The organism is Allobosea vaviloviae (assembly GCF_001298265.1).
Lineage (GTDB): Bacteria > Pseudomonadota > Alphaproteobacteria > Rhizobiales > Beijerinckiaceae > Allobosea > Allobosea vaviloviae_B.
Genome location: NZ_LGSZ01000032.1, coordinates 1 through 54,414, shown reverse-complemented (window position 1 = coordinate 54,414; position 54,414 = coordinate 1). Strand labels below are relative to the sequence as shown.

Annotated in this window: 60 protein-coding genes (1 of these 60 only partly in view); 30 read left to right on the top strand and 30 right to left on the bottom strand. The window is 63.0% G+C overall.

Going from position 1 to position 54,414, the window contains the following annotated elements; genetic code table 11:
- The 3 genes in view from AE618_RS10150 to AE618_RS10140 are tightly spaced (at most 15 nt apart) and all read left to right on the top strand, a layout consistent with a single transcriptional unit that may run on beyond the window.
- Window positions 1-129 carry the 3' end of a TetR/AcrR family transcriptional regulator gene (locus AE618_RS10150; protein WP_210166453.1) on the top strand. The gene continues 540 nt to the left of window position 1, outside the view, so 129 of the gene's 669 nt are visible here — the last part of the coding sequence; its start codon lies beyond the left edge, outside the window; it ends in the stop codon at window positions 127-129.
- Window positions 126-1,364: an efflux RND transporter periplasmic adaptor subunit gene (locus tag AE618_RS10145; RefSeq protein WP_082365161.1), complete on the top strand. Its 1,239-nt coding sequence runs from the start codon at window positions 126-128 to the stop codon at window positions 1,362-1,364. The genes AE618_RS10150 and AE618_RS10145 overlap by 4 nt, the downstream gene beginning before the upstream one ends.
- A 15-nt stretch (window positions 1,365-1,379) precedes the next feature.
- Window positions 1,380-4,622: an efflux RND transporter permease subunit gene (locus tag AE618_RS10140; RefSeq protein ID WP_082365160.1), complete on the top strand. Its 3,243-nt coding sequence runs from the start codon at window positions 1,380-1,382 to the stop codon at window positions 4,620-4,622.
- Here AE618_RS10140 and AE618_RS27925 read toward each other — a convergent pair whose 3' ends face one another.
- The 4 genes from AE618_RS27925 to AE618_RS10120 all read right to left on the bottom strand — a co-directional run bounded on the left by AE618_RS27925 (window position 4,623) and on the right by AE618_RS10120 (window position 9,251).
- The gene (locus tag AE618_RS27925) at window positions 4,623-5,288 is read right to left on the bottom strand and encodes a hypothetical protein (RefSeq protein WP_156330203.1); all 666 of its coding nucleotides are present in this window, start codon (window positions 5,286-5,288) and stop codon (window positions 4,623-4,625) included. It abuts the gene before it with no gap.
- The gene (locus AE618_RS10130) at window positions 5,285-6,469 is read right to left on the bottom strand and encodes a hypothetical protein (RefSeq protein WP_054208947.1); all 1,185 of its coding nucleotides are present in this window, start codon (window positions 6,467-6,469) and stop codon (window positions 5,285-5,287) included. Before AE618_RS10130 ends, AE618_RS27925 begins: the two co-directional genes overlap by 4 nt.
- Window positions 6,470-6,640: 171 nt before the next feature.
- Entirely contained in the window at window positions 6,641-7,576 is a 936-nt protein-coding gene (locus tag AE618_RS10125) for a hypothetical protein (RefSeq protein WP_156330202.1), read from the bottom strand.
- 751 nt (window positions 7,577-8,327) lie between these two features.
- The gene (locus tag AE618_RS10120) at window positions 8,328-9,251 is read right to left on the bottom strand and encodes a DMT family transporter (RefSeq protein ID WP_082365159.1); all 924 of its coding nucleotides are present in this window, start codon (window positions 9,249-9,251) and stop codon (window positions 8,328-8,330) included.
- Between the two features lie 207 nt (window positions 9,252-9,458).
- On the opposite strand from AE618_RS10120, the gene AE618_RS10110 reads away from it, so the two are divergent.
- Window positions 9,459-10,325 (top strand): LysR family transcriptional regulator, encoded by an 867-nt coding sequence (locus AE618_RS10110; RefSeq protein ID WP_054208943.1) that lies wholly within the window; start codon window positions 9,459-9,461, stop codon window positions 10,323-10,325.
- Window positions 10,326-10,451: 126 nt separating this feature from the next.
- Window positions 10,452-11,495: a GTPase ObgE gene (gene obgE / locus AE618_RS10105; protein WP_054208942.1), complete on the top strand. Its 1,044-nt coding sequence runs from the start codon at window positions 10,452-10,454 to the stop codon at window positions 11,493-11,495.
- A gap of 22 nt (window positions 11,496-11,517) precedes the next feature.
- Here obgE and AE618_RS10100 read toward each other — a convergent pair whose 3' ends face one another.
- The gene (locus AE618_RS10100) at window positions 11,518-11,727 is read right to left on the bottom strand and encodes a hypothetical protein (RefSeq protein WP_054208941.1); all 210 of its coding nucleotides are present in this window, start codon (window positions 11,725-11,727) and stop codon (window positions 11,518-11,520) included.
- A 320-nt stretch (window positions 11,728-12,047) separates the two neighbouring features.
- Between AE618_RS10100 and ykgO the strand changes: the two genes are divergently transcribed.
- From ykgO to AE618_RS27920, 4 genes are all read left to right on the top strand, one after another.
- Window positions 12,048-12,173, top strand: coding sequence for a type B 50S ribosomal protein L36 (gene ykgO / locus AE618_RS10095; protein ID WP_038363015.1), 126 nt, complete (start codon window positions 12,048-12,050; stop codon window positions 12,171-12,173).
- 142 nt (window positions 12,174-12,315) lie between these two features.
- The gene (locus AE618_RS10090) at window positions 12,316-12,960 is read left to right on the top strand and encodes a tetratricopeptide repeat protein (RefSeq protein ID WP_082365177.1); all 645 of its coding nucleotides are present in this window, start codon (window positions 12,316-12,318) and stop codon (window positions 12,958-12,960) included.
- 34 nt (window positions 12,961-12,994) lie between these two features.
- Entirely contained in the window at window positions 12,995-13,969 is a 975-nt protein-coding gene (locus tag AE618_RS10085; protein WP_054208939.1) for an alpha/beta fold hydrolase, read from the top strand.
- Window positions 13,970-14,020: 51 nt separating this feature from the next.
- Window positions 14,021-14,638, top strand: a complete 618-nt coding sequence (locus AE618_RS27920) for a hypothetical protein (RefSeq protein WP_210166452.1) — start codon at window positions 14,021-14,023, stop codon at window positions 14,636-14,638.
- A gap of 7 nt (window positions 14,639-14,645) precedes the next feature.
- Here AE618_RS27920 and pyk read toward each other — a convergent pair whose 3' ends face one another.
- From pyk to AE618_RS10070, 3 genes are all read right to left on the bottom strand, one after another.
- Window positions 14,646-16,085, bottom strand: coding sequence for a pyruvate kinase (gene pyk / locus AE618_RS10080; protein WP_054208938.1), 1,440 nt, complete (start codon window positions 16,083-16,085; stop codon window positions 14,646-14,648).
- Window positions 16,086-16,211: 126 nt separating this feature from the next.
- On the bottom strand, window positions 16,212-16,667 hold the full coding sequence (locus tag AE618_RS10075; protein ID WP_054208937.1) for a DUF1036 domain-containing protein: 456 nt from the start codon (window positions 16,665-16,667) through the stop codon (window positions 16,212-16,214).
- An 8-nt stretch (window positions 16,668-16,675) separates the two neighbouring features.
- On the bottom strand, window positions 16,676-17,956 hold the full coding sequence (locus AE618_RS10070) for a glycerate kinase type-2 family protein (protein WP_054208936.1): 1,281 nt from the start codon (window positions 17,954-17,956) through the stop codon (window positions 16,676-16,678).
- A 161-nt stretch (window positions 17,957-18,117) separates the two neighbouring features.
- On the opposite strand from AE618_RS10070, the gene AE618_RS10065 reads away from it, so the two are divergent.
- Both AE618_RS10065 and AE618_RS10060 read left to right on the top strand, forming a co-directional pair.
- A complete protein-coding gene (locus AE618_RS10065; protein ID WP_082365158.1) occupies window positions 18,118-18,921 on the top strand; it encodes an N-formylglutamate amidohydrolase in 804 nt (267 codons plus the stop codon).
- 96 nt (window positions 18,922-19,017) lie between these two features.
- Window positions 19,018-19,281, top strand: a complete 264-nt coding sequence (locus AE618_RS10060; protein ID WP_054208935.1) for a DUF2312 domain-containing protein — start codon at window positions 19,018-19,020, stop codon at window positions 19,279-19,281.
- Window positions 19,282-19,552: 271 nt separating this feature from the next.
- On the opposite strand, the gene AE618_RS10055 is transcribed toward AE618_RS10060, so the two are convergent.
- The 3 genes from AE618_RS10055 to AE618_RS10045 all read right to left on the bottom strand — a co-directional run bounded on the left by AE618_RS10055 (window position 19,553) and on the right by AE618_RS10045 (window position 21,521).
- Window positions 19,553-19,969, bottom strand: a complete 417-nt coding sequence (locus AE618_RS10055; protein ID WP_054208934.1) for a DoxX family protein — start codon at window positions 19,967-19,969, stop codon at window positions 19,553-19,555.
- Between the two features lie 68 nt (window positions 19,970-20,037).
- The gene (locus tag AE618_RS10050) at window positions 20,038-20,487 is read right to left on the bottom strand and encodes a tetratricopeptide repeat protein (protein ID WP_054208933.1); all 450 of its coding nucleotides are present in this window, start codon (window positions 20,485-20,487) and stop codon (window positions 20,038-20,040) included.
- A gap of 62 nt (window positions 20,488-20,549) precedes the next feature.
- Complete coding sequence (locus AE618_RS10045; protein ID WP_054208932.1) at window positions 20,550-21,521, bottom strand: MBL fold metallo-hydrolase; 972 nt, start codon at window positions 21,519-21,521, stop codon at window positions 20,550-20,552.
- Window positions 21,522-21,699: 178 nt separating this feature from the next.
- On the opposite strand from AE618_RS10045, the gene AE618_RS10040 reads away from it, so the two are divergent.
- On the top strand, window positions 21,700-22,278 hold the full coding sequence (locus AE618_RS10040) for a sigma-70 family RNA polymerase sigma factor (RefSeq protein ID WP_156330200.1): 579 nt from the start codon (window positions 21,700-21,702) through the stop codon (window positions 22,276-22,278).
- Complete coding sequence (locus AE618_RS27280) at window positions 22,268-23,071, top strand: anti-sigma factor family protein (protein ID WP_082365154.1); 804 nt, start codon at window positions 22,268-22,270, stop codon at window positions 23,069-23,071. Before AE618_RS10040 ends, AE618_RS27280 begins: the two co-directional genes overlap by 11 nt.
- Window positions 23,072-23,114: 43 nt before the next feature.
- Here AE618_RS27280 and AE618_RS10030 read toward each other — a convergent pair whose 3' ends face one another.
- Window positions 23,115-23,801 (bottom strand): SDR family NAD(P)-dependent oxidoreductase, encoded by a 687-nt coding sequence (locus AE618_RS10030; RefSeq protein WP_054208929.1) that lies wholly within the window; start codon window positions 23,799-23,801, stop codon window positions 23,115-23,117.
- Between the two features lie 12 nt (window positions 23,802-23,813).
- Window positions 23,814-24,497, bottom strand: coding sequence for a cupin domain-containing protein (locus AE618_RS10025; protein ID WP_054208928.1), 684 nt, complete (start codon window positions 24,495-24,497; stop codon window positions 23,814-23,816).
- 191 nt (window positions 24,498-24,688) lie between these two features.
- Between AE618_RS10025 and AE618_RS10020 the strand changes: the two genes are divergently transcribed.
- Window positions 24,689-25,900 (top strand): MFS transporter, encoded by a 1,212-nt coding sequence (locus tag AE618_RS10020; protein ID WP_054208927.1) that lies wholly within the window; start codon window positions 24,689-24,691, stop codon window positions 25,898-25,900.
- On the opposite strand, the gene AE618_RS29235 is transcribed toward AE618_RS10020, so the two are convergent.
- Both AE618_RS29235 and AE618_RS10010 read right to left on the bottom strand, forming a co-directional pair.
- Window positions 25,861-26,223, bottom strand: coding sequence for a DUF6314 family protein (locus AE618_RS29235; RefSeq protein WP_432704498.1), 363 nt, complete (start codon window positions 26,221-26,223; stop codon window positions 25,861-25,863). The genes AE618_RS10020 and AE618_RS29235 overlap by 40 nt on opposite strands.
- Window positions 26,224-26,334: 111 nt before the next feature.
- Complete coding sequence (locus AE618_RS10010; RefSeq protein WP_054208925.1) at window positions 26,335-27,237, bottom strand: LysR family transcriptional regulator; 903 nt, start codon at window positions 27,235-27,237, stop codon at window positions 26,335-26,337.
- A gap of 119 nt (window positions 27,238-27,356) precedes the next feature.
- Here AE618_RS10010 and AE618_RS10005 point away from each other — a divergent pair, with 119 nt between their 5' ends.
- From AE618_RS10005 to AE618_RS09980, 6 genes are all read left to right on the top strand, one after another.
- Entirely contained in the window at window positions 27,357-27,908 is a 552-nt protein-coding gene (locus AE618_RS10005; RefSeq protein ID WP_054208924.1) for a carboxymuconolactone decarboxylase family protein, read from the top strand.
- A gap of 63 nt (window positions 27,909-27,971) precedes the next feature.
- Window positions 27,972-28,436, top strand: coding sequence for a DUF1348 family protein (locus AE618_RS10000; RefSeq protein ID WP_054208923.1), 465 nt, complete (start codon window positions 27,972-27,974; stop codon window positions 28,434-28,436).
- Window positions 28,437-28,446: 10 nt separating this feature from the next.
- Window positions 28,447-29,094: a pyridoxamine 5'-phosphate oxidase family protein gene (locus AE618_RS09995; RefSeq protein WP_054209060.1), complete on the top strand. Its 648-nt coding sequence runs from the start codon at window positions 28,447-28,449 to the stop codon at window positions 29,092-29,094.
- 109 nt (window positions 29,095-29,203) lie between these two features.
- Window positions 29,204-29,767 carry a GlcG/HbpS family heme-binding protein gene (locus AE618_RS09990; protein ID WP_082365153.1) on the top strand — a complete coding sequence of 188 codons (564 nt, stop codon included), beginning with the start codon at window positions 29,204-29,206 and terminating at the stop codon, window positions 29,765-29,767.
- 50 nt (window positions 29,768-29,817) lie between these two features.
- Complete coding sequence (locus tag AE618_RS09985; RefSeq protein WP_054208922.1) at window positions 29,818-30,480, top strand: FMN-dependent NADH-azoreductase; 663 nt, start codon at window positions 29,818-29,820, stop codon at window positions 30,478-30,480.
- Between the two features lie 72 nt (window positions 30,481-30,552).
- Window positions 30,553-31,497, top strand: coding sequence for an alpha/beta hydrolase (locus tag AE618_RS09980; RefSeq protein WP_156330212.1), 945 nt, complete (start codon window positions 30,553-30,555; stop codon window positions 31,495-31,497).
- 221 nt (window positions 31,498-31,718) lie between these two features.
- On the opposite strand, the gene AE618_RS09975 is transcribed toward AE618_RS09980, so the two are convergent.
- The 4 genes from AE618_RS09975 to AE618_RS09960 form a co-directional block, all read right to left on the bottom strand.
- Complete coding sequence (locus AE618_RS09975) at window positions 31,719-32,507, bottom strand: ABC transporter ATP-binding protein (RefSeq protein WP_054208920.1); 789 nt, start codon at window positions 32,505-32,507, stop codon at window positions 31,719-31,721.
- 5 nt (window positions 32,508-32,512) lie between these two features.
- On the bottom strand, window positions 32,513-33,430 hold the full coding sequence (gene ntrB, locus AE618_RS09970) for a nitrate ABC transporter permease (RefSeq protein ID WP_082365152.1): 918 nt from the start codon (window positions 33,428-33,430) through the stop codon (window positions 32,513-32,515).
- Complete coding sequence (locus AE618_RS09965; protein ID WP_054208919.1) at window positions 33,387-34,730, bottom strand: CmpA/NrtA family ABC transporter substrate-binding protein; 1,344 nt, start codon at window positions 34,728-34,730, stop codon at window positions 33,387-33,389. The genes ntrB and AE618_RS09965 overlap by 44 nt, the downstream gene beginning before the upstream one ends.
- 119 nt (window positions 34,731-34,849) lie before the next feature.
- Complete coding sequence (locus tag AE618_RS09960) at window positions 34,850-35,920, bottom strand: carbon-nitrogen hydrolase family protein (protein ID WP_054208918.1); 1,071 nt, start codon at window positions 35,918-35,920, stop codon at window positions 34,850-34,852.
- Between the two features lie 201 nt (window positions 35,921-36,121).
- Here AE618_RS09960 and AE618_RS09955 point away from each other — a divergent pair, with 201 nt between their 5' ends.
- Entirely contained in the window at window positions 36,122-37,027 is a 906-nt protein-coding gene (locus tag AE618_RS09955) for a LysR family transcriptional regulator (RefSeq protein WP_054208917.1), read from the top strand.
- Here AE618_RS09955 and AE618_RS09950 read toward each other — a convergent pair.
- The 4 genes from AE618_RS09950 to AE618_RS09935 form a co-directional block, all read right to left on the bottom strand.
- The gene (locus AE618_RS09950; RefSeq protein ID WP_248310818.1) at window positions 37,022-37,594 is read right to left on the bottom strand and encodes a peroxiredoxin-like family protein; all 573 of its coding nucleotides are present in this window, start codon (window positions 37,592-37,594) and stop codon (window positions 37,022-37,024) included. The two genes, AE618_RS09955 and AE618_RS09950, sit on opposite strands and share 6 nt — an antisense overlap.
- Window positions 37,591-38,661 carry a molybdopterin-dependent oxidoreductase gene (locus tag AE618_RS09945; protein ID WP_054208916.1) on the bottom strand — a complete coding sequence of 357 codons (1,071 nt, stop codon included), beginning with the start codon at window positions 38,659-38,661 and terminating at the stop codon, window positions 37,591-37,593. Before AE618_RS09945 ends, AE618_RS09950 begins: the two co-directional genes overlap by 4 nt.
- 257 nt (window positions 38,662-38,918) lie before the next feature.
- Entirely contained in the window at window positions 38,919-40,025 is a 1,107-nt protein-coding gene (locus AE618_RS09940) for an enolase C-terminal domain-like protein (protein WP_248310817.1), read from the bottom strand.
- Window positions 40,012-40,938, bottom strand: a complete 927-nt coding sequence (locus tag AE618_RS09935) for a ketopantoate reductase family protein (protein WP_054208915.1) — start codon at window positions 40,936-40,938, stop codon at window positions 40,012-40,014. Before AE618_RS09935 ends, AE618_RS09940 begins: the two co-directional genes overlap by 14 nt.
- 126 nt (window positions 40,939-41,064) lie before the next feature.
- Between AE618_RS09935 and AE618_RS09930 the strand changes: the two genes are divergently transcribed.
- Together AE618_RS09930 and AE618_RS09925 are read left to right on the top strand one after the other, a co-directional pair.
- On the top strand, window positions 41,065-41,649 hold the full coding sequence (locus tag AE618_RS09930; RefSeq protein ID WP_054208914.1) for a TetR/AcrR family transcriptional regulator: 585 nt from the start codon (window positions 41,065-41,067) through the stop codon (window positions 41,647-41,649).
- A gap of 150 nt (window positions 41,650-41,799) precedes the next feature.
- A complete protein-coding gene (locus tag AE618_RS09925; protein WP_197280742.1) occupies window positions 41,800-42,534 on the top strand; it encodes an alpha/beta hydrolase in 735 nt (244 codons plus the stop codon).
- Between the two features lie 56 nt (window positions 42,535-42,590).
- On the opposite strand, the gene AE618_RS09920 is transcribed toward AE618_RS09925, so the two are convergent.
- The 3 genes from AE618_RS09920 to AE618_RS09910 all read right to left on the bottom strand — a co-directional run bounded on the left by AE618_RS09920 (window position 42,591) and on the right by AE618_RS09910 (window position 45,988).
- Window positions 42,591-44,231 (bottom strand): methyl-accepting chemotaxis protein, encoded by a 1,641-nt coding sequence (locus AE618_RS09920; protein ID WP_197280741.1) that lies wholly within the window; start codon window positions 44,229-44,231, stop codon window positions 42,591-42,593.
- Window positions 44,232-44,600: 369 nt separating this feature from the next.
- Window positions 44,601-45,329: a peroxiredoxin-like family protein gene (locus AE618_RS09915; protein WP_054208912.1), complete on the bottom strand. Its 729-nt coding sequence runs from the start codon at window positions 45,327-45,329 to the stop codon at window positions 44,601-44,603.
- A complete protein-coding gene (locus AE618_RS09910; RefSeq protein WP_054209054.1) occupies window positions 45,329-45,988 on the bottom strand; it encodes a peroxiredoxin-like family protein in 660 nt (219 codons plus the stop codon). The genes AE618_RS09915 and AE618_RS09910 overlap by 1 nt, the downstream gene beginning before the upstream one ends.
- Window positions 45,989-46,093: 105 nt before the next feature.
- Here AE618_RS09910 and AE618_RS09905 point away from each other — a divergent pair, with 105 nt between their 5' ends.
- Window positions 46,094-47,002 (top strand): LysR family transcriptional regulator, encoded by a 909-nt coding sequence (locus AE618_RS09905; RefSeq protein WP_054208911.1) that lies wholly within the window; start codon window positions 46,094-46,096, stop codon window positions 47,000-47,002.
- A gap of 49 nt (window positions 47,003-47,051) precedes the next feature.
- On the opposite strand, the gene AE618_RS09900 is transcribed toward AE618_RS09905, so the two are convergent.
- Together AE618_RS09900 and AE618_RS09895 are read right to left on the bottom strand one after the other, a co-directional pair.
- Window positions 47,052-47,612 (bottom strand): peroxiredoxin, encoded by a 561-nt coding sequence (locus AE618_RS09900; protein ID WP_054208910.1) that lies wholly within the window; start codon window positions 47,610-47,612, stop codon window positions 47,052-47,054.
- 150 nt (window positions 47,613-47,762) lie between these two features.
- Complete coding sequence (locus AE618_RS09895; protein WP_054208909.1) at window positions 47,763-48,182, bottom strand: winged helix-turn-helix transcriptional regulator; 420 nt, start codon at window positions 48,180-48,182, stop codon at window positions 47,763-47,765.
- Window positions 48,183-48,283: 101 nt separating this feature from the next.
- Between AE618_RS09895 and AE618_RS09890 the strand changes: the two genes are divergently transcribed.
- The 3 genes from AE618_RS09890 to AE618_RS27275 all read left to right on the top strand — a co-directional run bounded on the left by AE618_RS09890 (window position 48,284) and on the right by AE618_RS27275 (window position 50,694).
- The gene (locus tag AE618_RS09890; RefSeq protein ID WP_054208908.1) at window positions 48,284-49,270 is read left to right on the top strand and encodes a quinone oxidoreductase family protein; all 987 of its coding nucleotides are present in this window, start codon (window positions 48,284-48,286) and stop codon (window positions 49,268-49,270) included.
- Between the two features lie 156 nt (window positions 49,271-49,426).
- Entirely contained in the window at window positions 49,427-49,897 is a 471-nt protein-coding gene (locus AE618_RS09885) for a YHS domain-containing (seleno)protein (RefSeq protein ID WP_054208907.1), read from the top strand.
- A 263-nt stretch (window positions 49,898-50,160) separates the two neighbouring features.
- Window positions 50,161-50,694, top strand: coding sequence for a MarR family winged helix-turn-helix transcriptional regulator (locus AE618_RS27275; RefSeq protein ID WP_197280740.1), 534 nt, complete (start codon window positions 50,161-50,163; stop codon window positions 50,692-50,694).
- A 28-nt stretch (window positions 50,695-50,722) separates the two neighbouring features.
- Here the strand turns inward: AE618_RS27275 and AE618_RS09875 are convergent, their stop codons facing one another.
- Window positions 50,723-51,262, bottom strand: coding sequence for a CGNR zinc finger domain-containing protein (locus AE618_RS09875; protein ID WP_054208905.1), 540 nt, complete (start codon window positions 51,260-51,262; stop codon window positions 50,723-50,725).
- Window positions 51,263-51,511: 249 nt separating this feature from the next.
- Between AE618_RS09875 and AE618_RS09870 the strand changes: the two genes are divergently transcribed.
- Window positions 51,512-52,426, top strand: a complete 915-nt coding sequence (locus AE618_RS09870; protein ID WP_248310816.1) for an alpha/beta fold hydrolase — start codon at window positions 51,512-51,514, stop codon at window positions 52,424-52,426.
- 198 nt (window positions 52,427-52,624) lie between these two features.
- Window positions 52,625-53,134 carry a hypothetical protein gene (locus AE618_RS09865; RefSeq protein WP_054208903.1) on the top strand — a complete coding sequence of 170 codons (510 nt, stop codon included), beginning with the start codon at window positions 52,625-52,627 and terminating at the stop codon, window positions 53,132-53,134.
- 326 nt (window positions 53,135-53,460) lie between these two features.
- On the opposite strand, the gene AE618_RS09860 is transcribed toward AE618_RS09865, so the two are convergent.
- Window positions 53,461-53,841, bottom strand: a complete 381-nt coding sequence (locus AE618_RS09860) for a tautomerase family protein (protein WP_054208902.1) — start codon at window positions 53,839-53,841, stop codon at window positions 53,461-53,463.
- 114 nt (window positions 53,842-53,955) lie between these two features.
- Here AE618_RS09860 and AE618_RS09855 point away from each other — a divergent pair, with 114 nt between their 5' ends.
- Complete coding sequence (locus AE618_RS09855; protein ID WP_432704497.1) at window positions 53,956-54,318, top strand: LysR family transcriptional regulator; 363 nt, start codon at window positions 53,956-53,958, stop codon at window positions 54,316-54,318.
- Window positions 54,319-54,414 lie beyond the last annotated feature (96 nt).

Below are 54,414 nucleotides of genomic sequence, written 5' to 3'. Positions count from 1 at the left end.
GGCTTTCTGTGCCGCCGCGCCACCGATCCCCAGTTCGATCCCGCCATGGCGGCGGAGACCCTGTTCAAGGCGATGCGCGGACTCGCCCATGTGCTGCTCCAACCCGAGCCCGGGAGCGTATCAGCATGACTTGCCCGACCAACTCGCCCGCCCAGACCCCGAAGGCCAACGTCATGTCGCAGACAACTGCTGTTTCGCGCCTTGCCGCGCTGTCCCTGCTGGTGGCGGGACTGGTCGCCGTTTCTCCGCAGGCACAGGCTCAGGTGCCCGCCGCCGCCCAGACCGCGCCGGCCGCTGGCCCTTCCGTGACCGTGACCAAGGCGAAGATCTCCGAGATCGTCCAGAGCGTCCTGGTGTCCGGTTCGATGATCGCGCGCGACCAGGTCATGGTGCAGCCCGAGGTCGATGGCCTGTCCATCGTCGACATCCTGGCCGAGGAGGGCGACCGCGTCGCTGCCGGGCAGGTTCTGGCGCGGTTGTCGCGCACGACCCTCGAGGTTCAGAAGACGCAGAACGACGCGCAGATTGCGCGGGCCGACGCCGGCATCGCCCAGGCCACGGCCCAGATCGCCGAGGCGCAGGCCAATCTCGTCGCCGCCGACAACAATTTCGACCGCACCAAGGCCCTGCGCAGCAGCGGCAACGTCTCCAACGAGACCTATGACCAGCGCGATGCCATCGCCCGCGCCGCCGCGGCCAAGCTCAACTCCGCCAAGCAGGCGCTCGCCATCGCCACCGCCGATCGCGCTTTGGCGACGGCGCAAGGCCGCGACATCGAGGTGAGGCTCGCCCGCACCGAGATCAGGGCGCCGAAGGGCGGCATCGTCAGCCGTCGCAATGCCAGGCTCGGCGCCACCGCCGCCCTGGCCGCAGCCGAGCCGCTGTTCCGCATCATCGAGGACGGCGCGGTGGAACTCGAGGCCGAGGTCGCCGAGGTCGAACTCCCCGGCCTCAAGCTCGGGCAGCCGGTGGCGGTGACGCCGGCCGGCGCAACGCAGGCGCTGGCGGGCACGATCCGCCTGATCGCGCCCGAAGTCGACAAGGCCTCGCGGCTCGGCCGGGTGAGGGTGTCTCTCACCGGCAATCCGCCGGTGGCGATCGGCTCGTTTGCGCGCGGCATGATCGAGACCGGGCGCAAGACGGTCGTCACCCTGCCGCTGTCGGCGATCACCTATGGGCGCTCCGGCGCGACCGTGCAGAGCGTCAGCGAGGGCAAGGTCACGACGAAATCCGTCCAGCTCGGCCTCGCCGGCGACGGCCGCGCCGAGATCGTGTCGGGCATCAGCGAAGGCGAGACGGTGGTCGCGCGCGCCGGCACCTTCGTGCGCGACGGCGACGTCATCACGCCCGTCGCGACGAACTGACGAGAGGCGGCATCCGTGAACATCAACTTCTCCGCGTGGTCGATCCGCAAGCCGGTTCCGGCGATCCTGCTCTTCTTCGTGCTGTGCGTGCTCGGCCTTCTGTCGTTCTCGAAGCTGCCGGTGACGCGCTTCCCCAACATCGACGTGCCGCTCGTCTCGGTGACGATCACCCAGTCGGGCGCCGCGCCCTCCGAGCTCGAAAGCCAGGTCAGCAAGCGCGTCGAGGATGCGGTCGCCAACATCACCGGCGTCAAGCATGTCGTCTCGACGCTCACCGACGGGCAATCGTCCACGATCATCGAGTTCCGGCTCGAGACCAACACCGACCGCGCCGTCAACGACGTCAAGGATGCAGTCGCGAAGATTCGCGCCGATCTGCCGCGCACCATCGACGAGCCGATCATCCAGCGCATCGATGTCGAGGGCCAGTCGATCATCACCTTCGGCGCGGCCTCGACCGGGATGACGCTGGAGCAGCTCTCCTGGCATGTCGACGATGTCGTCGCGCGCGAATTGCAGGGGCTCAAGGGCGTCGGCCGCGTCGAGCGCTATGGCGGCGTCGACCGCGAGATCCGGATTTCGCTCGACCCCGACCGGCTGCTGGCGCTGGGCACCACGGCCGGCGAGGTCAACCGCCAGATTCGTGCGACCAATGTCGACCTCGCCGGCGGGCGCGGCGAGGTCGGCGGCCAGGAGCAGGCGATCCGGACGCTCGCGGGCGCCCGCACGGTGGCCGAGCTCGCCGAGACCAAGATCACCCTGACCGGCGGCCGCGAGGTCCGGCTGAAGGAGCTCGGCCGGGTCGAGGATTCCAATTCGGAGCCGCGCGCCTTCGGGCGGCTCGACAAGAGCCCGGTCGTCTCCTTTGCGGTGTTCCGCTCGAAGGGGTCGAGCGAGCTTTCGGTCAAGGAGGTCGTCGCCGCCCGCATCGCCGATCTCAACAAGCGCTTCCCCGACATCACGCTGAAGCCGATCGACGACGCGGTCGCCTATACCTATGGCAACTACAAGGCGGCGATGGGCACGCTGCTGGAGGGCGCAGGCCTGGCGGTGCTCGTCGTGTTCCTGTTCCTGAAGAACTGGCGCGCCACGCTCATCACCGCGATCGCGCTGCCGCTCTCGGCGATCCCGACCTTCTGGGCGATGGAGCTGATGGGCTTCTCGCTCAACCTCGTCAGCCTGCTCGGCATCACCCTGGTGACAGGTATCCTGGTCGATGACGCGATCGTCGAGATCGAGAACATCGTCCGCCACATGAAGATGGGCAAATCGCCCTATCGCGCCGCGATGGAGGCCGCCGACGAGATCGGGCTTGCGGTCATCGCGATCACGCTGACGATCGTCGCGATCTTCGCGCCGGTGTCCTTCATGGGCGGCGTCGCCGGCCAGTATTTCCGCCAGTTCGGATTGACGGTCGCGGTCGCGGTGCTGTTCTCGCTGCTGGTCGCCCGGCTGATCACGCCGATGATGGCGGCCTATCTGATGAAGCCGGTCAAGCATGAGGACGCCAAGGACGGCATCGTCATGGGGAGCTATGTCGGCCTGCTCAAGGCGACGACCGCCTCGCGCCGGCTGCCGGTTCTGCCGCGCTTTGACGGCAGCGGGCGCTGGCGCACGATCCCCTTCAACATGTCCTATCTGACGCTGGTGCTGGGCTTTGCCTTCCTCTGGGGCTCCATCCACGCCACCTCCCTGCTGCCGACCGGCTTCATCCCCGACGAGGACACCTCGCGCGTCGTCGCCTCCGTCGAGCTGCCGCCCGGCTCCACGCTGGAGGATACCCGCGTCACCACCGACAGGATCGTCGACCGGTTGCGCGAAATCCCCGAGGTGACGCAGGTCTTCGTGCTCGGCGGCGCCTCGCCGACGGGCCAGCGCGAGGTCCGGCGCGCCGCCGTCATCATCAAGCTCAAGCCCAAGGCCGAGCGGACCGCGCGCCAGAAGGACCTCAAGGTCGTCATCGCCCAGAAGCTCGCCAGCGTGCCCGATGTGCGCGCCTGGTATGTCAACGAGCGCGGCGAGCGCGAAATGGCCTTCTCGATCCTGTCCAAGGACGGGGCGGCGCTCGGCGAAGCCGTGGCGCGGATCGAGAGCCGGATGCGCAAGATCGACGGCTATCTCAATGTCGCGACCTCGGGCTCGCTGTCGCGGCCGGAGCTGACGGTGCGGCCGAAGCTCGAGGCGGCGGCCAGCCTCGGCGTCACGCCGGAAGCGATCTCGGAAGCCGTCCGCGTCGCCACGATCGGCGATGTCGGCGCCAATCTCGCCAAGTTCAATGCCGGCGACCGGCTGGTGCCGATCCGCGTGCAGCTCGACGAGGCGGCCCGCGCCGACATCCGCAACATCGCGGCGCTGCGCGTCACCAATACGAGCGGCGTCTCGATCCCGCTGACGGCGGTGGCCGATATCGGCTTCGGCGAGGGGCCGAGCTCGATCGACCGCTATGACCGCGTCCGCCGCGCCGCGATCGGCGCCGATCTCAAGCGCGGCTTCGAGCTCGGCACCGCGCAGGAGACCTTCACCGGAATCGTCAAGGAGGTCGGGCTGCCGCCGGGCGTCTGGATCGCGGCGACCGGCGACGCGGAGATTCAAGGAGAGGTCGTGCAGGGCTTCATCACGGCGATGACGACCGGGCTGATGCTGGTCTTCGTCGTGCTGATCCTGCTGTTCGGCTCGGTGTTCCAGCCGATCACGATCCTGCTCTCGCTGCCGCTCTCCTTCGGCGGCGTGGTCATCGCCCTGCTCGCGACCGGCAAGCCGGTGTCGATGCCGGTCTATATCGGCCTTTTGATGCTGATGGGCATCGTCACCAAGAACGCGATCATGCTGGTCGATTTCGCGGTCGAGGAGGAGGGGCGTGGCAAGGACCGGCGCACCGCCCTGCTGGAAGCCGGCCGCAAGCGGGCGCGGCCGATCGTGATGACGACGATCGCGATGGCGGCGGGCATGGCTCCCTCCGCCTACGGGCTGGGCGACGGCGGCGAGTTCCGCGCGCCGATGGCGATCGCGGTGATCGGCGGGTTGCTCGTCTCGACCGTGCTCAGCCTCGTCTTCGTGCCGTCCTTCTACGCGGTGATGGACGATCTCTCGAAGGCCACGGGATGGCTGTTCGGGCGCTTCTTCAGCAAGCCGGAGGATGAGAGCCTGTGGCAGGCGATGCCCGAGGACGGGCATGGGGCGCCGGGGCACGGGGCGCCCGGGGATGGCGAGGCGCAGATGAAGCTGCCGCTGCCGCCACCGAGGCTGGCGGCGGAGTGATCAGGCGAGTTCGAAGGGAAACGGCGTCGGCTCGTATATGTTGGCAACGCCGGCCCGTCTGACCACCATGACCTCCCATTGCCGTAGCAACTCGGCGACGCCGATCTTGTCCTCCCGCTTCAGGAGGGGCCCCAACTCGTCGACGAGATACTGAAACTCATGGAGCCGCCACCCCAGTTTGCTGCGCTCCCACGTCTCCATTTTTTCAAGGATTCTGATTGCTTCGCCGAAGCGGCCGCAGGCTGCATGGAAATGCAACTGGTAGGGCTCGTACCGGAGCTGGCTTTCATATCCGTAAGAGTATGGATACTTCAGCATCGTCATTGCCTCGATTGTCGAGGCAGGACGCAATCTTGGCAGAATGGTTCCTTCGACGGCATCGATGAATGCTTCCGCCAAGCCCGGTTCGGACCATTTCGCCGGTGCTCCACGTTCGGTGTAAAACTGATCAAGCCAGATGCCCTGGAGAGACGAACGAGGATTGAAAGTATGTCCGATCGACCACAGGAAATGCGGGCGGTCAGCAGAGCTCGTCCGGTCTATCGAGATCGCGCGAATGACGTGGCGTATTGGTTTCAGGACCGCGAATGGACCATGAACGACAAGGTCTGCATTTCGCGATTGGATGAGATCCAGCAAGAATTTGATCTGTTTTTTCGTCGTCACGAACTCGGCCTTACCTCTATGACGACGACGCGGGAGATGTTCCTGATTGCCCGGAAGGGTGCAACAGCGAGCTCCTTCCACCGCCGCTCATCGATGCCGCGCCGGCCCGTCTTGAAATCATAGATGCACAGCGTTCCATCCTCCCGCAATTCATACGCATCGATACGGACCGATCGGGGGTAGCCGTAGCGGACGAATTCATCTGGAGTCGATTCGAGCATTTGCTTCGCGAATGATTGCTCCGCCTTCAGATCTGGATACCGTGCGTCCTCGATCTGATCTTTCAGATATTGGTGAATGAACGTGCCATAGATCGCTGCATGGGGGTAGTTGTTCGCCGGCCCTGCCGCCGAGACTGCGCGGTCGAGCCGCGATTGCAGTTCCGGAAGATATTTGCATGCAGTCTCGGCTTCGGCCTGTTCGACCTTTCCGACATAAGTCAGATCTAGGGCGCCGCCGGCATTTTCGCTCGGCCGAAAGTCGCGAGCGTTGAAGCCCATGACGGCTTGCGGGCCATCGGCTCTGTTTTCTCCAGAAAGCCAGCCGAATAGCACGGCTCCGGCCGCGCCGACTCCTTGCCGGAGGCCCGAGTACGCGGGTTGCACCGTCGCGACCGGCTCCGGCCCGGACGGCGTCCAGACCGACCGGCTGATCGCCTCGCCATCGGGCCCGCCTTCTCGGATCGTCTGGCTCTTGTCCGTGATCTCGAAGGTGACCTTGTCGCCGTCGGGCGTCGTGACGGTGTGGCGCTCGTCGAAGCCGGCTTCTCGGGAGGCGGCGTATTCGGAATGGATCGTGCTGCCGTCGCGGTTGACGATGGCGCGTTCGGAGACCGCGCCATCCTCTTCGCGGCTTTCCTCGTAGAAGGCCCACGCTTCGTTGCCGGTCTCGTCGATGACGAAGCCGGCTTCAGGTGCGAATTCCGCCAGGTCGCCGCCATCCCCGAAGCCGGGCATGGTGCTGCCGCCGCTCCCGCCGCCGCCGCCCGCACCGCTGGTCCATTGTCCGCCACCGGTGCCGCCTGCCGGAACGCGGGGCTGCGAGGGGTTGTACTTGCGCCTCACAATATCGCGGCGCAGCAGCCGCGTTTCGTCCTGAAGACGGATCAGGCTGCGGCGCAGGCGGATGATCTCGCCCTCGCCGGCGGTTTCGGGGCGATGGCGATCGGATCTGGCGGACATGGAGCACTCCCGGTTTGGAGCGCCTATTCTCCGGCCGGTTCAGGCGCAGGGGATAAGTCGACCGGGTTCAGTCCGGAGCGTTTTCGATCAGCGCTCAAGCATGGATCCCGGATCGGCGCCGCCATCGCGGCTTGTCCGGGTTGACCGCGCGTTGTCTGGAGAGATCCACCGTCAGATCGACGGCGACATCGCCGGGCGCCCTCCGCCCGTCGGCGCCGGGGGCTGCTGGTTCCTGCGGCTCAGCATTTCGCCGCGCGATTTGACGATCTGGGCGACGACGACGTCCTGGATGCTCTGGGCGGCGGCGCGGCGCACCGCCTCGCGGTCGACGGGGCGGCTGGCGTCGTGCTCCTGGATCTCGATGATCGCCTGGGCGAGCGCATCGACATCGGCCTTGCAGAAGATCATCGCGGCCTTGGCGACGACCTCGGCCTTCTCGTCGGTCGCCAGCATCGGCGTGCCCTCCCGGCCGATGCAGGTCATCATCTTCACGCGGATCAGGTCGCGCGTCTTCTCCAGCACCGCCTTCTTCTCGGCCCTGGCCTGGCTGCTGGCCTGCGTCTCCGCCTCGGGCGGGCGAGCGGCATTCTGCCCGGCTGACGGGTTGACCGGGCCGCGAATGCTGGCGCTCTGCCTGGCGCAGGCGGCCAGGGCGGGCAGCATCTCGCCGGTCGAGGTCAGGGCGAAGGTCAGGCGCTGGTCGTTGGCGACGAGTTCCAGATAGCTGCCGCGGCGGAAGGCGTTGATGAGCTGCGAATCATCGGGCATCGCTATGGTCAAAAGGCTCGCCGTCTTCACATCCGCGGTGACGTCGACGCGCGAGCTGCGGTCGAAGACCAGCTGGAGATTCAGCCGGGCGCCGGGCTTGAGGCGCCAGTTGGGATGCGCGAAGCCGATCAGCCATTTGAAGTCGGCGGTGATCGAGGTCAACATCCGGGTGCCGTTGCGATAGCCGGCATTCACGGCGCAGTGCGAGAAGGCGCCGGTGGCGTCGTTGGTGAAGGCCCCGCCGGACCAGTTGCCGACGACGATCTTGCCATAGGGGCCAGCGGCGTGCGCCGGAAGCGCCAGCAGCAGGCTCGAAGCCAGAACAACTCCACGCAGCATGCTCACCTCGGCAGGTTGAGGCGCAAGGATGCCGTCGCGCGCCCGATATCGCAATCCCAGGAGATGCCAGGCGGTTCCATCCGCCTGGCTGGCGCCGCCGCGCTGGCATGGCGGCACGATCCCGGCCGGCATGCGCCGCGGGTTTCGTGTCGTTGGCAGCCCGAACGGGGTGCGCGGAGCCGGATGGCGGCGCGGATGCGACCGCGTGCCGATGTCGAGTGTCGATGTCGAGGTGTCGATGCGGCGGATCTTGCCGCGTCCGGCTCCACGCGCGGTTCTCTTCTGGTGCCCCTCGCCGCCGATTAAGGTCGGTCAGGACCGGGATTGCTGATGTCCCCGGCGACGAGAGCCCCTCCGGGCAGCCGGCCTGCAAGGGCCGCCCATCCCGGACACCGCATTCCGCCCGGCCGCACGATGCCTCGCGACAGCCCCCTTGGTCGGGTGGAACGCGGTGAGGATAGGCATGGATTGGCAGGCCGGGGATAAGTCGCGGCTGCCCGGAGAGGCCGATCGCTTGAAGGCGGGGCTCGTTCCCTTCCCCCTGCTTGCGGTGGGGAAGGGTTAGGGATGGGGACGGAAAAGCAGGGCTCGCCCCTTTCGCCGACGAAGCGCCGAGCGGCACTGCCCCCCACCCCGGCCCTCCCCACCCAACATCGGATGTTTCCGATGTTGGTCAACACCTGCCTATGTCGGCTACAGCCGACATGGGTAAGCGGGGGGAGGGAGAAGACGGCGGCGCGCCTGAGACGCTTCAGCCCTTCCGCACCATCAGCACGGCTGCCAGGATCGCGATGCCACCGAAGGCCTGCACCGGCGAGGGCTGTTCACCGAAGAGCGCCCAGGCGGCGAGCACCGCGACCATTGCCGGCCAGACCATGACGAGCGAGGCAGCGCTGGCGCCGTAATGGCCGAGCGCCAGCGTGATCAGGCCCTGGCCCATCGCATGCGAGACGAGGCCGAGCGCGATCACCGCGAGCCAGCCCTGCAGGCTGGCCGGCATGATCGTCTCACCCAGCGCAAAGGCCGTGACGAGGCAGAAGACGGCGCAGATCGCGCTCGCAATCAGGCTGATGCGGCCGGGCTCGGCGCGGTCTCGGGCGCGGCTGATCGCCATGATGTAGGCGGCATAGGAGATGGCGGCGGCGATGGCGAGGCTGTCGCCGAACAGGCCGCCGGGCGCGGGCGCGGTCGTGGCGGTGAATTTCGGCAGGACCAGCATCATCGCGCCGGCGACCGCCAGGGCCAGCGCGCCGAGAATGCGCCGGCTCGGGCGCTGCGAAAAGAGCAGCCAGCCGCCGAGAACGACCGCGACCGGCGAGAGATTGCCGAGCAGCGAGGCGTTGGCGATGGTCGTGAAGCCGAGCGAGGCATTGTAGAGCACGACGTCGATTCCGAAGAAGAGGCCGGCCAGCGCGATCGGGAGCAAGGCGCCGGTCGTGGCGACGGTGCGTCCCGGACGACGCTGCTCCAGCCCCATCCACAGGCCGAGCACCGGCAGCGCGAAGGCCATGCGCCAGAAGCCTGCGGCGGCCGGGCCGACATCGGCGAAGCGCACGAACACGCCGGAAAAGCCGATGCAGGTCGCGCCGGCCAGCAGCGCGAGGAACATGGCGAGCGCAGGCGCGGTCGGGGCAGGCATGACGGCGGCGGGGGCGGACATGGTGGAGTCGCTCATGGCTTATGTTCTTGGAATTCGTGTCTGCAGAGCAGTCCGTCATTGCGAGCGCAGCGAAGCAATCCAGGGGGACGTCGAGCGAGCCGATCTGGATTGCTTCGCTGCGCTCGCAATGACGATGAGCCTGCTCTACGCCCCTTTCTTCCATCGGAAAAACGGATTATTCTGATTTAACCATTCTTAAAAACGATCGATGGAGACTGTGCCATGTCCGGGCATTTCGATCTGGCGGCGCTCGACATGCTGGTGGCGGTGGTCGAGAGCGGCGGCTTCACGGCGGCCGGCGCGCGGCTCGGGCGGACGCAATCGGCGATTTCGGTACGGATCCAGGATCTCGAGCACCAGCTCGGCCACAAACTGCTGGAGCGCTCGCGGCGCGGCGTGGTGCCGACCCATGCCGGCGAAAGGCTGATCGCCCATGCCAGGCGGTTGCTCGCGATCCAGCGCGAGGCGCTCGACGATCTCGGCGGCAGCAGCGCCTCGGGGCGGCTGCGCATCGGCATTCCCGACGATTACGTCGACGCCTTCCTGCGGCCGCTGATCGCGCGCTTCGCCGCCGAGCATCCCAAGGTCGAGCTCGAACTGCATTGCGACCTGTCGAAGCGGATCGAGCCGGCGGTCGCGGCCGGCGAATTCGATCTCGCGGTGGTGACGCAGGATCCCAGGCGGCCGGTCGGCGAGGTGATCCGGCGCGAGCCGGTGGTCTGGATCGCGGCGCGCGGCCACCGGCCGGAACTGCAGGAGACGCTGCCGCTGGCGCTGTTCTCGGAGGGCTGCCGGGTGCGGCCGCGCCTGCTCGCCTGCCTGGCGGAGGCGGAGAAGGACTATCGCCTCGTCTTCTCGTGCTCGCACACCTCGGGCATGCTGTCGGCGGTCGAGGCGGGGTTCTGCGTCACGGCGGTGACCGAGAGCGCGGTGCCGGCGACGGCGCGGCGGCTAGGCCCGGCGGATGGCCTGCCGGCGCTGTTTGACCTGTCTGTCGGGCTGATCATGGGGCCGCAGCCGGGGCTGGCGGCGCGCCGCTTCGCAGACGCGCTGCGCGAGGAGATGGCGGCGCCGAGGCTGGCTGCGTGATGCGAGCCGTCATTCTCGGGCGAAGCGCAGCGCAGACCCGAGAATCTCCGGCCCGAGATGCTCGGGTCTGCGCCCGAGCATGACGCAATCATTGCCCTTTGCCCCCGCGATCACTACTGAGAAGCCATGAAATTCCTCGACCAGGCCAAGATCTATGTGAAGGCGGGAGACGGCGGCGCCGGCTGCGTCTCCTTTCGCCGTGAAAAGTTCATCGAGTTCGGCGGGCCCAATGGCGGCGACGGCGGACGCGGCGGCGATGTCATCATCGAATGCGTGCAGGGCCTCAACACCCTGATCGATTTCCGCTTCCAGCAGCATTTCAAGGCCAAGATCGGCGGGCACGGCATGGGTGCCGACCGCCACGGCGCCAATGGCGAGACCAAGGTGCTGAAGGTGCCGCCGGGCACGCAGATCTTCGACGAGGACGGCGAGACGCTGGTCGCGGACCTGACGCAGGCCGGCCAGCGCTTCGTGTTGTGCAAGGGCGGCAATGGCGGCTTCGGCAACGCCTATTTCAAGACGGCGACCAACCAGGCGCCGCGCCACGCCAATCCGGGCCTGATCGGCGAGGAGCGCTGGGTCTGGCTGCGGCTGAAACTGATCGCCGATGCCGGGTTGATCGGTTTGCCCAATGCCGGCAAGTCGACCTTCCTGGCGACGGTGACGGCGGCCAAGCCGAAGATCGCCGACTACCCCTTCACCACGCTGCATCCGGGGCTCGGCGTCGTGCGCGTCGATGCGCGCGAGATGGTGCTGGCGGATATTCCGGGCCTGATCGAGGGCGCCCATGAGGGCCATGGCCTCGGCGATCGGTTCCTCGGGCATGTCGAGCGCTGCCGCGTGCTGCTGCACCTCGTCGAGGGCACCTGCGAACATGCTGGCAAGGCCTACAAGACCGTGCGCAAGGAACTCAGCCTGTATGGCGAGGGCCTCGACGAGAAGCCCGAGATCGTGGCGCTGTCGAAGGTCGATGCGCTCAGCCCGGAACTGCTCAAGGAGCAGGTCGCGCGGTTGAAGCGCGCCTGCAAGCGGATGCCGATCGTGCTGTCATCGGCCTCAGGCGAGGGCGTCGAGGCCGCGCTGCGGGCGCTCTTCACCTATGTCGAGGACGCCCGCAAGGACGAGGCCCGGCAGAATGCGCCCGCCGAGGAGACCGGCTGGCGGCCGTGACCGCCAACCGAGCCTTGTTGACTTAGCGCGTGGCCCGCCGGGTCTCGCGCACGACGGTCGGCGCGGAGACGGCGCCAACCGCCCCGCCGACGACGGCCCCGACAGGACCCGCCACGACAGCGCCGGTTCCGGCACCGGCGGCCGCGCCGCCGATACGCTGATCGGTGGTGTTGCCGCAGGCGCCGAGCGCGATCGTGCAGGCGGCGAGGAGGCCCAAGGTCGACATCTTCATGGTGTTGAAATCCCAGCGTTCGTGAGACGGGGGAAACGCGCTGCCGGGAGCTTAGGTTCCAGCGTCGATCGGCCGGATGATCGCGGCATCGAACGACCGTCTCCGCTTTTCCGCGATCGGGAGCGTCTTTCCTCGATCGACAGCGTCCTGCGCCCTTGCGATCTCTGGAAAAATCCGTATACAGCCGGCATCGCATCAGCCGCATCATTCGCGTGGTCGATGAGGGCTGGTTTCCGGCTCGCGTCGCTGGCTTCGTGTTTGGCAGGCTTTCGTTTTTTGACCGGTTCGCCCTCGTGGCGCGGGTCGGTGGAGTTGAGACCATGAAGATCCGCAATTCGCTGAAGTCGCTGCGCGCCCGTCACCGCGACAACCAGCTCGTGCGCCGCAAGGGCCGCGTCTACATCATCAACAAGGTCCAGAAGCGCTTCAAGGCGCGCCAGGGCTGAGGTTGCGGCGGCCTTTGTGGCTGCCTGTTGCCTTGCGTGGTGGACGATGAAGCGGGGCGCCGTCAGGCGCGCCCGCTTTTTTGCCGTGTCGGTCGCCGCTCCGTGAATTGACGCTCCAGCTGGCGCGTCTATGCTCGCGGGCATGATGATCGCACGCATTCTGTCCGCCATTGTCCTGCTGGCGCTGGCCGCCTCGGTCGCTCCCGCGCAGGCGCAAGATGCCGCTCCGCAGCGTCCTGGCGCGGTCGCGCCCGCCGACAAGGACGACACTCCCAACGCTGCGCCGGCCGCCCCCGCGCGCACCCCGGCCGCGACGCTGGACAAGCTGTTCGAGCGGCTGGCGGCCGCCAAGACGCCCGAAGAGGCGAAGGGCATCGCCAATCTGATCCAGCGCCGCTGGTCACGGTCCAATTCGCCCACTGCCGACCTGCTGATGACCCGCGCCCAGACGGCGATGAAGGCCAAGCAGCTGGATCTGGCGATCGAGTTGCTGGATCGCGTCATCAGCCTGGAGCCCGACTGGGCCGAGGGCTGGAACCAGCGCGCCAATGCTCTCTTCATCGCCGGCGACCCGATTCGCTCGATGCTCGACATCGGCGAGGCGCTGAAGCGCGAGCCCAGGCATTACGGCGCGATGCTGGGCTTAGGCACCATCCTGCGCCAGCAGGGCGACGACAAGCGCGCCATGGTGGCCTATCGCAGGGCGCTCGAGGTCTATCCGCAGCTCGAGGCGATCAAGAGTGCGGTCGAGTCGCTGAAGATCGACGTCGACGGCCGCGACGCCTGACATCGTCACAGAACCGAAAGCGCGGTCGGCGCGTATGCGCAGCATGCTGATCCGCTCGCTCGTCATCGTCTTCGTCCTGGCTGTCGCCGGGATCATGCTTTGGTCGCAATGGCTCGGCGCCCAAGCCGCGCGGCGCTATCCGCCCAAGGGCAGCTTCGTCGATGTCTCCGGAGGGCGGCTGCATTACCGCGAGAGCCGGCCGGCCGGCGAGGGTCGCGGTACCGTCGTCCTGGTCCATGGCGCCTCCTCGGACCATGCCGATCTGCTGGCGACGCTGGGGCCGGAACTGCGCCAATACCGCGTCATCGCGCTCGACCGGCCCGGCTTCGGCTGGAGCGATCGGCTCGAGGGCGATGCCATGGCCGACCCCGCGCGGCAGGCCCATGCACTGATGCAGGGGCTCGACGCGATCGCGCCGGAGCGCTTCGTCTTGGTGGCGCATTCGCTCGCAGGGGCGGCCGCGACCCGGATCGCGCTCGACAGGCCCGAGCGTTTGCGCGGGCTCGTGCTGCTCGGTGCCGTGACGCATCCATGGCCCGGCGGCATCGCTTGGTATCATCATGCGACGTCCTGGCCGGTGATCGGCCCGGTCTTCACGCGCCTCGTCGGCGTTCCCGCCGCGAGCCGGCTGCTGGAGGCTGGCGCGCAGAGCGTCTTTGCGCCGCGCTCGGTGACGCCGGGCTATCTCGATGCGGGCGAGATCGCGCTCCTGCTGCGACCGGCGACCTTCCGGGCCAATTCGCAGGACATCGCCGCGGCCTTCGACTTCGTCAGCGCGCAGGTGCCGCGCTATCGGCAATTGCAGATGCCGGTGGTCGCGATCACCGGCGACAGCGATGACATCGTCTCACCGATCATCCACTCGGCCGCGATCGCCAGGCAGGCCCCGCAAGGTCGCTTCGTGCTCCTGCCGGGAGTCGGCCACATGCCGCACCACGCCGCGCCCGAGATCGTCATCGAGGCGATCGACCAGATGGTCGGCCCGAGGTCAGGGCTGGCGCTGAACTAAGGCGAAAAGTGCCCCTGCGATCATGATATAAGCGTTCAGGGAGTCAGCTCAGTGATATCATCGAACCGATTGCGTGCCGTTTCGCTGTGCTTGGCCTTGAGCGTTGCCGTTACCTCCGCGCAGGCCGAAGGCTTTGATGCTTCGCAGATGCCAAAAGATGGATCGCTCTATATTCGCAGAATAGAGGACCTGCCCAGCGACCTGAGCAAGCTATGGATACCCTGCACAGGCGCGGCGTTGCGGGTCGATCGCCCCATCGAACTGCATAGAGTGCCCAAAGGCCCGGTCATGGCTTTGGTACCGTGCTCCACCATCGTCGGAACGACCACTGTCTGGTTGATGCGAGGATGGCCGCTTCATCCACCGACGCGCTTATCACTGCCGGCGCCAGATCACCTGCCTGCGGGCGGAATCACTATGACGGAGGATCTCGGCATCGTGAGCTGGCATCCGGCCGATGGCATTTTGTTATCCACCATGACCTCAGATATGTGTCCGGACCTGTTCTGGCGAAGCACGTATCAGATCACCTCATACGCTGGTTTCAAGTTCAGTCTGCTGAGGATCGAAAGTGGTTTGAGGGCCTGCGGCACCACGCTTGGATCGGTTCGATGGCAGACCGAATGGGCTGCGAATCCATGGCGTGTGCTCCCAAAACCGACTCCGTAGGACGCCATCACGCCTTCTCGACATGCTCTTTCGCCACGAAGGCGATGCGGACCATGTTCGTCGCGCCCGGCGTTCCGAAGGGCACACCGGCGACGACGATGATGCGGTCGCCGAGTTTGGCGAACTTCTCGCGCACGGCGAATTTGCAGGCGCGCGAGGCCATGTCGTCGATGTCGCTGGCGTCCTTGGTCACCACCGCATGCACACCCCAGACGAGGGTGAGGCGGCGCGCCGTGGCGCGGTTGGGCGTCAGCGCGATGACGGTGGAGTTGGGCCGCTCGCGGGCCAGCCGGAAGGCGGTCGAGCCCGAGGAGGTCCAGGCGGCGATGATCTTGAGGTTCAACGCGTCGGCGACCTCATGGGCGGCCTTGGCGATGGCATCGGCGCCCGTCGCCTCCGGTTCGGCGCGCTGCGCCTCCAGGATCGAGCGATAGACCGATTCGCTTTCGACCTCCTCGGCGATGCGGTTCATCATCGAAACCGCCTCGATCGGGAACTGGCCCGCCGCGCTCTCGGCCGAGAGCATCACAGCATCCGCCCCTTCGAAAACCGCGGTGGCGACGTCGGAGACCTCGGCGCGGGTCGGCACCGGGCTGGTGATCATGCTCTCCAGCATTTGGGTGGCGACGATGACCGGCTTGCCCTTGCGGCGGCACATCCGGGTGATGCGCTTCTGCGTGCCCGGCACCTTCTCCAGCGGCATCTCGACGCCGAGATCGCCGCGCGCCACCATGATCGAATCCGAGGCGTCGATGATCTCCTCCAGCCGCAGCAGTGCCTGCGGCTTCTCGATCTTGGCCATGGCCAGCGCCCGGCCCTGCACGATCTTCCGGAGATCGGCCATGTCCTCGGGCCGCTGCACGAAGGAGAGCGCGATCCAGTCGACGCCGGCTTCGGCCGCGGCCTCGGCGTCGGAACGGTCCTTGTCGGTCATGGCCGAGACGGCGATCGTGGTGTCGGGCAGGCTGACGCCCTTGCGCGAGGACAACCGGCCGCCGACGACGACGCGGGTGACGGCCTGCGTCGGGCTCGCCTTCTCGACGACGAGCCTGAGCTTGCCGTCGTCGAGGATCACGACATGGCCGGGCTCGAGCGCGGTCAGGATCTCGGGATGGGGCAGGTGGACGCGCTTCTGCGTGCCGGGCGCGGGATCGGAATCGAGGGTGAAGCGGGCGCCGTTCTCCAGCGTCACGCCGCCATCGCCGCCGAAGGCGCCGACACGCAGCTTGGGCCCCTGCAGATCGGCGAGAATGCCGACGGGCCGGCGGAACTGCGTCTCCAGCGCGCGCAGCATCGCGATGGTCGCGGGCAGCGTCTCGCGCTGGGTGTGGCTCATATTGATGCGGAAGACGTCGACGCCGGCCGCAAACAGCTTCGCGCACATCTCGGGGGTGGCGGAGGCCGGCCCCAGCGTGGCGATGATCTTGATGCGGCGCTCACGCTTCATGTTGGTGTCCCCTCAGAGCATGGTGCCGAAAAGTGGGAACCGGTTTTCGGACAACATCATGCTCTTACTCCTTGTTGTAGAGACGGATTCAGATTTTAGGTCGAATCGACCTAAAATCATCCGGCTCTATGGCCGCGCGGGGGCGCTGCCGGTGGTGTCGGTGAGCTGGATCGTCCAGCTCTTCTGTTCGCCGGTGTCGACCTCGAAGAAGCCGGCGCGGTCATAGCCGCGGGCCAGACAGTCCTCGATCCCGCGAATCGTGAATTCCTTGTTGCGGGTGCACATGACGGATTTGCCGGTCCATTCGCCGCCGCGGTCGTAATCGACGGCGTGGACATAGTAGAAGCGCGCGGCAAGCGTGCCGCGCAGCAGCGTCTCGCAGGCGCGCGGGCCGATGTTCCACCAGCCTTCGGTGGTCCAGCCCTGCGCGTCGCGATAGCCGATCGCCACGCCGACGCGGCTGCCCGAAGTGTTGCACATGCGCAGATCGGCAAAAGCCGGGCTTGCGTCGAGCAGGCTTGCGCCGAACAGGCCAGCGGCCAGCAGGGCCAGGCGAGGAAGCGGGCTTTGGTGTCGGCTCATGAAGCGATTCAGAGTTCTGGTTCGATCAGGATGACGCGGCAGTCGTTGACGTTGGTCAGGGTCGGCCCCGTCCGCAGCAGGTCCCCCAACGGCTCGAAGAAGCTGGTCGAATCGTTGTCCGCGAGCGATCGGGCAGGATCAAGGCCAAGCGCCCCGGCGCGTGCCAGCGTCGTCTCGTCGATGATCGCGCCGGCCGGGTCGGTCGCCTCGCCGCCGCCGCCATCGGTGCCGTCGGTATCGCCCGATAGCGCGACGATGCCGGGTTCGGCATCGAGCGCGATGGCGAGCGCCAGCGCATATTCCTGGTTCGGTCCGCCCCGGCCCTTGCCGCGCAAGGTCACCGTGAACTCGCCCCCCGACAGGATGGCGGCGCGCTTGCCCTGACGCTTCAGCGTGAGCGCGAGTTCGGCATGGCGCGCGGCGACGTCGCGGGCCTCGCCTTCGAGGTCGGGGCCGAGATCATGGACCTCGTAGCCGGCGGCGTCGGCTGCGGCATGGGCGGCGGCGATGGCATCGGCGGGACGGGCGATAATGCGAAATTCGGTGCGGGCGAAGGCGTCGTGACCGGGCTTCGGCGTTTCGTTGGCGTCGTCGTCGAGCAGGGTCTTGGCGGCGGCCGGCAGATCGAGCCCGTAGCGCGCGACGATGGCGCGCGCCTGCTCCATGGTCGAGGGATCGGCGACGGTGGGGCCGGACGCAATCGCGGTCGGCTCGTCACCCGGCACATCGGAGATCGCCAGCGTCACCAGCCGTGCGGGCGCGGCGGCCAGCGCCAGCCGGCCGCCCTTGATCCGCGACAGCCGCTTGCGGACGATGTTCATCTCGCCGATCGGCGCGCCCGAGCGCAGCAGCGCCTTGTTGACGGCCTGCTTCTCGGCGAGCGCGAGCGCGCCGGCCGGAGCGACCCAATTGGCCGAGCCGCCGCCCGACAACAGCACCAGCACGAAATCATCAGTGGTGGCGGAGGTTGCAAGCTCCAGCGCGCGGGTGGCGCTGTCGATGCTGCCCTGGTCGGGGACAGGATGGCCGGCCGCGACCATCGGGATATGGCGGGTCTTCGTCTCGTAGCCGTGCCGCGCGACGGCGTGGCCGATGAGCCGCTCGGGCGGGAAGCCTGAATCGAGGTAATGCGCCTCGGCCAGCGCAGTCATGCTGCCGGCGGCCTTGCCAGCGGCGAGCAGGATCAGGCGGCCGGTCTCAGGGTGCGCAGGCAGATGCGCGGGCAGGCAGCCGGCCGGATGGGCCCGGGCCACCGCCGCATCGAAGATCACGCGGGCTTGTGCGCGCATCCGCTCGATCAGATCACTGGATCGCTGCAAGGCCGCCCCGTTCCGCCAGTCTGCTGGCTTCAAGTCGATCGCATCGACTTTCGTTGCCGAGTCTTTTAAGTCGCGAGGCGGCGGACGTCATCAGGCTTCTGCCGATCAGATCCTAGTTTTCGAGGCGCTGCATGCCTTCAAGGCGCTCTCTGTCCGGCGATCCTGCGGCGCCGCGTCCCGCTGCCACGCTTGCTCCCGGCGAGGTCGAGGTGATCCAGGGTGATCCCGCGACGGGGATGCTGCTGCTCTGCGACCATGCCTCGAACGCGATCCCGCCCGAGCTCGACGCGCTGGGCCTGCCGCCGGCGCAGCTCGAACGCCATATCGCCTATGACATCGGCGCCGCCGAGATGACGCGCGCCATGGCTCGGGCGCTGGGCGCGCCCGCCGTGCTGTCGAACTTCTCGCGGCTGCTGATCGACCCCAATCGCGGGCTCGACGACCCGACCCTGGTGATGCGCCTGTCGGACGGTGCGATCGTGCCGGGCAACCGGCATATCGATGCCGACGGCATCGCCTTGCGCGTCGCGCGCTACTATGAGCCCTATGACGCCGCGATCGGTCTAGCCATCGAGGCCGCGCTGGCGGCGGGCTATCCGCCGGCGATCATCGCGCTGCATTCCTTCACGCCGTTCTGGAAGGGTGTCGCCCGGCCCTGGCATGTCGGCGTGCTCTGGGACTATGAGGGCCGGCTGGCGCGGCCGCTGATCGCTGCCCTGCAGCAGGAGGGCGATCTCGTCGTCGGCGACAACGAGCCCTATCATGGCGGCCTGCCCGGCGACACGATCGACCGGCATGTGACGCGGCGCGGCCTGGCGGATGCGCTGATCGAGGTCCGGCAGGACCTGATCGCGGGGGATGCCACGGCGCGCGACTGGGGCGTGCGGCTGGCGCGGATCGTCGCGCCTTGCGTGTCGGCGCTGGCGGCGGCGTGAGGCGACGCGGCTGTTGAGAGATCGCCGCTTGCGGCTTGACGGTGGGGGCCGTGCGGTGCGAACCCTCCCGGCCAAATCTCTCCCCCGCATTCAAGTATGCATCGAGAAGGACATCAGATGGACGAACCGGTTCAGGGCGACCAGCTCAAGAGCATCGTGGAGCGCATCGAGCGTCTCGAGGAAGAGAAGAAAACCATCTCCGACGACATCAAGGAGGTCTATGCCGAGGCCAAGGGCAACGGCTACGACGTCAAGATCATCCGCAAGGTCATCGCCATCCGCAAGCGCGACGCCAATGAGCGCGCCGAGGAGGAGGCGATCCTGGACCTCTATCTGCAGGCCGTCGGCGAGAGCGCCTGAGGCCATCCCTATGCGGCGCCCATGATTTAGACATGCGTTACCAGTGAGCGCATGAATTGGGATGGGTGCTGAGGGGGCGATCCGAAGTACGATCTGGGCTTTGAAGCTCACAACGCAAAGTGCCGCCCGTGATGGGCGGCACTTTGCGTTTTGTCGCTCAGGCTGCGACTCCTGAGGCTTTCCATATCGGAGGCCCTGAACTGCCTCCGATTTGCGTCATCGCGGCAAGACCGTCGCGTTCCGAGCACTGCTCCCCGAAATGGGCTTCCGCCTAGATCTGGGGCGAAGTCGAAAGGCGGAGAGATTCGCGCGTCCCTATGGAGAAGCGGCCTGGTCCGGCTGCGAACAAGACAAGCAGCCCTCCTGCGATAGCCAAATCCTTCTCGAAATGGAGGAGTTGGCCACCGTCAGTGAATACCGTGTGGAAAATCGCTGCGGTTGAAAGGCAGAAGATGGCCAGAGCGAGCGCAGCATAGCGGCTCCCCCAGCCTGCCACCAACAGAAGCCCCCCTCCAATTTCAACGGCCAACGCGGGCATGAAAAGCCAAGTGGGCACGCCGAAATTCTTCATATAGACCATCGATATTTCCGCATGGGTAAGCTTGATCCAGCCCTCATGCAGGAACAGCAGGGCAAGCAGCAGTCGCCCAACCAAGGCGGCAATGTCTGCGACTGTCGACGTCGTCATGGTCATTGTCCTCGACACTTTAAATAGAAGCCGGCGGATGCCGGCTCCTTTCCGGCGTGGTTGCAGGCTCAGTTTGTTTTCGCGACAGTCGCGAGAGCCTTCTCCAGGTCCTCACGCTCTTCACAACCTGTCGGGCAGAGCTTCACGAGAGAGGCGAGATTGACACGCGCCTTGGCGACTTCGCCGAGCTCGACATAAAGCTCGCCTTGATACTCAAGCGCGCCCTTGTGGTTGGCATCGAAATCGAGCGCCTTGGCGTAGTAGGTCATCGCCGCCTTCTGGTCGCCGCTCTTGCGCAAGGAGAACCCGAGCAGATTGTAGACATCGGCGTGCTGAACGCCGGCGTCGATCATACCGGTGAGCTCCTTGACCGCGGCCGGGAACTGCTTGGCCTTGATCGCAGCCCTCACGGCGGTCAAGTTTGGCGCGCCCTTGGTCGGGGTGGTGTCGACGGCGAATGCGGCGGTCGAGGCAATGAGAGCGCCCGCGAAGGCTGCGAATGCGAGTTTACGGATCATGACAGTCTCCAGGATTGGAAAAAGGGGATGAGCGGGCCGTGTTCGAACACGGCCCGCGTAGATCACGCCTTGGCGGGGGCGAAGGTGTAGCCCGCGCCGTCCTTGGCGAAGACACCCATGCCGGGGAAGGGGAAATGCGCCCCGCAAATCGCCATCTTCTCCGCGATGACACGGTCGATCAGCTTGTGGCGCGTCTCGACGGCCGTAACGCTGTCCTGGTCGTAGCTGCCCTGCCAGTCCGGATGCGGCGCTAGCAGAGCGGGGACGTAAGCGACGTCGTTGGAAATCATCAGCTGTTCGTTGCCGGAGCTGACATGGAAGGCTGCGTGCCCCGGCGTGTGGCCGGGCGCCTTGACCAGCCGGACACCGGGCGCAACCTCAGGCTCACCATCGACGAGTTTGAAGTTCTTCCAACCGGGGAATACCGCATTGATGCGCTGGCCGAGCGGCTTGCGAGCATCGGGGAGCTTCTCGACGCGGCCGGGTTCGGTCCACCACTTGTACTCGGTGGCGGTGACGACGATCTCGGCCTGCGGAAACACCGGGGCGTTGGTGCCACGATGCATCAGGCCGAAGATGTGGTCGGGATGGAAATGCGAGATCAGGATGGTGCTGATCTTGGCAGGATCGATCCCGGCGGCCGCCATGTTGCTGGCAAGCTTGGTCGCCGTCGGCTGCCACTGCCCGGCGCCGGATCCGGAATCGACCATGACGTAGCGGTCACCGATCTTGAGCACGACGACCGTCAGCGGAATCGGGACGAATGCCGTGGTCTGGCCGGACTTGGCGAGCGCCTCCTTGGTCTCGTTAACGGAGGCATTCTTGATAAATGCGGGATCGTGAGGCTTCTCCCAGATGCCATCATAAAGCGCCGTAACTTCGATCGAGCCAACCTTGTAGCGGTGGAAGCCAACTGCAGGATCGGGGATCGTCTGCGCCTGCGCGGACGTCACCAGGTGCAGCGGCTTCACCAATCCAAAGGCGGCAGCTAGCGAACCCGCGACGAGCGCATCGCGGCGTGAAACGTGGGTCATCGAGCAACTCCCGGAGTATTCATGGCGAGCGCCGCAGCGGCGTCGCATGGTCCAAGAGTCTCCTCCGGCGCAAATTATTCCCGCCTATCGTCTCAAATCGCAGAAAAAATTACGGGAATAAAACATATGTGATCAGGATCATTGGGAAGAGCGGCTACCGTCCAGGCGCCCAACAACCGTGAGCCTTCAAGGGATCATGCAACCGCCGTCACGTTTTGAGCAGTTGGCGCTGCCGCACCAGGAAGCGGCGTTCAACCTCGCTTACTGGTTGCTTCGCTCGCGGGCTGATGCCGAGGACGCGGTGCAGGAAGCATTCTTGCGCGCATTCCGCGCCTTTGACAGCTTTCGCGGCGAGGAGTTCCGACCGTGGCTTTTTGCCATTGTGCGCAATGTTTCCTACCGCATGTTGAATTCGCGGCAACGCGCCGCAAACGTGATCTCGCTCGATGCTGCTCTTCCCGGCCATGATCACGAAGGTGGGTCGTATCTCAACATCGCCGCCGATGAGCCTTCGGCGGAAGACGTCATGATGGGCGAGGTGGACCGCGATCTGGTGCGCCTTGCCCTGGCAGAGCTGCCTGCAGCCTTCCGGGAAGTCGTCGTGCTGCGCGAGATCGAAGGGCTTGGTTATCGTGAAATTGCAGAGATCACCGGGACCGTGGTGGGGACCGTGATGTCTCGCCTATCGCGCGGCCGCATGCTGCTGCGCCAGACACTCGCCCGCAAGATCGGGAAGGACCGTTCTCATGCCGTGTAATCAACACTCACATCTCCTGAGCGCTTATATCGACGGCGAACTTCCGGACTCCGAGCACGAAGCACTGACGCAGCATATCATCGGCTGCAGCGATTGTGCCGCTCTGGCAGAGGAATTGCGCGAGACGAGCAGCATGGTCTCCGGGCTTGGACGGGAACCATTGCCTGTAGGGCTCTCACACCGACTTCGGCGTACATTGGCCCAGACGCAGGATCGTTCCGGCACCATCGGCACCCAGGAGCGGGTCGCGCCCGGCAAGCTTTCTCCAAGTGCGGGCGCTTATCGGCCTTGGATCAGGGCCGGGTTGCTTAAACATGCCGCCGTTTTCTTCATCGCGTGCTTGCTGTCATCGCTAGCGACGTGGTCGGTCCTGACGGGCTCGACGAAAGACAACCTGCTGGCGCAGGACCTGTTGTCCGCACATCTGCGTTCGCTGCTACAGGATAGCCCGATCCAAGTCGCCTCTTCCGATGCCCATACGGTCAAGCCGTGGTTTGCAGGGAAGGTCGACTTCTCGCCGGAGGTGCGCGATCTCGTCGCGCAGGGCTATCCGTTGCTGGGAGGTCGACTCGATACGATCGCCGGAAGGCGCGTCGGAGCGCTGGTCTACAAGCGGCGATTGCACATCATCAATGTCTTCGCTTGGACGTCTGGAGATGGATCAGAGGTTTCTCCGGCTCTCAGCACCCGCAACGGATACAATATTCTCAAATGGACACGCGGCGGCGTCACCTACGCCGCAGTCTCCGACGTCGAATCGTCAGAGCTTCAGCGGCTGCCGGATCTGTTGTAGAATTCCCGAACGCGAGCCTATTTCGCATGAGAGTGAGGCTAAGCTAAAAGCTCTCACTCATCGGCCGCAGATCCAATTCATGAGTCCATGCCGAACTGGGCTGATGAGCCAGTTGCCAATACGCTTGTGCGATATCGGCAGGCTTCATCATCGTGTTCGGGTCGCGCCCGTGCAGCACGCGGCTCGCATCGCTGTCGATGATGCCATCCAGAATCACGTGCGAAACGTGGATCCCGGAAGACTGGAACTCCCTTGCAAGAGATTGCGTCAGGCCACGAAGTGCGAATTTTGCGGAAGCGAATGCGGAGAATTTCGCTCCTCCTCTCAGGCTCGCCGTAGCACCGGACACGATAAACGCGCCTCCACCGGCCTGAACCATGGCCGGGATGACATTGTGCGCCAATATCGCCGCTGACAGTGCCATCGAACGCCACGCCTCCTCGAATTGCGCGATCGGCGTTTCGAGGAGAGGCCCTCTGACAAGCCGGGCGGGATTGTGCACCACGATAGCGGGAGGGCCATGCCGATCCGTCAATTCTCGTGTCACCGCCCGCACTTCATCGGAGTCGGTGAGGTCGAGATTCCTGGTTTCGATTGACGGATCGCTGGTCCGTTGACGGCGGCTGTAGCCAACCGCGTGATACCCTCCTTGCGCAAACCGGGTCAGGAGAGCATCGCCCAACCCAGGACCGGCGCCAGCAACGATCGCGAGACGTTTCGAAGATGTCACGAGTTCGACTCCTTATGCCGAAGGTCCAGTAGGCGCGACGGAGAGGTGCCCCAGCTTTATCCACACACGCGTGCCCTCCAAACCAGCCATAGCCCGCAGGTCCTGCGAAGGCGGCAGCCTTAGCCACGAGTGCCGCGCAAACAGTTCGTCGCCCTCATGGAATCCACCTTCGAGAACAAGAATTTCCAGGCCTTCGTGCTTCTCGATTGACACCTGAGCGCCTGGTTTCCAGACTTCGATGCGAACTTCCTCTCGCGCGTCGCGATGGAGGGGAATCACGGAGACATCTTGCCGTCCGGCGGCATTTTCGCGTTCGCACCGGTTCGTATTGATCCGCACTGACGCCCGGTCCTCGGCATCGAATTGCCAGAGCTTCACGAACAAGGTCGCGCCCTCGGGGGCGCTTGGCGCGTGAGACGACAATGGTGGATTGCGAACATAGCTCCCTGCCGGGAAATCTCCCTGTTCGTCCTGAAACACTCCCTCAAGAACCAGGAACTCCTCACCTCCCTTATGGATGTGCGAGGGGAAAGCGCTGCCGGGCGCGAAACGCACAAGCGAGGTTGCACGTGCGACCTCACCGCCCATTCGATCGAGCATCCGGCGCTCGACGCCTGGCGCGGGCGCGGCAACCCATGGCGCCTCCCCGGCGTGCGAAACCGCACGCGCGCTGAAGTCTGCGTTGATCTGGGTCATCTTCTTCCGACTCGCTTCAGAGGCCCTGGCCATCACGGAAACGTGTGTGGCCGAGGCCCGGATCTTCTTTATGTGCGTGTGACACGCATATTTATGGACAGCAAGTGGCGCAGCAGGCTCGCGTCATCAAGGTTCTGTGAGCCGAGAGCAGGTCGCGAACGGACGCCATTCAGGCCAGGGGGCAAACAGCTATGACGGCCAAGGATCCGGTCGGCAGAATGTCACGAGCAATGACGTTCATGTTTGCGATTGCGTGCGGGGCAAGTGTCGCGAACATATATTTCGCCCACCCCCTTCTCGATGAGATCGCCAGAGATCTTTCGGTCGATCCGGCGCGTATCGGAATCGTCGTCACGATGACCCAGGTTGGTTACGGGCTGGGGCTCTTGCTCATTGTACCGCTGGGCGACCTGATCGATCGACGTCGCCTCGTCGCAGGTCAGATGGTATTGTCAGCGATCGCGCTGATGGGTGTCGGATTTGCCCCTTCGGAACCTGTTATGCTGATGGGAATGGCGGCCATTGGCATTCTCGCCGTTGTTGTCCAAGTCATTGTCGCGTTCGCAGCATCGTTGGCTGCCCCCCATGAACGAGGCCATGTCGTCGGCCTGGTTACCAGCGGAGTCGTCATCGGGATCCTGATGGCAAGGTTCATCGCCGGCCTGCTTGCCGATCTGGGCGGCTGGCGACTGGTCTACCTTGCCGCAGCGATGTCGACGCTGACGTTGGCTGGCCTCCTGTACAGTGCAATGCCGACAGGGGCACCCCAAGCCAGGTCCGGCTCATATGGGGCGTTGATGCGCTCGATGTTCGTGCTCATCCGCGACGAGCCGCTTCTGCGCGCGCGGGCCGTCCTGGCCTGTCTCATCTTCGCCGCCTTGAATGTGCTTTGGACACCGCTCGTCCTGCCACTGGCAGCGCCACCGTTTTCCTTTTCTCATACCGAAATTGGAATGTTCGGTCTCGCCGGCGTTGCCGGTGCTCTCGCGGCAGGTCGAGCCGGAGGCCTGGCCGACCGTGGGCTCGGCCAGACGACGACCGGATTGGCTCTCGCACTCCTCACCGCGTCGTGGATTCCGATCTCCCTTCTGGACCGCTCGATCTGGTTCCTGCTGGCTGGCATCGTTATGCTTGACCTCGCGATCCAGGCTGTTCACGTCACCAGCCAAAGCATGATCTTCGGCCTTCACGAGGACGCGCGCAGCCGCATCGTGGGATGCTACATGCTGTTCTACTCCATCGGCAGCGCAGCAGGATCCATCGCTGCGACGCTCGTCTACGCGTACGCCGGTTGGGGAGGCGTTTGCATGCTGGGCGCTGTCATCAGCATGAGCGCGTTTTGGTTCTGGGTCTTGACCCTGCGCTATTCTCGGGCTCGCCGGAAACTGGTTCTCGAGATGTAGTCCTTGCGGGGTCCGCGAACCGCGTGCAGGATCGAGAAGGTCCCGTCCTGGCTAAATTCATAGACGCTCGAGTACCTATCCTCGAGGCATTGATGGTCGGCTTGCCCTATCAAGAGCGTTTCGACCCGCGTCACGCAAACCTCCTGAAACAGGCTCGCCCGCTCATCGTCGAAATGTACGCTGAAGCCTTCATTCAGCGCCCGAAACAAGAAAGACCGCGTTGCGTGCAGTCGTTGGCCGCTATCAAGGACCAGTTCACCCTGTTCATGATAGCGGAGCCAGACGTCACCCTCTGCCCGAGTAAACTCTGCAAATCCTTCCATGCGTCCGCCAGGCGTGATGTGGCGGCTTAACAGCCACTTTCCCGTCAATCGCTCCAGGCATCCTCCTGGCCCGCCCCAATCCAAGTCGGATGCCCTGTTCACCGCCAGCATCTAACCCATCGCATCCAGACGGGCGCGCAGCCGTGGCGCTGCGAAGTCCATAAACGCCCGTAGTTTCTGTGGCATCAGTCCCTGACTGGCGTGAACGAGGCTCACGGGCCAAGACGCAGGTTCAAACGGTCTCAGGATGAGTTCGAGCTTTCCCGCCCGGACAGCATCCGCAACTTGATATGACAACACGCGAGTGATCCCGGCGCCCGCGATCGCGGCATCGACAGCAGCCTCGGCGGTATTGACGATCAGGCGGGGGGACAGCTTCACGACGACATGCGTGTCAGAGTTCTGGAACCCCCAGTCGCGGGCCGAGAGCGCCCCTTCGAACGCGACGATCTCGTGCTGCCTGAGCTCGTCGGGTACAGTTGGCCGGCCATGTACGTCAAGATAGTCGCGACTGGCACAGGCGATCGGTCTGATCGCGCCGATGGACCTGGCGACCAGATTGCTATCCGGCAGGGCTCCGATCCTGACAGCAACGTCGACATGGTCATCGACCAGATCGACCAAGCGATCGGCGAACATGACGCGGATATTGATATCGGGATATGCGGATAGAAACTGCGTGACGACGGGCAGAACATGCAGTCGCCCGAAAACGATCGGCGCGGTCAGTATCAACTCTCCCTTTGGCGTGGCGTACTCACCGGCGGCGGCGCGCTCGGCCTCATCAACGCTCTCCAGAATCCTTCGGCACGCAACGACATACGAGCGTCCCGCTTCAGTCAGCGCGACCTTGCGACTGGTTCTCGCCAGGAGCCGTGTCTGAAGGTGCCGCTCCAGGTCGGAAATCCGCCGGCTCACCGTCGCCAGCGGCATCCCCACGCGGCGACCGGCCGCAGAGAAGCTTCCTGAATCGATGACCTCCAGCAGCAGCGACATCGCATCGAGACGATCCATCGATCATTCCATATTTTGAGAGGCTTGTTCTCATTCGGCGTGTCTATCCCATTTTTCGAAAGAGACATAGATGTCGGACACGAGGTCAGTCAGACCTCTCCCAAAGGAAGGCATCGAACATGTCTCGCATCCAGACACCCGCGACGATCGAAGAAGCACCGGCCGCGTCGCGCCCCATGCTTGAGGCGGTCCAGAAGAAGCTCGGCGTGACGCCGAACCTTTTCCGCCTGGTTTCCAACAGCCCTGCAGCGCTCGAAGGCTATCTGAGCCTTTCGGGAGCCCTCGAAAAGGGCACCTTGCCGGCGGCCACCCGCGAGCGGATCGCGCTCGCGATCGCCGAGGTCAACGGCTGTGACTACTGCCTCTCGGCCCATACCTATCTCGGGAAGAACCTCGCGAAGCTGGACGAGGCCGAGATTGCTGCCAACCGCAGCGGAACGTCGAACGATCCGATGGCCGATGTCGCGGTGCGTTTCGCCGCCAAGGTCGCATTGTCGCGCGGTCATGTCGACGATGCCGACGTTCAGTCATTGAAGTCTGCAGGTTATGACGACGCCCAGACCGTCGAGATCGTCCTGCATGTCGCCCTCAACACCTGGACGAACTACATCAACGAGGTCGGCAAGACGGCCATCGACTTCCCGGTCGTGACATCTCGCAAGTCTGCTTGACCCTCCCGCCGCCGACGCTCTGCGTCGGCGGCTTTCTTGTCCGTGCCGCGAGGATCCTTGTCCATGAGCCGACCACCACTGCCCCCCTTCACGGCTGAATCCGCGGCGCAAAAGGTGCGTATGGCGGAAGACGGCTGGAATTCCCGGAATCCCGCGAAGGTGGCGCTCGCCTATACGCCCGACAGCGTCTGGCGCAACAGGTCCGAGTTCCTGTCGGGACGAGCCGCGATCGAGGCTTTCCTCACGCGCAAGTGGGACCGCGAACTGGAGTACCGGCTCGTCAAGGAGCTGTGGACATTCGGCGAGAACCGGATCGCCGTGCGGTTCGCATATGAGTGGTGCGACGATGCGGGGAACTGGTTCCGTAGCTACGGCAACGAGAACTGGGAATTCGACGAAGCCGGCCTGATGGCGCGCCGGCTGGCAAGCATCAATGACCTCCCGATCGAAGAGAAGGATCGGAAGCTGCTTTGGGCATCCGGCCCGCGGCCGGCGGACTATCCCAGCCTGTCCGAACTCGGTCTCTAGGGAGATGACGATGACCGGATTGAGCGGCTATCCAAGCGACCTTGCCTTCTCTCCGACCGTCAAGGCCATCCAGGAACGCAAGGGCTCGCGTCGTGCCTACGCCAAGCAAGAGGAAGGCGGTTCATGGCAAACGAAAATCACGCCTGATCTGGCAGATTTCATCGCAGATCAAACCAGCATCTTCTTCGCGACGGCCAATCTTGACGGGCAGCCCTACATCCAGCACCGCGGTGGTCCCGCGGGGTTCCTCAAGGTGCTCAACGAGACAACCATTGGTTTCGCGGACTATTCCGGAAACCGCCAGTACATCACGCTTGGCAATCTGGCTGATAACCCCAAGGCCTATCTCTTCCTGATCGACTACGCTCATCGTCGCCGGGTCAAGATCTGGGGCCGCGCGCGCGTGGTCGAGGGCGACGCTGCACTTCTCGATGCGCTCATGCCTGTCGGCTACAAGGCCCGCCCGGAGCAGGTCATTCTGTTTGACGTCGCGACTTTCGATTTCAATCGCCCGCAGCACATACCGCAGCGGTTCGAGGCCGCGGATGTCGCCCGGGCGCTGGCCGAACGCGACAATCGGATAGCCGAGCTCGAGGCGGAAGTTCGACTTCTGCGACAGCAACCTCCCGACGATTTGGGCCGATCTCCACCGCGTTAGAGCCGGCTGGCCCGCTCCACCCCGCCTTTAGACCCCAGTGCGTCCGCAAAGGGGCGATCTCGTTTGCCTAGACCACGCAACCATCAACCCAATGATTGAGAGGTTTACCATGACTTTCTTCCCAGCACATGCCCTGCCCAAGCTTCGGGCAAGCAAGTTCGTACAGGCGGTGATCGCCTCGACCTTCGTCTCCGGCCTGAGCCTGGCGCCCATCGGCGCGAGTGCCCAGGTTCAGTCGAAGGGCTACAACCTTCCGCTTTCCCTCGCGGTCGAGGCCGCGCAGGAAAGCCTCAGGGCGTGCGAGGCGAACGGATACAAAGTCTCCGTCGCCGTCGTGGACACTGCCGGCGAGATGAGAGCGTTCGTGAAGGGCGACCACAGCACGGTCCACACGAAGACCACGAGCTTCCGCAAGGCTTATACCGTCGCAACGCTCGGCCCTATCTTCGCCTTCGACGCACTCGGCGTCTTCACCGAGAAGGTCCGGACCACACCGAACGCGTCTGCTCTGGCGAGCCTCCCCGACGTCATTCTCCTGGCTGGCGGCGTCGCCATCAGGGCCCGCGGAGAGATCGTTGCCGCCATCGGCGTCGGTGGCGCTCCCGGCGGAGACAAGGATGAGGTCTGCGCGCAGGCCGGTCTCGCGAAGATCAAGGATCGCCTTCCGAACTGAGACATCGGCAGTCGGCAAAGGTGCCAACGCGCTAACCTTCCAGGTGCAAAATGACCAAGCTGCTTTTCATCAAGGCCTCTCCGCGCGGTAGTGATTCACGATCGGTTGCGGTCGCTGAAGCTTACCTTTCGGCTCTCAAGGCAAGTCGACCGGATGTCGAGATCGACGTCATCGACCTGTGGCAGGAAGACCTGCCCGAATTCGACGGCAACAGTTCCAACGCAAAATTGACGATCATCAAGGGTGGTACGCTTGATGACACGCAGCAGACGGCATGGGGCCAGATCAGTCAGATCGCCGGGCGCTTTGCGGCGGCGGACGAGTATTTGTTCGCGGTCCCGATGTGGAATGGCGGAATTCCATATCGGCTGAAGCTCTACATCGACATTATCCACCAGCCAGGAATCCTTTTTGGCTTTGATCCGGCCAGCGGGTATTTCGGGCTGCTCAAGGGCAAGACGGCAACACTCGCCTATACCAGCGGCGTGTTCGCCCCTGACGTCGATCCGCGTTTCGGCAGCGATTTTCACTCGACCTACCTCAAATGGTGGCTGGGTCAGGTCGGGATCACGGCAATCCAGGAACTCCGCTTCCAGCCGACGCTTCGCAATGCCGACGCCGAAGCGGCATTCGCGCTCGCACTGGCGAACGCTCGTCAATTGGCTGAGGACGCTGTCGTCAGCCAGGTCCCGCTCTCAACCTCGTCCCACTGAATCGAGAGAGGCAGAACAATGTTTGGTTCCCCGCTATTCCGCCGCCTTGCTCATCCCGCGGTGGCGCTTGCCATGGTTGGTGCAGCTGCCGGAGGTGGCAGTGCTCCCGCCATGAGCCAGACAGCTCACGTCAGGCCCGTGAACTCCGCGGCAGTGACCCACTATCGCACCATCAAGGTGAAAGGCACCGACATCTTCTACCGAGAGGCGGGCCCGGTCGACGCTCCCGTCGTCGTGCTTCTTCATGGGTTTCCGACGTCGTCCTTCATGTTCAGGAACCTGATCCCCGCGCTGTCTGACAAGTACCGCGTGATCGCGCCTGATTATCCCGGCTTCGGGCAGAGCGCCGTGCCCGACCGGAAGAATTTCTCCTACAGTTTCGCCAACTTTGCCGAGCTCACCGATGGGCTCCTGACTCAGCTCGGCGCCAAGCGCTATGCTCTCTATGTTCAAGACTATGGCGCTCCGGTCGGCTACCGCTTGGCTTTGCTGCATCCGGAAAAGGTGACCGCGCTCGTGGTCCAGAACGGCAATGCGTATAATGAAGGCCTCAGCCCGTTCTGGGACCCGATCAAGGCGTACTGGGCCGATGGGTCGAAGGCGAACCGAGAGGCGCTGCGCGCTGGTCTCACGCTCGAAGCAACAAAGTTCCAGTACTTGGACGGCGTTGCCGATCCGACCCGCGTTTCTCCCGACACCTGGGTCCACGACCAGGCTTTGCTCGATCAGCCTGGTAAAGATGAGATCATGCTGGATCTGTTCAAGGACTATGCAACGAACATCACTCTATACCCGCTGTTCCACAACTTCTTCCGCACCTATCAGCCGCCAACGCTGATCACCTGGGGTGCGAATGACAAGATTTTCCCGGCGGCGGGCGCGCAAGCCTATCTCAAGGACCTGCCTGGCGCGGAACTTCATCTCCTGGACGCTGGGCATTTCGCTCTCGAGGACAAGGGCGACGAAATTGCGGGCTTGATGCGCGATTTCCTCGATCGCAAAACGCCGCGTAACTAACAGCGGCTCCGCATTTCCAGCTCTGAAGGGGATCGCCTGCCCGAATTGCCCGACATGCAATTCGGGCAGGCAAATTGCGTTTTGGCGGCGGAAACGGTTCACGGCGCCTTGGCGAAGGTGATCGCGGACCGCGTTCATTGCCTATCGGGTTCTTCGGAGACTTTTCGTCGAGTCAACGGTTCAGCCGGTATCGACCACCGTCGTCCGTCGACAGCTGCGCGTCAGGCCGCCTGGCGACGCTGTTTGAGGTACAAGAACTGAAGCAATCTCGCGCGACAATCCGCATATTCGGAATCGGTCGCCAACGCCAGGCGATCACGCGGTCGTGGCAAGGCAACTGAGGCGATTTCGCCGATACGCGCGCCTGGACCATTGGTCATCATCACGATCCGGTCGCTCAACAGCAGCGCTTCGTCGACGTCGTGGGTCACCATGACCACCGTCGAGCGGGTCGCCTCCACGATTCTGGCAAGCTCATCCTGCAAGCTCGCACGGGTCAGTGCGTCGAGCGCGCCGAATGGTTCGTCCATCAATAGAATGCGCGGCTCGATCGCCAGCGCGCGAGCGATGCCTACACGTTGCTTCATGCCCCCGGAGATCTCATGCGGATACTTGGCCATCGCGTGGTCGAGATGCACAAGAGACAGTGAGGCCTCGACTTTGTCGCGGAGCTCGGCAGGCGAGAGTGTCTTTCCGAAGACTTGCCGTACCCCGAGCAGTACATTCTCGTAGCAGGTCATCCAGGGCAGCAAGGAATGGTTCTGGAAGACGACGCCGCGGTCGGGACCAGGTCTGTCGATGACCCGGCCGTCACACATGATACGGCCCGCGCTTGGAACCATCAGGCCGGCGATGAGATTCAGCAGCGTGCTCTTGCCGCAGCCGGAGTGGCCTATCAGCGTGACGAATTCGCCTTCAGCGACCGACAGGGAAACGCGGTCGAGAGCCAGAAATCCCCGCTCCCGGGAGCCGAACCGCATAGAGATGTCTTGAAGAGTCAGGAACGCCATTGCGCCTACTCCTGAAAGCTCAGGCGCTGCCCGGCCCACGCCAGCGCCTGATCGAGGCTCAGACCGACGATGCCGATCAGGGCGACGGCCACGATCATGCTGGCGATCTGCAAATTGTTCCATTCGTTCCAGATAAAGAAGCCGATGCCGTTCTGCCCGACCACCATCTCGGCTGCGACGATCACGAACCATGCCACGCCGATTGAGATGCGCATGCCCGTCATGATCATTGGAACAGCCGCCGGAAACACGATCCGCGTCAGCTTCGTGATGGGCGAGAGCCCGAGCACCTTCGCGACATTCAACCAGTCCCTGCGCACGCCGAGTGCGCCCGCCGCGGTGTTGATGAGTATCGGCCAGATCGAGGAGATGAAGATGATGAAGATTGCCGAGGCGGCGCTATCTTTCAGGGTGTAAAGCGCAAGAGGCATCCAGGCGAGAGGGGATATCGGTCGAAGAACTTGAATGAATGGATTGAGCGCCCCGTAAAGACGCGGGGAGAGGCCGATCGCGAAACCAAGTGGCACAGCCACAAGCACCGCGAGGACATAGCCAAGCAGGACCCTGCCCAGCGAATGCAGGAGGTGCCACCCGATTCCGATGCCGTTTGGGCCTTGGCTGTCGAATGCGTCTCGCACCAGCTCGACGCCTCGACCAATCACTGCTGTCGGGGAGGGAATCGCCGAGGCTGGCTGACTCCCGGCCGCCTGTCCAATGAGCTTGGCGTACTCTGAATCCACGGCCGGGCCGGTTTGGGAGCCCCCCATTGTGCCGAGATGCCAGGCAAATACCAATAAGATCAACAGAATGAACGATGCTGCCGCCGATGTGCCGAGCAGGCGGCCAGCAAGTATCCGAAGCTGGTCTCTGCTGGCCACATCAGCCACGCCGCGGCAGGGTATTGATATATTGGTCCGGCGCATCTGAATCAAACTCCTTGCCCATGATCACTTCCTTGCGAAAGCCTGGAGGAGGAACGTCGACATTCAGTTCCGCCATATATTTGCGTGCATCGGTCGCCAACATCACCTCGCGAGCCAAGGCTTTGAAATCGATGTCGTTCTTCAACATGTTCCAGCGTCGCATCTGGGTCAGGAGCCAGACCGCCATGGAGTAGTGTGGGAACGGATCGAAATTGACCCGATCGGGCACATTCCGAACGTGGCCGAGCCCGTCGGCGAAGCGGCCGCTGATGACCTGCTCGACGACGGTCTCGGGCGCGTTCAGATAGGTTGGCTGCGCCAGCACCTTGGCCATTCCGGCGCGGTTCTTTGGATCGGAAGCATACAGCCCCGCTTCGATCACTGACCTGAACACCGCCATGAAGGTGTTGGGATGCTGCTTGATCCAGGCATCTGTCGCCGTCACTGAGCAGCAGGGGTGCCCTTCCCATATGTCCTTGGAAATCAAATGGATAAAGCCCGCGCCTTCATAGACGGCGCGCTGACCGCCAGGCTCACCACCGAAAAAGCCATCAATGGAATCGACCCGCAGGTTCGAGACGTATTCGGACGGAGGCACCACGCGGTACGTCACATCTTTGTCCGGATCGAGGCCGGCTTCTGCCAAATAGTAGCGCAGCTGAAGTGTTTGGTGCGACTGCTCGAAGGGTATAGCGAAGCGAAAGCCCTTCCAATTCTTCGGATCGCGGTTGTCCTTATGCTTCATGGCCAACACAAGCGAATTGCCGTGCTGGTTGAGAATCGTCAGCACCTTCGTTGGAATCGTGCTGCCGCCGACGCCGGCACTTGTCGCCAGCGCGACAGGCATGACTTGCTGTGAAACATCGAGTTCACCGTTGATCATCTTGTCGCGAATGAGCGCGATGCCGGGAATCTTTTGCAACGAAACGTTCAGACCGTTCTTCGCGAACGTGCCGCGCTCCAGCCCGAAGATGAGAGGGGTCGCGCAGGTGATCGGCAGGAATCCGACCTTGATATCGCGCTTCTCCGGCTGCGCGCGCTCTTGCGCGATTGCTTGCAATGTACTGACCGGAAGCAAGTCCGAGAGAGCTGCGAGCAACGTTGCCGCGCCGACACCTTTCAGCAGGGTGCGTCTCTGTACCGGATCGGGGAACAATCCGGCGATGAGTGCTCGGTTCGTCGCACGCTCGACAGCATTCTCGGGACGTCCGTCGCCCTCATCGGCAAAGAAGCCGGCCTCATGATTGTCGCCGCAGCGGCAGGCCCCGATACGATGATCTCCAGTAAAGTTTGTGCGCATAGCATTCCCCTGAAGAACACGGATGGTCGCGATTGTGTTTAGAGACTAGGCCGATGATCCTGAGCTCCGACAGGCGGAAAACTGCAAGGCTCTGTGCGAAAACGGCGGCTCGACCCCGTTCAGGACAAAGTGTGCCGAACGCTGACCCGGTCGGGCGTTCCGATCGGCTCCGGGCTTTCTCCTGAAAGGGGCGGCCGGACTTCCGCCGCAACGTCATCGCGAAACGATGCCGGCTGTTGCCGCGTCCGGCGTACCGTCAGGTCGAAGATATCGTAGCGATTGTAATATCCGACGACATCATGGAACTGCTTCGGCTCGACACAGAGTTGGATGTCGATGTCCGCGTAGATGATGCCTTCCTCATCCTGCAGCGCATCGCCCATTTGCTCGCCCGTCGGGTCGACGAAGAATGAGGCTGCACGCGGTGTCAGATCGAGCACGCGCGCCGCGCCACTGTCGCGCTCGACGAGCGCATCGCGCATGGCCTTGTCCATATAACCAGCCGTGACGATCCCGAAGGCCTTGGCCTCGAAGGAATGCGCGCTCGCCCGGATGCGGTTCGCCGCGACGTTGTTGAAGTTGCCGCCGTCGCTTGGACGGCGGGTCGGCCAGATCGGTGGCCAGCTTGAAATATGAACCTGTTCTCCCTGGGCCATCAAGGCAAAACGGGCGAGGGGGTTGGTGTTCTCGCCGCAGATCAGGGCGCCCAAGCGGCCAATCCGCGTATCGGCAACCCTGAGGCCGTCACCGTCACCCGCAGCCCAGACCATTTTCTCGTAGAATGTCGGAACGAGTTTGCGATGGTGGACCAGAATGCGTCCATCATCGCCAATGAGAAGGTTGGTGTTCCATAGACCGCCCACGCTGACAGGAGAGCGCTCGCTTACGCCGATCGAAACGAAAACGCCGAGCCTTCGCGCCTCTCGGCGGAGCATCTCGACTTCAGGCCCGTCGATCAGGACCGACTCCTCGGCCATTCTGGAGAAGAGATCGTGATTTTCAATCGGGGCCCAAAGTGCCGCCCAGACTGGGAAAGCGGGAATATAGGTTTCGGGAAAAGCAACGAGATCCGCACCGGCGCGCGCCGCTTCCCGAAGAATGGAAATTGCTTTTTCCGTCGTGGCCGCCTTGTCCAGGAAGACCGGCGCGGCATGCACGGCAGCCGCTTTAAAGCGCGGAAGTCTGCTCACGGCACCAGGTCCCTCTGTTGAAGCTGTCGGAGGCGTAGCATGTGCATCGGGACCCGATCAGCGCGCATCGCTGCAAGGGCGCTTGCAAAACTCGGTCGCGAGAAGGGGCTGCGTTCGACGGCAGGATTTTTGCGTCGAGCCCGACATCGAGCGCCGCAGCTGCGGCCAACTCGGTAAATTCGCGCACCTCGAGGCCGGCATATGCGATCGTTTGATCATCTCGACTGGGACGACCTGCGCGTATTCATCGAGTTGGCTCGCTCGGGCAGCTTGTCTCAAACGGCCCGGAGGTTGCGGGTCGATCATTCCACGGTCAGTCGCAGGATCGCGCAGCTGGAGACCGTCTTGGGCGCTGGTGTCTTCGAGCGCAGTCGAATCGGGTTTCGACTCAACGATCTCGGTGGCCGACTGCTCCTTCACGCCGAGACAATGGAGAGCGCGGTCATCGCCATCCGCGGTGAGCTCGGAGGCGGGGAGGCCGCGGCCTCCGGGGTCGTCAGGCTGGCTACAATGGAAGGGATTGCGTCGCTTTATATCGCGCCACGTCTTCGTGCCCTGCGCGAAGCGGCGCCAGAATTGACCCTGGAGCTCGTGACATCCCCGCAAGTCATTCACGTCAACCGAAGGGAAGCCGACCTGTTCCTGAGCTTCTTCCGGCCCCCGGGCCAGGGGCTCGTATCCGAACAGATAGGCAGCTTCGGGCTTGGCCTTTACGCTGCGCCTGCGTATCTCGCGCGCATGGGCACGCCTGAAACCTGTCAGGATCTCGCCAGGCACGAATTCGTGACCTACATCGACGATCTCATTCAGGTCGATGCCGTGCGATGGCTGCGTGACGTGGTCGAGGAGGCGCCGGCCGTATTTCACTCAAACAGCATGATAGCCCAGCTCAACGCCGCTCTGGGAGGAATGGGCTTGGTGCTGTTGCCGCGCTTTGCGATACACGAAGGGTCGCCGCTCGTGCCCGTGCTGCCACGCGAGGCCAAGACGACCCGGGACATCTGGGTGAATGTCCATCAGGATTTGCAGTTCACCCCACGCATAAAAACGGTTGTGGCGTTCCTGAAGCGTCACATCCGCGCGGACATGGCGGCAGGCCTGCTATAGCTCTCCCCGCGCCGGGTAATCGAGCTTCTGCACGAAATCGAAGGCCTGCAGCATGTCCTTGAAGTGCGGCCGTGCGAAAGGCATCGTCGACGTGCTCGCCCAATAGAGCGTCATGTCGGGTCTGACGACGAAAATTCCTGGTTCACTGAAGATCGAGGGCTCCTCGACACCAGACGAGCTTTTCCCGCGACTGGCGGAGATATAGAGGCCCCATTCACGGGCCTTGCCGATGCCGAGATCATAGCCGATCAGGGTGTTTTCCAGTCTCCAGCGGTCACGGGCCATTTCGGCACGCTCTCGCGTATCCGAGGAGATGGCCACCACCCCGATATCGCGCTCGCCGAACTCACTTGCCAGTTGATCGAGCTCGCGAGTGTAGGTCTGGCAGACCGGGCAGTGAAATCCGCGGTAGAACACAATCATGGTGAAGCGGTTCGAGGCCTGTTCCGAGAGATCCCATTCAGCGCCAGAGAGCGTTGGGACGCGCAGGGAAGGGACCGGGCGCCGCGGCATGAGGCGACCATTCGGCTCTGACGCCGCAATCGCGAGGCTTGATGGAGGCATCATAACGCAAGCTCCTTCTGCCCATCGGCCCCAATGATGTCGATGGAGACCGAGTGAATGTGGTTTCGTGCATTCGCAAAGGGCTGAACATGGCCGTCGCGCGAGGTCGCACGGGCAGCGATCGACATGGCCCCCGGCGCGATCGGAGCCCGACATTCCCAATCAAAGCCCTGCCACCCGCGATCCGTTCGTTCCCGGATCCGCGCCGACGACCAACTCACACCGTCGTCGATGCTGACATCGACGCGATCCACGCCTGCGTCGGCCCAGCTCCACCCTCGAACCTCGATCGCGGCACCTGCTAAAGCCTCAGCCCCGGGTGCTGGCGAGACGATCACGGATTCAACTGGTACCGACCAGACCGGGGTCCCGTTCGGCTGGTCATTGTAGAAGGTCGTTGTGAATGGCCCGTCCGCTCGCCGGTCTGCCAGCTCGATGCGCGTGAGCCATTTGACACTGTTGGTGCCATAGAAGCCGGGAACGATGAGACGCAGCGGGAAACCATGCTCAGCCGATAAGGGGGCTCCGTCGAGTTCGTAGGCGAGCAGAACGTCACCGGCAGCCAACCGACCGATCGGCAGATCCTTGAGATAGCAGGCATGGTGTGTGCCTGCGAATTCCCCGTAATCTGCTCCGTACGACCAGAGAAAGGTTGCTTCCGGTCTCGGCCCGGCCTCGGCGATCAGGGTTGCAAGGTCGACGCCGCCCCAGCGCACATTCGCCACGCGTCGTGTCGCGATTGTCGGTTCCAGCGGGTTGCCAGCGCATTGGTGGAACGCCTCGACGACCCGTTTCGGTCGCCGGCGCAGCGCCGTCATATCCAACCGGAGCGGCGTCTCGACAAGGCCCCCGATCGTCAGAGACCAGGCATCGCCGTCCGTTGCACGGGGCACTCCAAGATGGGCGAGGACGAAGACGTCGCCCGCCGCTGTCACAGGATCGACAAGTTGGTGCGGGGCGAACGGGACTCGCCGGAACGTGCCTTTCGGGTCGAGCGGCAGCAGCGCGACCGACCCGGGCGCGTCTGGTTCAGTCCTCTCAGCCACGCCACTCTCACGAAGATGCTGCATGGGGTTCCTCCGCATCGCTGCGATGCCTGGCGCGGATGCTGGCCCGAAGAGTTGCACCGCCCGAACCACCGGCGAACTGGAGAAGCGCGCAACATGCGTTGCGCGATTTCTCAAGCCTGCAACACGACCGCATCCACCCGCAAATCCCGACCACCTGGCTTGGCGCCGGTTTCCGCCGCGTCGTCATTGGCCAGGTCGTGAACCCATAGGCAGCTCGCCCACCTGTCCCCCGTCTGGAGTCGGGCGGGCGACCTGGATCAGATGCGGTATCGCTCCACCGCTTGCAGATCCCATTCGAGCCCGACACCTGGCATTGCCGAGGGAGTCACGAAACCATCCTTCACCCTCACGGGCTCGCAAAGGATGGGCTCTGCCCAATCCACGTATTCGAGCCAATGCGCTGTTGCCGTCGCAGCCAGCAGATGCGCGCTGACCTCTGGAAAGAGATGAGAGGACATCGCGATGTCGTTGCCGGCTGCGAGACCAGCGGCACGGATCCATCCAGTCACACCACCTATTCGCTCAAGATCCGGCATCACGTAGTCGCTGGCCTTGCGGGACAGCGCTACCGCCATCGCGGTGACCCCGGAGAAATTCTCGCCGATCTGGACCGGCGTTGTCAGGCTTCGTGTCAGGTCGGCATATCCGTCGTAGTCGTCGTGCCGGATCGGCTCTTCGATCCAGTACACACCCTCCTGGTCCAGCGCCCGTCCCCGTTCCTTCGCCTCGCTGAGGCTCAGCGCCTGATTGAAGTCGACCATGAGAGCGACGTCGTCCGGCAGTCGCTTGCGGACAGCACGCACAGCCTCGAGGTCGCTCGACAACGTCGTCCGGCCGAGCCGGAGTTTGACTGCCGAGAAACCGCCTTCAAGCAGCTCCATCGCCTCATCGGCACAGGCCGCGGGCGTCATGAGTCCAAGACCATTGCTGTTATAGGCCCGGATGGGGCTCAACTGCGCCCCGAGCATGGCAGCAAGCGGCAGCCCTGCCGCCTTTGCGAGAATGTCCCACAAAGCGACGTCCAGACCGGCCAGTGCCATGCGCACGATGCCCTGGACGCCAATCAATCGGAAACGCTTGTGCAGCTTGGCTGCAATGTCGTGGGGCGAGACATGATCGCCCCTGACGGTCTCGAAAGCGGCTTCCAGCATGCGAGCGATAGCCGGTCCGGCCGAGGCGACGTAGCAGAACACGTAAGAGCGCCCGGTAATGCCTTCCTCCGTGACGACATCGATCAATAGGAGAGGTGCCGAGCGCACCGTATCGGCGCTGGTGCCGAGCGCGCGCCTCATCGGCACGTTCACGGTGACGGCGGAGAGGCTGCGCAGCTTCGGTGCGGTCGACGGTTTCTCAACGAGCATCATGACCGCCCTGATAGAGCGCCAGAATATCCTCGACAGCGCGATTGAGAGGGGTCGGCACCCCCAGCCTGGCGCCAAGCTCAACCACACTGCCTCCAAGGAAAGGCAATTCGAGCTTGCTGCCCCGGTCGAGGTCTCCGTGCATGGACGAGGTCATCTGCTCGGGAAGCGTGTCGCAGAATGCAAGGCGGTCCTCTGCGAAGTCCTCGGCCAATGCGACACCGCTTGCGCGACCAACCGCGACGACCTCCTGCATGAGTCCGAGCAGGAATGCGCGGGCGCGGGGGTTCTTGCGGATTGGGCCTATGCTGGAGCGCATTGCGGTCGTCGCACCGGACAGCCCTGCCAGAAAGACGAATTTCTCCCAAGTCGCCCGGCCGATGTCCGGGCTCAGTTGCGCGTCAATTCCGGCGCCCAGGCAGGCATCGAGGAAAGCCTGGGTGCGCGTCGACGCGGCGCCGTCGAACTCTCCGAAGACCAGCTTCTGCATCGTCCCGACATGGCGGATCACTCCCGGCCTGGCGATAGAAGCGGCGATATAGGTGACGCCTCCGAGGAGTGCTTTGGGGCCGACGATGTCGCGCAGGATATCGTCCTTGCGGACACCGTTTTGGAACGAGACGACAGACGCCCCATTCTGGACAAGGGGAAGGATTGCCCGGGCAGCTGCCTCGGTGTCCCAAAGCTTCACGCCAACGATGACAAGGTCGGCGGATCCAATCGCCGCAGGATCATCGGTCGCGGCGACGCTTGGCAGTGTGACGTTTCCCTGGCCACTCTCGATCACGAGCCCTTGCGTCCGCAACGCATCAAGGTGCGCGCCGCGCGCGATGAATGTGACGTCTTCTCCGTTCGCCGCGAGGCGAGCACCGAAATAGCCCCCGACGCCCCCCGACCCCATGATGGCTATGCGCATGTCCGCTCCATTCTTGAATGAGAATTCAATTATTGATTCTGGAATAGGCACTCAATAATTAGAGGTCAAGCCGTCTGCTCGTTCTCATTGACCAAGCTCCGCTGATGGCGATGAAACAGGACAAAAATGGCCCGGCCCAAGACCTTCGATCCTGACACAAAGCTCGACCTCGCGATGGATGAGTTCTGGCGGAAGGGCTATGATGGGCTACAGGTTCACGACCTGTGCCGCGCAATGGGCCTTAATCCGGGCAGTCTCTATGGTACCTTCGGCGACAAGCGGACCCTGTTCCTGGCCGCCTTCGATCGCTACGCCAGTACCGTTTCCAAAGAGGCCATCGATCGGGTCGCTGCCGCGCCGTCAGGCCTGGACGGTCTGCGCGCGTATTTCTCGCACATCGTCGAGTCGATCCTCGATGGGAGACGGAGTTGGGGCTGTCTGGTCACCAATGTCGCCGTCGAATTGACGTCCCGTGATCCGGAGATTGCCGCCAGGGTCCAGGCCCATTTCCAACGCTTGGAGGGAGCCTTTGCAGCGGCCCTGCTGCGATCCTTCAACGCAGGTCAGATCTCCCAAGCGGCTGTTGGATCGGCACCGTTCCTTCTGTGCGTCGTCCAGGGGCTCAACGTCGTTGCCAAGACGAAACCTTCGCGAGAAAGGCTCGAATCGATCGTAAGACCCGCCATCGAGGCCATCGCGAAGTCCGTTTAAAGCGAAATGATACCAGTATTCTAGAGGTCTCGCGACGGCTTCCCGCCGGCTGGATCACTAACCGAACGCGGTAACGTGAGTGAAAAGTGAAACCCGGTGCGTTGCGGATAACGTAAGACATTGGGCTGCTTCACCCTGGGGACCTGCCTGATGAACCTCGCCTTTCGCGCTTTCGTTGGTGTACTGTTTATGTTGCCCTCCGCTGGCAGCGTCTCCGCCGAAGTGCTGATGCTGACCGCCGCCGACAATGTCAAAGTCTACGCCGACTATTACGGCGATGCCGACAAGGCAAAGCCGATCGTCTTACTCTTCCATCAAGCCTCGTCGAATGCCGGTGAATACACCACGATCGCGCCGCGCTTGAACGCGCTTGGATTCGCCGCGCTTGCGCTCGACCAGCGTTCTGGCGGGTCCGGCTGGGGTCGCAGCAACCGGACGGCGAAAGCGTTTCGCGGTACGGTCGGGTTTGAGCAAGCGCTGTCCGACATGGAGGCAGCGGTCGATTGGGCCAAGGCCGATGGCCGCCGCAAAGTGATCGTCTGGGGTTCGAGCTATTCGGCCTCGCTCGTTTTCCTGCTGGCCGCGAAGCATCCCGAGATCGCTGGCGTTCTGGCGTTCTCGCCGGGCGAGTATTTCAGTACGCGCAACATCGTGCGTAAAGCGGCAGCGAAAGTCAGTGCCCCGATTTTCGTCTCCTCTGCCAGTGATGCGGGTGAAATTGCCGAGGCGAAGGAAATTATCGACGCGGCGCCTGCCAGCGTCAGGGTGCAGTATCGCCCGAAGACCGGTACGCATGGCTCGAGCAGCCTGCGTGCCGACAGCAATCCCTACGGTGCGAGCGAGAACTGGGGGGCCGTAGAGGCGTTTCTGGCAAAGCTAAAGTAGGAAGAAGCTTATCCGAATAGCGATCCTGCCAAAACGGATCGAGCGCCAACGACGACTCAAGCAGCCCGAATGATATCTGCGAACTGTTGAGTTTCCCTGGCGAGAATCTCGCCGTCTCGATTGAGGTCGCGAGCCGCATCAAGCACCTTGGCGACGAGGTTGCCAGCCGTCTGGATTGCGACGCTTGCCTCGCCAATCGTTCGCGTCACGCTGGCTGTCTTCTCCGCCGCCTCGTTGACGTTCGTCGAGATCACACAGGTTGTCTTTATCTGGTGGGCAATCGCATCGCTTGCGGAACTCGCGATACCTGCCATCTCATCGATGGAGTGGCTCATCGAGTGGATCGACGCAACCGTTGCAGTGCTCGCCGATTGGAGCGCGGCAATGCGTTCGGCGATCTGTGAGGTCGCTCCCGCGGTCTTCACCGCGAGCGATTTCACCTCCTGCGCAACCACCCCAAACCCTCGGCCAGCATCCCCTGCGCGTGCGGCCTCGATCGTTGCATTGAGGGAAAGCAGGTTCGTCTGCGCCGCAAATGCGTTGATGACTTCCGCCACGTTGCCGATCGACAATGCTGCCGTATCAAGAACCTGGATGTCCAGATTTGCCTTTGCAGCCTGCTCGACAGTGTGCCGGATACGCTCACCACTTGTCCGAATCTGGGCGCCTACGCCGCGCATCGAGTCAAACAGGGATCCGGCGGCGTCTGCTACGGTGCGTACATTGGCGTTCGCATCCTGGGCTGCTGCGGCAACTGCTTCTGCCTGTGCCGTCGCTGACGCGGTTTCCCTCGACATTCTATCGGCAGCGGAGTGCAGTCCGCGAGCGGCTTCAATGACGGACTGCACGACCACTCCGACCTTTGACTCGAAGGCCAATGCGAGGCGGTGTAGGAATTCGCGCCGTTCGGCTTCAACGTTGTTGCGTTGTTCGTCCTGCTGGCGGCGCAGCTTCTCCCTCTCGACCAAGCTGGCGCGAAAGACGCCGATCGTCGCGCCCATCTGCCCAATCTCGACCAGGCGACTGACCTTGGGAGCGTCGACGTCGTAATCGCCCGAGGCCAGTCTCTGCATCACGCGGTTCATACGTCTGATCGGGTTGATGATCCCGATCTGAAGAAGAATCGTTATCGCGCTCACCAGCACCAAAAGTGCTGTTCCGATCCGCGCCAGCCAGGCCAACGTCATTTCGGCGGTCTGCTCCATACGGCTGTTTACCTCGCCTATGCGAGCCGCCATGGTTTTCAGGAGCCTGGCCGCCTCCTCGGAGAACGCATCCAGTGTCTCGGTCTGCGGACCGTGGAAATTCTCCGAAGCCTCGCGGAATCGTTGCAGACGAACCAGCTCATCCGTGCGGTTCTTTGCTGCGTCAAACGCTCTTAGTTTATCATTCGCCCGGTCGATCGCCGCTTTGATATCGATCGGAAAATCGACCGACAGACTGAGCAATCGTTTCCAACCGTTGGACTGCTCAGCCAAGCTTCCACCCGGCGCAGCTGCAAGGTGGTTCGTATTCAGGTTTGCGATTGTCCGACGATGATCGGTCCAGCGATCACTTACCGTCATGTACACATATTCTGTCGGAACAGAGGCCTCCCACACCGCGTCGCGTGTCTCAGCGATAAGTTTCGTTGTAAGATTTTTGACGAGGTAGGCCGAAGTTCCGATCAGAGTGAGAACGATCGCGAAAGAGGCCATCATACAGAGCAATATAGAAGGTTTTCTTAGTGATATAGCCATCGCAAAATCCACTTAAAACCTTAATCCTAAGCTAAACTTAGATGCCGGAATCCTTAATTGCGAATTATGACGCGTATCACAACACCGTTACTACTTCCGTGAAACGGCGCCATTGCGGCCGCCGAATGGCTTCGATGGGCAGCTCATTGCGACCGACGCGCCTGGTGCTGCCAGCCCATCGGAGATCCGAAATCTTAGGTGCAAAAAAAACCACAATGGCCGGCCGGCAGCGAGGAGGGCGTGCTGTCATCGATGCTCACATTTTTTTCGCAGGCTGGGCGCCCTCATGTCGCGGCCTGGGGCGCACACCATTGAAGTTGCGTCGATTCATTCGAATCTGCCGTTGTCGATGCCCGCGACCTCGCGCGTTCGCGGGCTCTCGCTGGCCAGATCGCCCACTTGAATGTCATCGCGCAGGTCGCTCAAGGCTCCCAGGATTTCAGCAGGCTCAAGGCGCTTACGGTAGTCAGCATCGACGTATGAGAGCACGACGAGTCCCGACTGGGCGACGACGAACGTGCCTGGCGCGGGAAGTTGCCAGGTCCCGTCGCCATTATTCACCTGAACAGGCGTTCCCGCGTTCTCGTAAGCGGCGCGAAGCGACGGCGGAAGCTCGAAGACGAGACCATAGGTCGCCGCGACAACATTTCCGACATCACTCAGGACAGGGAAGTCGAGCCGTGCCGCTTGAGCCGTTCTTTCACCGTAATCGATCAGTTGCGGCGATATCGCGACGAGTTGAGCCCCAAGCTCCCGAATTGCGGGGAGAACCTGCTGGTATGCGAGGAGCTGGAGATTGCAGTATGGACACCACCCGCCCCTGTAGAAGGTTACAACCAACGGGCCGTGGGCCAACAACGAGGATAGCGATACGAGCTCGTTGTGCTGGTCCAAAAGTGTAAAAGACGGCGCACGCTGCCCGGCCGTCACGGCTGCATCGAAGATCCCGGAGCGTCCGAGATCCTCAAGCACCGTCCGATAGAGAGACGACTGATCTTGCGTGACGCCACGCTCAAACGCGGCCAGCCGATCGGCGAGCGCGCGCGAAAGGCTCATTATTCGGACCGGCTTGCAAGGTCGCGTAGAATTGGCAGCAAGACGGACGGGTCCGGGCGTTTCGTATAGTCACCAGACACCTCGGCATAGCGAATGACTCCGCTACGATCGACCACAAATCGTGCTGGCATCGGCAGCGTCCAGGACGATTCACCGTTGATTACCGGCAAGTTAACACCAAAGTTCGTATAGAGGCCGGCGAGTTCATCCGGAAGCCGGTGGCGAATACCAAACAGATCTGCGATCTCGTTGTTCGGATCACTCAGGACGGGAAACGAGAGCCCTAGATCCTCGACGGTCTTTCGACCGTTCGCGACACTCTGGGGAGAAATTGCAACCAGCGAAGCTCCTGTGCCAGTAATTTCCGGAAGGGTAGCCTGCAATGCCTTGAGATCGAGGTTGCAGTAGGGGCACCAGATGCCGCGATAAAAGCTGATCACGACAGGCCCTGCCGCCTGCTGCTCCGACGATTTCACCACCGCGCCAGACGATCCGCTGAGTTCGAACCGCGGCGCCTTCGATCCTACGCCCAACGCCCTTTCAGCCTGACCGGTTGCAACCAGGTCGGATGTCGCCTTGCGAACGATCGCGAGCGCCTCGGCCGGGGCCTTGGCTTCGAATTGCGTGCGATAGGCGTCAAGCTGCTCTTGTAAGGACATCGACTGCTCCAGAATGAGGGGCCGGAGATTCCTCCAATTCTCCATGTTTTGAAATGCGATGAAAAACTATATGATTTATTCGCCCGGGGAATTAGTGGACGCTGCATGGACCGCTTTGCATCTTTCAGCCTGTTCGCCCGCGTGGTGGAGACAGGCAGCTTCTCTGCCGCTGCGCGCGAAGCCGGCATCTCGCAGCCGACAGCGAGCAAGCAGATCGTCGAACTCGAGCGCCAACTGGGCGCTCGGTTGCTCCAGCGGACGACGCGCAAGCTTAATTTGACGGAGGCGGGCGCGGAATTTTACGAGCGGACAAAACGCCTGCTCGCGGACCTCGTCGAGGCAGAGGCAAGTGTCCGCCGACTTCACGGATCACCTGTTGGGACGTTGCGCATTGGTGCGCCCGCGGCGTTCGGCCGCCTCTATATCATGCCGCTGTTGCCGGAATTCCTGCAGGCCAACCCTGGGCTGTCGGTCGATCTATCGATCAACGACAGGTTCGTCGACCTCGTCGAAGAGCGGGTCGACGTCGCGATCAGAATCGGTCGCCTGTCCGATATGAATCTCATCGTGCGGCATCTCGGAGTCAGTCGGAGGGTCTTGGTGGCCACACCGGCCTATCTTGCGGATCGAGGCGAGCCCCACCTCGCTGAGGAGTTGTCCGAGCATGAATGCATTGTCTACCGGTATCTGAACTCCGCAGCCGAATGGCATTTCACGTCGCCTGGTGGCCCCAAGACTGTTCGAGTCCAAGGGCGTTTCTCGACGAATAGTTCGGAGGCCGTGCGAGCCGCCTTGCTCGAAGGGCTCGGCATAGGCCTGGTCCCCACCTGGCTCGTCGCCGATGCGATACGAGGAGGCCAGCTTCAGACGATCCTGCCCGAACTCTCGCCCATACCGCTGGATGTCAGTGCGCTATATCCACCGACCATAACGGTGTCCTCGAAAGTCAGGACATTCATCGATTTTATTCGGCGTCGCTTTCGAAGCAGTGAGCTCATTACAAGCAATGTATAATGAGCATTTGACTCTTTATAGAGGCTTGGGAAAGTCGGTTGGCCTACACTTAGCGTGATCTAAGCCAGGCGATAACGTCCGACGCATTGCGGTCTGGTGGAAAAACCGGATAAAAGACCTTGAGGATGCGGCCTTCGCGGGTCACCATCGTGAGGCGGCTCAAAAGCGTCATCCCCGACACCTCGAATGTGGGAAGGCGCAGCGCCGCGGCAAGTTGCAGGCTCTCGTCCGAAAGCAGCGCGAAAGGCAGATGGAGACGACCGACCGCCTCCTGCTGATAGGGGGTGTCCTGCGTCGACAGGCCGAAGATGTGGTCGACCCCCAACTCCTCAAGCTCGACGACATGGTCGCGGAACGAACACGACTGCGGCGTGCACCCGCGCGCGCCGGGAATTGCATCCCAGCCGTACGGTGCCGGCGTCCCGGGCTTCGTCGTCAAGGGATAAGCATAGACAATCGCCGTCCCGGCCAGCCGCGACAGATCGACAGCACGCCCATCTGTCGCATGCAAATCCATGGAGGGGAGCTCGGCACCCTCCAGATGGGAGGCGCGTCCGTCGTCGACCGGAATTGGCAGCTTGGACCAGTCGATGGGGTTTTGAATGGTCACAGCTGTATCCTCTCGCAGCAGCGCCGCGCCTGAAGGGCGGCCGCGGCACGCACCGATTTTTCCAATGCGCCCTTTGGCTCCCAGCCCTTCAAGAAGCCAAGCCCATTCGATCAGGACCTCGACACGTCACATGATCGTGGCCGGCCGGCGTTAAGCCGGGCTGAGGATTGCCTCAGCCGCCTTGGCGATCGGATTACTGGTCGTTCGTTCGAGCCGTGCGCAGTCGACAAGGCGATCCACCTCGTCGAGCTCGGCGGCATGCATCCGCCCCCAGTCGCACAGCGCCAGCAGCACCGGCTCGAGGCTTCGTCCCAGCGTTGTGGCGGAGTAGTCGACCCGCGGCGGGACCTGCCTGAAAATCTCGCGTCGGACCAACTGGTGTTCTTCCATTTCCCGGAGCTGCTGGATCAGCACTTTCTGGCTGATCTCGGGAACGAGTTTGCGTAGCTCCGACAGACGACGAGGGCGATCGTAGAGGTGATAGAGAATGATCGCTTTCCAGCGCCCGGCGATGATTTTCAGTGCCCTCTCCGCCGGGAGAATGGGCAGGCGCTTCATGGGATCGGCCATGGTTACCTTTTGGTCTGTATGACACAAATCGGTGTGTAGATTTCCATTCAACCATACAGATAGTTCGGCCCTCCGCAACCGTCCACGATAGGAGACGAGTGATGAGAGCGATCCAGTTGAGCCGCTTTGGCGGCCCCGAAGTTCTCGAAATGGTCGAAATCCAGCCTCCCACCCCCGGTGCGGGCCAAATTCTCGTGCGCATTCACGCAGCAGGCGTGAACTTCGCCGACACGCTGATGCGCCAGGACCGCTACGCGATGACACCTCCGCTGCCCTCGATCCCCGGATCGGAGTACTCAGGCACGGTCGAAGCCGTGGGTCCCGACGTTTCCGGCATCGTGGTTGGTGAACGCGTCGCGGCAGCGGCTTTTGCAGCAGGGGCCCATTTCGGGGGCTATGCCGAGTATGCGGTCATCGACGCAAACTATGCTGTTCCCATTCCCGGCGAGCTGAACTTTGAAGAGGCGACTGCTCTCATGGTGCAAGGCCTGACGGCGCTTCATCTCGTTCGCCAGGCGCCCCCTGCCGGGAAGTCGATTCTTGTCAATGCCGCGGCTGGTGGTGTTGGTTCACTGCTCGTCCAGCTAGCCAAACGCGCCGGGGCCAAGGCGATCATCGCGGCCGCCAGCACCCCTGACAAGCGCGACTTTGCCCGCTCCCTGGGCGCTGATTTCGTCGTCGACTACACGCAACCTGACTGGGCTGAAACCGTCCGCAATCACGTCCCTGGCGGACCCGACATCATCTACGAGTCGGTCGGAGGTGACGTCACCAAGGCCAGCCTCCGCGCTCTTGCTCCTCTTGGCAGGATCGTCATTTACGGCGCTCTCAACATACAAGCGTTTCAGCTTGGCGTTCCCGAACTTTTGAGCCTGATCTTCAACAACCAGTCCTTGAGCGGCATGGCGCTGGTGCCTCTGCTTACGCCCGAGAACCTGGCCGGCGACCTCCGCGAGCTCTTCGACCTGGCTGTGAAGGGTGAGTTGAAAGTCACGGTCGGCGGCTCTTTCCCGCTTGCCAATGCGGGCGATGCACATCGTGCCATCGAGACGCGCGCAACGACGGGCAAGGTCGTGCTGCTCGCATAAGACCTGGATCTTTCCTCGCGCGCTGCCGTCCGGGCGGCGCGCGAGCTCGATTTCGGCGTCCGGCGGTCGCCTCTCGCTGCCGTGAATTGACGAAGCCGGCCTGCAATCTAATGTGCGTGCGGCACGCATATATGATTGCCTGCGAGGAGAAGACGAATGAACTTCATGAAGACAATGCGGATGCTCGCTTGCGCGGCCGTGCTGACGGGCGCCTCCGCGGTCGCTGCGATCGCGGCCGATTCAGTCAACCAGGTCGATGGTGTTGCACTGCACGGTTTTGATCCCGTTGCCTATTTCGTACAGAAGAGGCCCCTGAAAGGGGATCCCGAGATCACCTACCAATACAAAGGTGTGACTTACGAATTCTATAACGCTTCAAATCTCGCATTGTTCAAGAAATCTCCCGATAAATATCTCCCGCAGTACGGTGGATTCTGCGCGTTTGCAGTCGCGGCCGGAGCAAAGGCCGACATCGATCCCTACGCTTTTGCCATCAATGACGGAAAGCTGTACGTGAACTTCAGCCTCGACAAGCGTGACCGTTTTCAGAAGAAGGCTACTGAGAACGTCGCGAAGGCCAACGGAAATTGGCCCAAGGTCGAACCGCAGGAAAAGATCTATCGGTAGTCGCACCGCGCGACGGGAAAATGCCGGACGGCGCTGGTACGCCGTCCGTGTTCCTCGGCATGGAAACCATCTCGGCATACAGGACACGGCCGAAAGCGAAGGTGGCCGGCTATTCAAAGACATCGGGCCCGCCTGTCAGGAAACCAGGAGCATGCTCGACCGCTGGTGATGGGGAGAGTGGGGCGCGCGCTCTCTCCTGTGGGCCAAATTTCGAGGTTCACGCCAGCATTGCGAAATAGGTGCGTGAGATACATAATCTCCGCATGTACGATCCCAAGAGAACCGCAAACCTGCTTGGCGCAGCAGTTCTGGCGCTTCACGACGAAATGCGAGGCGCCGTTGAGCGCATTGCAGGGCGTTCAGGCGAGTCTCCGGCCGCGCTGGTCGCTCTTGGTCACCAACCCGGCCTTTCGAATGAAGGTTTGCGCCGCCTCCTCGCGCTATCCCATCCTGGCTCCGTTCGACTGATCGACCGACTGGTCGAAGACGGCCTCGTCGAACGGCGACAATGTTCGAGAGATGGACGCGCCGTTGCCCTATATCTGACGGCTGCAGGAGAACGCACTCGGCATGGCATTCTCGCCGAGCGAGAAACAGTGGTTCTCGGGCTCGTCGAACAATTGAGCGCCAAGGATCAGGCTGGGTTGACGCGCGCCCTGGAAAAGCTCCTTCGGGCCGTTTCGCGCGATGATGAGCACAAGCTACGCATCTGCCGGTTGTGCGATGGCGACCCGTGCGTGGACTGCCCGATCCATGTCTCGGTGGCCGACGAGCCTTCGCTCGCTCACTTGGAGTAGCCTGCAGGCCGCCGGTTTGCCATTCTGGCTAACCGGTGGCGGCCTTTCGCGATCTGAATCGGGCAACTTTATCGCGATTGCCACAGATGCTCATGGTGCACCACCGGCGCGTATTGTTCTTGCCCGCATCATAGAAAACCATTGAGCAGGTCGGACTGGAGCAATGCTTCAGCCGTGCCGGTTCGAAATCGCATGCGAACCGAGAAAAATCCTCCGCGACATAACCAACCGGGTCCGCGGCTATCATCTCAACGACCTTCACTCCCTCCTGGCTGCGCGTCAGGCTCAGGGAGACGTGAACGGAACGCAAGAGTGCGTTGATATCGGCAATTGTCGCGTCCGAGACAGGCCCACCAGCCCGCAGAAGTTCAAATTCCGACCGCAACGTTCGACGCAAGTCTCGAAGTGCGCCTTCGCTGTCGGCCTTGGCGGAAAGCTCCAGGCCTGCCGCAGCGATCCATGCCGCAAATCCATCGGGCGTGCCGATCAGATCGATCGGCCGCTGAGCGGCATCGAGTGGCGTCGTGTTGAGCAGGTCGATCCAAAGCCGGCCGCCGATGAATGGCATGCCGTCCCTAAACTCCTCCCCCTTCGGTGAAGTGTCCTTGCCTGCCATTGGGCGCGGTCGCCGGTCTGCGGACATGTCGGGCCTCGTTCGCGACGATCACATTTTCGTAACCCCACAAATATCTCTTTACAGGTTTCATTTCAAGCGATACCTCTCAAATTGTCTTTCACCGGTTACATAGGTTCTCACATGACCCACCCCACCCGCCGTGGCGTTCTGGCCGCAGCCGCAATCATAGGAACTCCCATCATGTCGCTTCCCGAAGCCGCCGCCGCGCCGGCGGCCGTCACCGCCGTCAAGGTTCTCTCGAAAACCGTGAAGGTGAACGGCCTGGACATCGCGTATCGAGAGGCTGGCCCGAAGGACGGCCCGGTCGTGCTGCTCCTGCACGGGTTCCCGTCCTCTTCGCATATGTTCCGCAACCTGATTCCTCAGCTTGCCTCCACCTATCGCGTCATCGCCCCCGACTATCCGGGCTTTGGCGACAGCTCGGCCCCCTCGCTTCGCGAGTTCCCGTACACGTTTGCCGCCCTGGCAGATATCGTGGATGGCTTCACCGACGCCGTGGGCGCCAAATCCTATGTCGTGTTCATGCAGGACTATGGGGGGCCGATCGGCTTCCGGCTTGCCATCAAGCATCCCGACAAGGTCAAGGCGCTGATCATCCAGAACGCCGTGGCGAACGTCGAGGGCTGGAACCCCGACGTGGTCAAGCAGTTCGCGCCGTTCTGGCAGAAGCGAAACAGCGAGACCGAGGCGCCTGTCAGGGCCATGCTCAAGCCGGAGACGACAAAGTTCCAGTACGTGCATGGGTCGACGCGCGCAGAGCGGCTCTCGCCGGATGCGTGGACTCACGACCAGGCAAACCTGGATCGTCCGGGGAACGCGGAACTTCAGGTGGAGATGCTGTTCAACTACCAGGACAACGTCGCTCAGTACCCTGCCTGGCAAGAGTACCTCAAGCAGAAGCAGCCCAAGACGCTCATCGTGTGGGGCAAGAACGACCCGTTCTTCAGGCTTGAAGGCGTCGAGTTCTTCATGGCTCAGCTGCCCAAGGCAGAGGTGCATCTTTACGACGCCGGCCACTTCGCGCTCGAGACACATCTGGACGAGATCGCGTCGGCTTCGCTGGACTTCCTGAACAGGTTGCCCAAGGGCAACTGAATGAGTTGTATCGTCGCGTCGTGAGCGAGACGCGACGATACGATCGGCCGGAGCAGGGTGCCCCCCCCCGTTTGCTCCGGCCACTTTCGTTTAAACACGGCCAGATCCCCTGATCTGTTGGCGCTTTGTGCCCGGCTGCTCGATGCAGCCCGGCGAAGACCGGTGCGCCTTTCCAAGACAAAGTGACTATATATCGCAATGCTTAGTTTTCTGGCGACTGTCGCGTCGCTTGCGCTTGCCTATTGTCTGATAGCCGACATCATCGCCATCACCGGCGATCGCATCGATGACGCGCACTGCGAAATCCTATGCGATGGCAATGCCCGGGACGTCGTTCGCAACGACCAGGCATCGGCAGAGTTCTCCGGGCTCGACGTTGATGGCGAAGCAGCACGGGACAAGGCGACCATGCGCCTGCCGAGCGCAGCAAAGATCCTGTCTATCGCAGTCGGAAGCGCCGCTGTTTTGACAATCCTGGCACTGCTTGCCGACCACGCTCGTGCCGACGACGGCGATCTGCAGCGCGCACTTTTCGATGCGAAGTGCGTGAAGGCGAAGCTCAAGGTGTTGCCGCCGATCGGCAGAGCCTTGCGCTACGAGGCCGAATGCGACGGCAACCCGCCCAAAGTTATCCAGATCATCTGCACCGGCGGTCCCTGCTTCACGGATCATCGTGGCGTGGCGCGGGACGAGTTGAACGACGATTGAGCCATCCCAGGCCTACCGACCCGGCAAAAAACCTGAAAGCGGCCCCATCGCTGCCTTTCATTCCCGAAGGCTGGGAACGGGTCGGCAACCCATTCCCGGCCTCGACCCAGTTCCTTGGGTTTGGCATGCGACGCGCGGGCGCGGCCGCCTTCCGACTCCGCCTTGGAGCCCAGGTCGCCCGCGCACCCTTCGTCAACTGTCCACAGCGTTGCGCAATCGAATTCGCATGGACGTGGACGCAAATCGCGAGCTCCATGGACGAGCTCTCATGCCTTTGCGCCACTGCTCCGGCGTCAGCTCGAAGACAACATGGCAGTCAGATTGTCTCAAGCGTACTGCGCGAGGCCGTTGCCAAGTGACCAGTTCTCTTTCACGACCTCGACGAGGCTCACGAACACGTCTTCAGGTCGGATTCCAGGGTTCTTGCCCAGCAGCTCCGCGATCCGATGGAAAAGCGCTTTCTTCTGCTCCACCGTGCGTGTGTTGTTGGCTGTGATCTGGATGTACACCAAATCATCGCTCCGGGGGATGCCGAGATATGATGATCCGTAGCGAAAAGTGGCAGCGTCATGCTCGGTAATGGTCATGAACTGGTCATCTTCCGGAACGTTGAACGTCTCATGCATTGCACGGTAGACGTTATCGAATATCGACTGCCGGTAGGCCTCCGATTTTCCTGTGCGCATCGAGATATGAACGAGGGGCATCGCAGATCCTTTCTACTTCAAGTGGATCAACGTTACATCCTGAGTGACATTTTGATACGCTATGGAAATTGATATCAGTGATAAGGCCTGGAAATGATAGATCGCCCTCTCGACTTGGATGCAGTCCAGGCATTCATCCACATCGCCGAATTGGGCAGCTTTACACACGCAGCTGACGCCATGCGAACAACTCAGGCTGCGGTCAGCTTGAAGCTCAAGCGGCTCGAAGAGAGGCTTGGCTGCCGATTGGTCGAACGGACGCCCCGCTACGTCCAGCTCTCGGCGCAGGGCGCCGCCTTCCTCGAGCACGCACGTGAGCTCTTGGCGGTCCACGATCGCGCGCTCGCTGCATTTGCCGGAGCACGGCAGCGACTCACGATCGGCATCAGCGACCATGTCGCGGGGCCGGAGCTGCCTGCGCTGATTGCGCGCATGAACGCGCAGGATGTGTTTCGGCGTGCAAGTTTGACCCCTTGAGGCGGGGGATCGGCGTCCAACTTTGACCCCCTTGAGCCGGTTTCGGTGAGACTGTCCGTTCTGGTTTCAGACGGGCGGGCGGGGGATGAAGGGCGT

Bases quoted from the DNA above. Each gene is read 5' to 3' on its own strand.
- AE618_RS09910 (WP_054209054.1), bottom strand. From the start codon at position 45,988: ATGTCCTTACAAGAGCAGCTTGACGCCTATCGCACGCAATTCGAAGCC.
- AE618_RS10070 (WP_054208936.1), bottom strand. From the start codon at position 17,956: ATGCGCGCACAAGCCCGCGTGATCTTCGATGCGGCGGTGGCCCGGGCC.
- AE618_RS10145 (WP_082365161.1), top strand. From the start codon at position 126: ATGACTTGCCCGACCAACTCGCCCGCCCAGACCCCGAAGGCCAACGTC.
- AE618_RS10085 (WP_054208939.1), top strand. From the start codon at position 12,995: ATGCGCAGCATGCTGATCCGCTCGCTCGTCATCGTCTTCGTCCTGGCT.
- AE618_RS10005 (WP_054208924.1), top strand. From the start codon at position 27,357: ATGTCTCGCATCCAGACACCCGCGACGATCGAAGAAGCACCGGCCGCG.
- AE618_RS10060 (WP_054208935.1), top strand. From the start codon at position 19,018: ATGCATCGAGAAGGACATCAGATGGACGAACCGGTTCAGGGCGACCAG.
- AE618_RS09930 (WP_054208914.1), top strand. From the start codon at position 41,065: ATGGCCCGGCCCAAGACCTTCGATCCTGACACAAAGCTCGACCTCGCG.
- AE618_RS10050 (WP_054208933.1), bottom strand. From the start codon at position 20,487: ATGATCCGTAAACTCGCATTCGCAGCCTTCGCGGGCGCTCTCATTGCC.
- AE618_RS10055 (WP_054208934.1), bottom strand. From the start codon at position 19,969: ATGACGACGTCGACAGTCGCAGACATTGCCGCCTTGGTTGGGCGACTG.
- AE618_RS09865 (WP_054208903.1), top strand. From the start codon at position 52,625: ATGCTTAGTTTTCTGGCGACTGTCGCGTCGCTTGCGCTTGCCTATTGT.
- AE618_RS09975 (WP_054208920.1), bottom strand. From the start codon at position 32,507: ATGGCGTTCCTGACTCTTCAAGACATCTCTATGCGGTTCGGCTCCCGG.
- AE618_RS09870 (WP_248310816.1), top strand. From the start codon at position 51,512: ATGTCGCTTCCCGAAGCCGCCGCCGCGCCGGCGGCCGTCACCGCCGTC.
- AE618_RS09860 (WP_054208902.1), bottom strand. From the start codon at position 53,841: ATGCCCCTCGTTCATATCTCGATGCGCACAGGAAAATCGGAGGCCTAC.
- AE618_RS10000 (WP_054208923.1), top strand. From the start codon at position 27,972: ATGAGCCGACCACCACTGCCCCCCTTCACGGCTGAATCCGCGGCGCAA.
- AE618_RS10045 (WP_054208932.1), bottom strand. From the start codon at position 21,521: ATGACCCACGTTTCACGCCGCGATGCGCTCGTCGCGGGTTCGCTAGCT.
- AE618_RS09920 (WP_197280741.1), bottom strand. From the start codon at position 44,231: ATGGCCTCTTTCGCGATCGTTCTCACTCTGATCGGAACTTCGGCCTAC.
- AE618_RS09885 (WP_054208907.1), top strand. From the start codon at position 49,427: ATGAACTTCATGAAGACAATGCGGATGCTCGCTTGCGCGGCCGTGCTG.
- AE618_RS09925 (WP_197280742.1), top strand. From the start codon at position 41,800: ATGAACCTCGCCTTTCGCGCTTTCGTTGGTGTACTGTTTATGTTGCCC.
- AE618_RS27275 (WP_197280740.1), top strand. From the start codon at position 50,161: ATGTACGATCCCAAGAGAACCGCAAACCTGCTTGGCGCAGCAGTTCTG.
- AE618_RS10090 (WP_082365177.1), top strand. From the start codon at position 12,316: ATGATGATCGCACGCATTCTGTCCGCCATTGTCCTGCTGGCGCTGGCC.
- ntrB (WP_082365152.1), bottom strand. From the start codon at position 33,430: ATGCGCCGGACCAATATATCAATACCCTGCCGCGGCGTGGCTGATGTG.
- AE618_RS09990 (WP_082365153.1), top strand. From the start codon at position 29,204: ATGACTTTCTTCCCAGCACATGCCCTGCCCAAGCTTCGGGCAAGCAAG.
- AE618_RS09915 (WP_054208912.1), bottom strand. From the start codon at position 45,329: ATGAGCCTTTCGCGCGCGCTCGCCGATCGGCTGGCCGCGTTTGAGCGT.
- AE618_RS10010 (WP_054208925.1), bottom strand. From the start codon at position 27,237: ATGGATCGTCTCGATGCGATGTCGCTGCTGCTGGAGGTCATCGATTCA.
- AE618_RS10120 (WP_082365159.1), bottom strand. From the start codon at position 9,251: ATGAGCGACTCCACCATGTCCGCCCCCGCCGCCGTCATGCCTGCCCCG.
- obgE (WP_054208942.1), top strand. From the start codon at position 10,452: ATGAAATTCCTCGACCAGGCCAAGATCTATGTGAAGGCGGGAGACGGC.
- AE618_RS09895 (WP_054208909.1), bottom strand. From the start codon at position 48,182: ATGGCCGATCCCATGAAGCGCCTGCCCATTCTCCCGGCGGAGAGGGCA.
- AE618_RS29235 (WP_432704498.1), bottom strand. From the start codon at position 26,223: ATGGAAGGATTTGCAGAGTTTACTCGGGCAGAGGGTGACGTCTGGCTC.
- AE618_RS10025 (WP_054208928.1), bottom strand. From the start codon at position 24,497: ATGACCCAGATCAACGCAGACTTCAGCGCGCGTGCGGTTTCGCACGCC.
- AE618_RS09935 (WP_054208915.1), bottom strand. From the start codon at position 40,938: ATGCGCATAGCCATCATGGGGTCGGGGGGCGTCGGGGGCTATTTCGGT.
- ykgO (WP_038363015.1), top strand. From the start codon at position 12,048: ATGAAGATCCGCAATTCGCTGAAGTCGCTGCGCGCCCGTCACCGCGAC.
- AE618_RS10110 (WP_054208943.1), top strand. From the start codon at position 9,459: ATGTCCGGGCATTTCGATCTGGCGGCGCTCGACATGCTGGTGGCGGTG.
- AE618_RS09905 (WP_054208911.1), top strand. From the start codon at position 46,094: ATGGACCGCTTTGCATCTTTCAGCCTGTTCGCCCGCGTGGTGGAGACA.
- AE618_RS09955 (WP_054208917.1), top strand. From the start codon at position 36,122: ATGCGATCGTTTGATCATCTCGACTGGGACGACCTGCGCGTATTCATC.
- AE618_RS09875 (WP_054208905.1), bottom strand. From the start codon at position 51,262: ATGCCATTCATCGGCGGCCGGCTTTGGATCGACCTGCTCAACACGACG.
- pyk (WP_054208938.1), bottom strand. From the start codon at position 16,085: ATGAAGCGTGAGCGCCGCATCAAGATCATCGCCACGCTGGGGCCGGCC.
- AE618_RS09940 (WP_248310817.1), bottom strand. From the start codon at position 40,025: ATGATGCTCGTTGAGAAACCGTCGACCGCACCGAAGCTGCGCAGCCTC.
- AE618_RS09985 (WP_054208922.1), top strand. From the start codon at position 29,818: ATGACCAAGCTGCTTTTCATCAAGGCCTCTCCGCGCGGTAGTGATTCA.
- AE618_RS09945 (WP_054208916.1), bottom strand. From the start codon at position 38,661: ATGCAGCATCTTCGTGAGAGTGGCGTGGCTGAGAGGACTGAACCAGAC.
- AE618_RS10065 (WP_082365158.1), top strand. From the start codon at position 18,118: ATGCCTTCAAGGCGCTCTCTGTCCGGCGATCCTGCGGCGCCGCGTCCC.
- AE618_RS27280 (WP_082365154.1), top strand. From the start codon at position 22,268: ATGCCGTGTAATCAACACTCACATCTCCTGAGCGCTTATATCGACGGC.
- AE618_RS09965 (WP_054208919.1), bottom strand. From the start codon at position 34,730: ATGCGCACAAACTTTACTGGAGATCATCGTATCGGGGCCTGCCGCTGC.
- AE618_RS09995 (WP_054209060.1), top strand. From the start codon at position 28,447: ATGACCGGATTGAGCGGCTATCCAAGCGACCTTGCCTTCTCTCCGACC.
- AE618_RS10075 (WP_054208937.1), bottom strand. From the start codon at position 16,667: ATGAGCCGACACCAAAGCCCGCTTCCTCGCCTGGCCCTGCTGGCCGCT.
- AE618_RS10130 (WP_054208947.1), bottom strand. From the start codon at position 6,469: ATGTCCGCCAGATCCGATCGCCATCGCCCCGAAACCGCCGGCGAGGGC.
- AE618_RS09950 (WP_248310818.1), bottom strand. From the start codon at position 37,594: ATGATGCCTCCATCAAGCCTCGCGATTGCGGCGTCAGAGCCGAATGGT.
- AE618_RS10020 (WP_054208927.1), top strand. From the start codon at position 24,689: ATGACGGCCAAGGATCCGGTCGGCAGAATGTCACGAGCAATGACGTTC.
- AE618_RS09980 (WP_156330212.1), top strand. From the start codon at position 30,553: ATGGTTGGTGCAGCTGCCGGAGGTGGCAGTGCTCCCGCCATGAGCCAG.
- AE618_RS09890 (WP_054208908.1), top strand. From the start codon at position 48,284: ATGAGAGCGATCCAGTTGAGCCGCTTTGGCGGCCCCGAAGTTCTCGAA.
- AE618_RS10125 (WP_156330202.1), bottom strand. From the start codon at position 7,576: ATGCTGCGTGGAGTTGTTCTGGCTTCGAGCCTGCTGCTGGCGCTTCCG.
- AE618_RS10100 (WP_054208941.1), bottom strand. From the start codon at position 11,727: ATGAAGATGTCGACCTTGGGCCTCCTCGCCGCCTGCACGATCGCGCTC.